This is a genomic window from Paenibacillus sp. p3-SID1389, assembly GCF_025151705.1.
GTDB classification, from domain to species: domain Bacteria; phylum Bacillota; class Bacilli; order Paenibacillales; family Paenibacillaceae; genus Fontibacillus; species Fontibacillus phoenicis.
Genome location: NZ_JALXVO010000009.1, coordinates 1 through 56,968 on the forward strand (window position 1 = coordinate 1; position 56,968 = coordinate 56,968).

56 protein-coding genes and 3 tRNA genes (1 of these 59 cut by a window edge) are annotated in these 56,968 nt (G+C 54.5%); 12 read left to right on the forward strand and 47 right to left on the reverse strand.

The genetic code is table 11. The annotated features are described in order from the left end of the window. Positions 1-65: 65 nt before the first annotated feature. Positions 66-139, forward strand: a tRNA-Arg gene (locus M3G15_RS05600). Between the two features lie 530 nt (positions 140-669). On the opposite strand, the gene M3G15_RS05605 is transcribed toward M3G15_RS05600, so the two are convergent. The 9 genes from M3G15_RS05605 to M3G15_RS05645 all read right to left on the reverse strand — a co-directional run bounded on the left by M3G15_RS05605 (position 670) and on the right by M3G15_RS05645 (position 9,511). Beyond that, positions 670-1,104: a DUF1801 domain-containing protein gene (locus M3G15_RS05605; RefSeq protein WP_009225144.1), complete on the reverse strand. Its 435-nt coding sequence runs from the start codon at positions 1,102-1,104 to the stop codon at positions 670-672. Between the two features lie 69 nt (positions 1,105-1,173). After that, a complete protein-coding gene (locus M3G15_RS05610; protein ID WP_311202257.1) occupies positions 1,174-1,845 on the reverse strand; it encodes an alpha/beta fold hydrolase in 672 nt (223 codons plus the stop codon). 163 nt (positions 1,846-2,008) lie between these two features. Then, positions 2,009-2,581 carry a GNAT family N-acetyltransferase gene (locus tag M3G15_RS05615; protein WP_260070330.1) on the reverse strand — a complete coding sequence of 191 codons (573 nt, stop codon included), beginning with the start codon at positions 2,579-2,581 and terminating at the stop codon, positions 2,009-2,011. A gap of 141 nt (positions 2,582-2,722) precedes the next feature. After that, positions 2,723-3,673 carry an L-lactate dehydrogenase gene (locus M3G15_RS05620; protein WP_260070331.1) on the reverse strand — a complete coding sequence of 317 codons (951 nt, stop codon included), beginning with the start codon at positions 3,671-3,673 and terminating at the stop codon, positions 2,723-2,725. Positions 3,674-3,798: 125 nt separating this feature from the next. Beyond that, a complete protein-coding gene (gene nikC / locus M3G15_RS05625) occupies positions 3,799-4,698 on the reverse strand; it encodes a nickel transporter permease (protein ID WP_260070332.1) in 900 nt (299 codons plus the stop codon). 12 nt (positions 4,699-4,710) lie between these two features. Then, positions 4,711-5,715: an ABC transporter permease gene (locus tag M3G15_RS05630; protein ID WP_009225139.1), complete on the reverse strand. Its 1,005-nt coding sequence runs from the start codon at positions 5,713-5,715 to the stop codon at positions 4,711-4,713. A 39-nt stretch (positions 5,716-5,754) separates the two neighbouring features. Beyond that, positions 5,755-7,419 (reverse strand): ABC transporter substrate-binding protein, encoded by a 1,665-nt coding sequence (locus M3G15_RS05635; RefSeq protein ID WP_009225138.1) that lies wholly within the window; start codon positions 7,417-7,419, stop codon positions 5,755-5,757. 104 nt (positions 7,420-7,523) lie between these two features. Beyond that, positions 7,524-8,525, reverse strand: coding sequence for an ABC transporter ATP-binding protein (locus tag M3G15_RS05640; protein WP_009225137.1), 1,002 nt, complete (start codon positions 8,523-8,525; stop codon positions 7,524-7,526). Further along, a complete protein-coding gene (locus tag M3G15_RS05645) occupies positions 8,522-9,511 on the reverse strand; it encodes an ABC transporter ATP-binding protein (protein WP_028539362.1) in 990 nt (329 codons plus the stop codon). The genes M3G15_RS05640 and M3G15_RS05645 overlap by 4 nt, the downstream gene beginning before the upstream one ends. A 527-nt stretch (positions 9,512-10,038) precedes the next feature. Between M3G15_RS05645 and M3G15_RS05650 the strand changes: the two genes are divergently transcribed. The 3 genes from M3G15_RS05650 (at position 10,039) to M3G15_RS05660 (ending at position 11,564) form a co-directional block, all read left to right on the forward strand. Further along, positions 10,039-10,620, forward strand: a complete 582-nt coding sequence (locus tag M3G15_RS05650) for a thioredoxin family protein (RefSeq protein ID WP_036645157.1) — start codon at positions 10,039-10,041, stop codon at positions 10,618-10,620. A gap of 4 nt (positions 10,621-10,624) precedes the next feature. Further along, positions 10,625-11,125 (forward strand): glutathione peroxidase, encoded by a 501-nt coding sequence (locus M3G15_RS05655; protein WP_009225134.1) that lies wholly within the window; start codon positions 10,625-10,627, stop codon positions 11,123-11,125. 365 nt (positions 11,126-11,490) lie between these two features. Beyond that, positions 11,491-11,564: transfer RNA gene (locus M3G15_RS05660), tRNA-Gly, on the forward strand. Positions 11,565-12,101: 537 nt separating this feature from the next. On the opposite strand, the gene M3G15_RS05665 is transcribed toward M3G15_RS05660, so the two are convergent. The 3 genes from M3G15_RS05665 to M3G15_RS05675 all read right to left on the reverse strand — a co-directional run bounded on the left by M3G15_RS05665 (position 12,102) and on the right by M3G15_RS05675 (position 12,967). After that, a tRNA-Arg gene (locus M3G15_RS05665) sits at positions 12,102-12,175 on the reverse strand. Between the two features lie 92 nt (positions 12,176-12,267). Further along, positions 12,268-12,618, reverse strand: a complete 351-nt coding sequence (locus M3G15_RS05670; protein ID WP_232282284.1) for a hypothetical protein — start codon at positions 12,616-12,618, stop codon at positions 12,268-12,270. A 34-nt stretch (positions 12,619-12,652) separates the two neighbouring features. Next, a complete protein-coding gene (locus tag M3G15_RS05675; protein ID WP_260070333.1) occupies positions 12,653-12,967 on the reverse strand; it encodes a hypothetical protein in 315 nt (104 codons plus the stop codon). Positions 12,968-13,137: 170 nt separating this feature from the next. Here M3G15_RS05675 and asnB point away from each other — a divergent pair, with 170 nt between their 5' ends. Next, positions 13,138-14,982, forward strand: a complete 1,845-nt coding sequence (gene asnB / locus M3G15_RS05680; protein ID WP_260070334.1) for an asparagine synthase (glutamine-hydrolyzing) — start codon at positions 13,138-13,140, stop codon at positions 14,980-14,982. A 370-nt stretch (positions 14,983-15,352) separates the two neighbouring features. On the opposite strand, the gene M3G15_RS05685 is transcribed toward asnB, so the two are convergent. The 3 genes from M3G15_RS05685 to M3G15_RS05695 form a co-directional block, all read right to left on the reverse strand. Then, positions 15,353-15,988: an XTP/dITP diphosphatase gene (locus tag M3G15_RS05685; RefSeq protein WP_009225130.1), complete on the reverse strand. Its 636-nt coding sequence runs from the start codon at positions 15,986-15,988 to the stop codon at positions 15,353-15,355. Positions 15,989-15,990: 2 nt separating this feature from the next. Beyond that, positions 15,991-16,749: a ribonuclease PH gene (rph, locus tag M3G15_RS05690; RefSeq protein WP_009225129.1), complete on the reverse strand. Its 759-nt coding sequence runs from the start codon at positions 16,747-16,749 to the stop codon at positions 15,991-15,993. A 153-nt stretch (positions 16,750-16,902) separates the two neighbouring features. Continuing rightward, positions 16,903-17,961 (reverse strand): GerMN domain-containing protein, encoded by a 1,059-nt coding sequence (locus tag M3G15_RS05695; RefSeq protein ID WP_016311079.1) that lies wholly within the window; start codon positions 17,959-17,961, stop codon positions 16,903-16,905. Between the two features lie 154 nt (positions 17,962-18,115). On the opposite strand from M3G15_RS05695, the gene M3G15_RS05700 reads away from it, so the two are divergent. After that, complete coding sequence (locus M3G15_RS05700) at positions 18,116-18,682, forward strand: phosphatidylglycerophosphatase A family protein (protein ID WP_009225127.1); 567 nt, start codon at positions 18,116-18,118, stop codon at positions 18,680-18,682. Between the two features lie 66 nt (positions 18,683-18,748). Here the strand turns inward: M3G15_RS05700 and M3G15_RS05705 are convergent, their stop codons facing one another. The 3 genes from M3G15_RS05705 to M3G15_RS05715 all read right to left on the reverse strand — a co-directional run bounded on the left by M3G15_RS05705 (position 18,749) and on the right by M3G15_RS05715 (position 21,857). Further along, on the reverse strand, positions 18,749-19,750 hold the full coding sequence (locus M3G15_RS05705; protein ID WP_260070335.1) for an MBL fold metallo-hydrolase: 1,002 nt from the start codon (positions 19,748-19,750) through the stop codon (positions 18,749-18,751). Then, complete coding sequence (locus M3G15_RS05710; RefSeq protein WP_036645155.1) at positions 19,747-20,481, reverse strand: class I SAM-dependent methyltransferase; 735 nt, start codon at positions 20,479-20,481, stop codon at positions 19,747-19,749. The genes M3G15_RS05705 and M3G15_RS05710 overlap by 4 nt, the downstream gene beginning before the upstream one ends. A gap of 179 nt (positions 20,482-20,660) precedes the next feature. After that, positions 20,661-21,857 carry a peptidylprolyl isomerase gene (locus tag M3G15_RS05715; protein ID WP_260070336.1) on the reverse strand — a complete coding sequence of 399 codons (1,197 nt, stop codon included), beginning with the start codon at positions 21,855-21,857 and terminating at the stop codon, positions 20,661-20,663. A 247-nt stretch (positions 21,858-22,104) separates the two neighbouring features. Here M3G15_RS05715 and M3G15_RS05720 point away from each other — a divergent pair, with 247 nt between their 5' ends. Further along, the gene (locus M3G15_RS05720) at positions 22,105-23,460 is read left to right on the forward strand and encodes a dipeptidase (protein WP_009225123.1); all 1,356 of its coding nucleotides are present in this window, start codon (positions 22,105-22,107) and stop codon (positions 23,458-23,460) included. Positions 23,461-23,611: 151 nt separating this feature from the next. On the opposite strand, the gene M3G15_RS05725 is transcribed toward M3G15_RS05720, so the two are convergent. The 3 genes from M3G15_RS05725 to M3G15_RS05735 all read right to left on the reverse strand — a co-directional run bounded on the left by M3G15_RS05725 (position 23,612) and on the right by M3G15_RS05735 (position 26,163). Further along, on the reverse strand, positions 23,612-23,836 hold the full coding sequence (locus M3G15_RS05725) for a helix-turn-helix domain-containing protein (RefSeq protein ID WP_009225122.1): 225 nt from the start codon (positions 23,834-23,836) through the stop codon (positions 23,612-23,614). Positions 23,837-23,954: 118 nt separating this feature from the next. Next, complete coding sequence (glpK, locus tag M3G15_RS05730; protein WP_009225121.1) at positions 23,955-25,445, reverse strand: glycerol kinase GlpK; 1,491 nt, start codon at positions 25,443-25,445, stop codon at positions 23,955-23,957. Between the two features lie 274 nt (positions 25,446-25,719). After that, on the reverse strand, positions 25,720-26,163 hold the full coding sequence (locus M3G15_RS05735; RefSeq protein WP_009225120.1) for a MarR family winged helix-turn-helix transcriptional regulator: 444 nt from the start codon (positions 26,161-26,163) through the stop codon (positions 25,720-25,722). Between the two features lie 236 nt (positions 26,164-26,399). On the opposite strand from M3G15_RS05735, the gene M3G15_RS05740 reads away from it, so the two are divergent. Genes M3G15_RS05740 through nagA form a run of 3 tightly spaced genes read left to right on the forward strand, consistent with a single transcriptional unit; the run spans position 26,400 to position 29,181 of the window. Continuing rightward, a complete protein-coding gene (locus tag M3G15_RS05740; RefSeq protein ID WP_009225119.1) occupies positions 26,400-27,269 on the forward strand; it encodes a MurR/RpiR family transcriptional regulator in 870 nt (289 codons plus the stop codon). Beyond that, positions 27,263-27,991, forward strand: coding sequence for a glucosamine-6-phosphate deaminase (gene nagB, locus M3G15_RS05745; RefSeq protein ID WP_009225118.1), 729 nt, complete (start codon positions 27,263-27,265; stop codon positions 27,989-27,991). Before M3G15_RS05740 ends, nagB begins: the two co-directional genes overlap by 7 nt. Beyond that, positions 27,991-29,181, forward strand: a complete 1,191-nt coding sequence (nagA, locus tag M3G15_RS05750) for an N-acetylglucosamine-6-phosphate deacetylase (RefSeq protein WP_009225117.1) — start codon at positions 27,991-27,993, stop codon at positions 29,179-29,181. The genes nagB and nagA overlap by 1 nt, the downstream gene beginning before the upstream one ends. Before the next feature lie 91 nt (positions 29,182-29,272). Here the strand turns inward: nagA and M3G15_RS05755 are convergent, their stop codons facing one another. Beyond that, positions 29,273-30,274, reverse strand: a complete 1,002-nt coding sequence (locus M3G15_RS05755) for a YhcN/YlaJ family sporulation lipoprotein (protein WP_036645153.1) — start codon at positions 30,272-30,274, stop codon at positions 29,273-29,275. A 213-nt stretch (positions 30,275-30,487) separates the two neighbouring features. On the opposite strand from M3G15_RS05755, the gene M3G15_RS05760 reads away from it, so the two are divergent. Continuing rightward, entirely contained in the window at positions 30,488-31,558 is a 1,071-nt protein-coding gene (locus M3G15_RS05760) for a glycosyltransferase family 4 protein (protein WP_009225115.1), read from the forward strand. 88 nt (positions 31,559-31,646) lie between these two features. Here the strand turns inward: M3G15_RS05760 and M3G15_RS05765 are convergent, their stop codons facing one another. From M3G15_RS05765 to M3G15_RS05825, 13 genes are all read right to left on the reverse strand, one after another. After that, a complete protein-coding gene (locus tag M3G15_RS05765) occupies positions 31,647-32,717 on the reverse strand; it encodes a glycosyltransferase family 2 protein (protein ID WP_260070337.1) in 1,071 nt (356 codons plus the stop codon). A 17-nt stretch (positions 32,718-32,734) separates the two neighbouring features. After that, a complete protein-coding gene (locus tag M3G15_RS05770) occupies positions 32,735-33,721 on the reverse strand; it encodes a polysaccharide biosynthesis protein (protein ID WP_260070338.1) in 987 nt (328 codons plus the stop codon). 27 nt (positions 33,722-33,748) lie between these two features. Beyond that, positions 33,749-35,059 carry a nucleotide sugar dehydrogenase gene (locus M3G15_RS05775; protein ID WP_260070339.1) on the reverse strand — a complete coding sequence of 437 codons (1,311 nt, stop codon included), beginning with the start codon at positions 35,057-35,059 and terminating at the stop codon, positions 33,749-33,751. A 64-nt stretch (positions 35,060-35,123) separates the two neighbouring features. Next, complete coding sequence (locus M3G15_RS05780; protein ID WP_260070340.1) at positions 35,124-36,053, reverse strand: glycosyltransferase family protein; 930 nt, start codon at positions 36,051-36,053, stop codon at positions 35,124-35,126. 90 nt (positions 36,054-36,143) lie between these two features. Beyond that, on the reverse strand, positions 36,144-36,551 hold the full coding sequence (locus M3G15_RS05785; protein WP_009225110.1) for a hypothetical protein: 408 nt from the start codon (positions 36,549-36,551) through the stop codon (positions 36,144-36,146). A gap of 139 nt (positions 36,552-36,690) precedes the next feature. Continuing rightward, positions 36,691-37,401: a glycosyltransferase gene (locus M3G15_RS05790; protein ID WP_009225109.1), complete on the reverse strand. Its 711-nt coding sequence runs from the start codon at positions 37,399-37,401 to the stop codon at positions 36,691-36,693. Beyond that, complete coding sequence (locus M3G15_RS05795) at positions 37,398-38,330, reverse strand: SDR family NAD(P)-dependent oxidoreductase (protein ID WP_009225108.1); 933 nt, start codon at positions 38,328-38,330, stop codon at positions 37,398-37,400. The genes M3G15_RS05790 and M3G15_RS05795 overlap by 4 nt, the downstream gene beginning before the upstream one ends. Next, positions 38,323-39,153, reverse strand: coding sequence for an SDR family oxidoreductase (locus tag M3G15_RS05800; RefSeq protein ID WP_260070341.1), 831 nt, complete (start codon positions 39,151-39,153; stop codon positions 38,323-38,325). The genes M3G15_RS05795 and M3G15_RS05800 overlap by 8 nt, the downstream gene beginning before the upstream one ends. Next, a complete protein-coding gene (locus tag M3G15_RS05805) occupies positions 39,150-40,136 on the reverse strand; it encodes a polysaccharide biosynthesis protein (RefSeq protein WP_260070342.1) in 987 nt (328 codons plus the stop codon). The genes M3G15_RS05800 and M3G15_RS05805 overlap by 4 nt, the downstream gene beginning before the upstream one ends. Next, positions 40,129-41,220, reverse strand: a complete 1,092-nt coding sequence (gene wecB, locus M3G15_RS05810) for a non-hydrolyzing UDP-N-acetylglucosamine 2-epimerase (protein WP_260070381.1) — start codon at positions 41,218-41,220, stop codon at positions 40,129-40,131. Before wecB ends, M3G15_RS05805 begins: the two co-directional genes overlap by 8 nt. A gap of 20 nt (positions 41,221-41,240) precedes the next feature. After that, positions 41,241-42,815 carry a glycosyltransferase family 4 protein gene (locus M3G15_RS05815; protein WP_232282283.1) on the reverse strand — a complete coding sequence of 525 codons (1,575 nt, stop codon included), beginning with the start codon at positions 42,813-42,815 and terminating at the stop codon, positions 41,241-41,243. A gap of 64 nt (positions 42,816-42,879) precedes the next feature. Further along, positions 42,880-44,004, reverse strand: coding sequence for a CgeB family protein (locus M3G15_RS05820; protein ID WP_260070343.1), 1,125 nt, complete (start codon positions 44,002-44,004; stop codon positions 42,880-42,882). A 74-nt stretch (positions 44,005-44,078) separates the two neighbouring features. Further along, complete coding sequence (locus M3G15_RS05825) at positions 44,079-45,164, reverse strand: CgeB family protein (RefSeq protein ID WP_260070344.1); 1,086 nt, start codon at positions 45,162-45,164, stop codon at positions 44,079-44,081. Positions 45,165-45,784: 620 nt separating this feature from the next. Between M3G15_RS05825 and M3G15_RS05830 the strand changes: the two genes are divergently transcribed. Next, the gene (locus M3G15_RS05830; protein WP_260070345.1) at positions 45,785-46,711 is read left to right on the forward strand and encodes a transposase; all 927 of its coding nucleotides are present in this window, start codon (positions 45,785-45,787) and stop codon (positions 46,709-46,711) included. Between the two features lie 261 nt (positions 46,712-46,972). On the opposite strand, the gene ltrA is transcribed toward M3G15_RS05830, so the two are convergent. From ltrA to M3G15_RS05890, 12 genes are all read right to left on the reverse strand, one after another. Continuing rightward, positions 46,973-48,229, reverse strand: a complete 1,257-nt coding sequence (gene ltrA, locus M3G15_RS05835; RefSeq protein ID WP_009227144.1) for a group II intron reverse transcriptase/maturase — start codon at positions 48,227-48,229, stop codon at positions 46,973-46,975. 656 nt (positions 48,230-48,885) lie between these two features. Next, a complete protein-coding gene (locus tag M3G15_RS05840; RefSeq protein ID WP_260070346.1) occupies positions 48,886-49,254 on the reverse strand; it encodes a hypothetical protein in 369 nt (122 codons plus the stop codon). Beyond that, entirely contained in the window at positions 49,218-49,565 is a 348-nt protein-coding gene (locus M3G15_RS05845; RefSeq protein WP_009225099.1) for a hypothetical protein, read from the reverse strand. Before M3G15_RS05845 ends, M3G15_RS05840 begins: the two co-directional genes overlap by 37 nt. After that, on the reverse strand, positions 49,562-49,918 hold the full coding sequence (locus M3G15_RS05850; RefSeq protein ID WP_009225098.1) for an alpha-helical endospore appendage domain-containing protein: 357 nt from the start codon (positions 49,916-49,918) through the stop codon (positions 49,562-49,564). Before M3G15_RS05850 ends, M3G15_RS05845 begins: the two co-directional genes overlap by 4 nt. 25 nt (positions 49,919-49,943) lie before the next feature. Further along, positions 49,944-50,231 (reverse strand): hypothetical protein, encoded by a 288-nt coding sequence (locus M3G15_RS05855; RefSeq protein ID WP_009225097.1) that lies wholly within the window; start codon positions 50,229-50,231, stop codon positions 49,944-49,946. Between the two features lie 137 nt (positions 50,232-50,368). After that, positions 50,369-51,688, reverse strand: a complete 1,320-nt coding sequence (locus M3G15_RS05860; protein ID WP_260070382.1) for a glycosyltransferase family 2 protein — start codon at positions 51,686-51,688, stop codon at positions 50,369-50,371. Next, on the reverse strand, positions 51,678-53,027 hold the full coding sequence (locus tag M3G15_RS05865; RefSeq protein ID WP_260070347.1) for a DUF3189 family protein: 1,350 nt from the start codon (positions 53,025-53,027) through the stop codon (positions 51,678-51,680). The genes M3G15_RS05860 and M3G15_RS05865 overlap by 11 nt, the downstream gene beginning before the upstream one ends. A gap of 30 nt (positions 53,028-53,057) precedes the next feature. Further along, positions 53,058-53,789: a sugar phosphate nucleotidyltransferase gene (locus M3G15_RS05870; RefSeq protein WP_009225094.1), complete on the reverse strand. Its 732-nt coding sequence runs from the start codon at positions 53,787-53,789 to the stop codon at positions 53,058-53,060. A 38-nt stretch (positions 53,790-53,827) separates the two neighbouring features. Continuing rightward, positions 53,828-54,571, reverse strand: coding sequence for a glycosyltransferase family 2 protein (locus M3G15_RS05875; protein ID WP_260070348.1), 744 nt, complete (start codon positions 54,569-54,571; stop codon positions 53,828-53,830). Then, a complete protein-coding gene (locus M3G15_RS05880; protein WP_009225092.1) occupies positions 54,568-55,704 on the reverse strand; it encodes a glycosyltransferase family 2 protein in 1,137 nt (378 codons plus the stop codon). The genes M3G15_RS05875 and M3G15_RS05880 overlap by 4 nt, the downstream gene beginning before the upstream one ends. 7 nt (positions 55,705-55,711) lie before the next feature. Further along, positions 55,712-56,542 carry a glycosyltransferase family 2 protein gene (locus tag M3G15_RS05885; RefSeq protein WP_260070349.1) on the reverse strand — a complete coding sequence of 277 codons (831 nt, stop codon included), beginning with the start codon at positions 56,540-56,542 and terminating at the stop codon, positions 55,712-55,714. A gap of 184 nt (positions 56,543-56,726) precedes the next feature. After that, positions 56,727-56,968: the final stretch of a glycosyltransferase family 4 protein gene (locus M3G15_RS05890; RefSeq protein WP_260070350.1), read on the reverse strand. Its footprint extends 937 nt past the window's final position; the window shows 242 of its 1,179 coding nt (coding positions 938-1,179); its start codon lies beyond the right edge, outside the window; its stop codon occupies positions 56,727-56,729.

Consider the following 56,968-nt stretch of genomic DNA (forward strand, 5'->3'; position numbering starts at 1 on the left):
AGTTATTGCCCAACAACCTTACATGTGATATAATATATTTTGCTTGTGTTTTTCATATTTGAGATGTCCCAGTAGCTCAGCTGGATAGAGCAACGGCCTTCTAAGCCGTCGGTCGGGGGTTCGAATCCCTCCTGGGACGTGACGAAACACTCTCCAAACGGAGAGTGTTTTTGCGTTCCCAGGAGGGTGAGAACCCCGGTGGGGGTCGTCGGAGCGAGGCCGCCCATGCGAGTAGGGCCGATGTGACTGGGATATAGCAGCAACCGAATTCTATTCGAAATTTCATATATAATTCAGACCGAAACAGCCAATATCGCCAAATCTATTCGATTTTTCATATAGATTTCGGCCTTTCGACCTCTGATGGTCCAAATAAGCATGAAATTTCATATATAATCGCCCAAAAGTACCGTTACCCGTTGAATTCTATTCGATTTTTCGCATATATTTCGGACGACGGCGGACAAGGCGGACCACACGGCGGGCAAGGCAGACGACGGCGGACAAGGTGAACCATGGCCGACCATTGCGGACGACGACGCCCCCCTAGTTGCTACCCTACGCGCCGCTATAACCGTCCCACAACAGTTCCTCATACCAGTTCCTATACCGATTTCCCGCACCGAATCCCCTTACCGTTTCCGACACAAAGAAAGAGCCGCTTACCAGCTAGCTCCTTCCCCCATCATTCGGATACAACTTCTGAAGGTGCTCGACCGAATGCCGGATCAACTTACGCAGCACGTCCACATCGATGTCGGCGACTTTATTAATGTAAACACACCCTTTCCCTTGGGTATGCTTCCCGAAGGATTCCAGCAAAGCGCCTCGTCCCGGATCATCCGCGGCAAGATATAGGCTGATCTTCGCCTTCCGAGGCGAGAAGCCAACCAGCGGCGCATCCCCTTCGTGGCCGGAGGCGTATTTGTAGTGGTAGGAGCCAAAGCCGATGATACTGGGGCCCCACATTTTGGCCGGATACCCCGTTGTCTCTGTAAAAATATCCAGTAACCGATAGGCATCCTCTCGCTTCTTGGCATCGGCCACCCCTTCAATGAACTCGATGACACTGTTGTCGTTTTCTTTGGTCTTCAACTCGTACATTCAGAAACCTCCCTCAAGAATCTCCGTATCCCGCCAATTCAAGTCCCACCGCAAGCCTGTCTCATTTTATTATTCCTTATCCTTAGCTTCCTCCACTCGATCCAGCCACTCGTTCACCAACGCGTTAAACGTGTCCTCCTGCTCAATCTGCAGGTTATGCCCGGCCCGGTCCATGACCGCAAACTTACCGCACGGATACAGCTCTAATAAGCGGAGCGCATCCGCATATCCCACCGACGTGTCCTGCCTGCCGAGCAGGAATAACGAAGGCGCGTCAAACTTCTCCCGATCGATCAGAAAAGAAAACCCATACCGTGCCCGAATCTTGTCCAAAAAAGCGGAATCTGCCATGCGACAGCCGGGAACGATCTCGTTTGCATACCTTCTCCAGGTGTGCCGATCCAAAACTGCGCTCATCGAGCAAAAATCATCATACTCCTCGGGAGACAGTTCATGAATCAACGCCGGATCCTCATAAATAACCGTATGGTCCGGCAGTTCCCGTTGATCTGGATCCGCCATGATCAAGGGGCAAATAAACACCACCCCCTCAACTCGTTCGGGACGACAGGCAATGATCCCTCTCGTCAAGTACCCGCCGTAGGACTCACCAACTACCGCAAACCGCGATTCCGGCACCAACCCATCGATCAACTCCAGCACCGCATCCAGCATCCCGTCCGTATTCTCAATACCCGCATAATTCTTCGACTTTCCCGTCCCCGGCAAATGGCAAATCAAGGTAAATCCTTCTCCACCCCGTGCGATTCTGAAATATCGGTTCCATGCAGCCGCTCATCAGGCGATGGTCAAGCGTAAACCCGTGAATCAGCACGATCGGCCGCATGATGCTCTCATCATAAAGAGAATATATGTTCTTGTCTAGACCTAAATTTACCACACCTTATTCTGGTCGCGCCTGGTCTTGCATCCATCTCATATACAACCTGGCATTAAACCCCGCCTGCTTCCAAAACCAGCGCTGCGGCTTCCGCCGAAACTCGGCATACCCCAATCGTTCATATAAACGAATCGCTGCGGTATTGGTATCAACAACCTCCAAAATATAATCGTCATAACCTAAACGAGATATCAGTTCGTTGTTCTGTTGGCTGGCAACCCCACGACCCCGTGCTTGCTTTGCCGTAGCAACCGCCTCGAAATAACATTGGCCCTCCGCCAAATGCAGCGGTTTTTCCAGCTCCCGACGGACAAGGAAATAAAACAAACTTCCCCGCAACCAGCCAAGTTCCCGCTGAAGCTCAGCCCGTTGAAACCGGAAAGCCCGCTTCTGCCCCGCGGAATACGCGAATATCCCCAGAACCTGCTCCCTTTCCAAGGCAACAAAAAACTGCTCTCTGACCAAAGCATGCACAATGGCTTTCGCCAGTTTGTCCCGGTCCGAAGTAAAGTATCGCAGCGAGTCGTAAAAGCCTTCCACAAAAATCTCCGCCGCCTGTATAAAAAGGTGAAACATGCACAGAACGGTCCTCAGGCGGATTCCCCCTTCCCGCGACTTAAGCACAGAATCACACCTCTCCAGGAAAAATAAAAAAACATCCGTTCCCCATCGAACGGATGCTCTGATAAACCGCCAACCGACAGCGGCTAAACATGATTAGAGTTGAAGACTTGCAATCGCCGCCTTCAAAATATCGCAGGATTGCGTAAATTTGCGCTGTTCCTCCCAGGTCAAGTTCAGTTCCAGCACTTCCTCGATCCCGCCGTCACCGATAATGGCAGGCACACCGGCACAAACTCCGGTCTGTCCATATTCCCCCTCCAGCACAACCGAAACGGCGATGATTTTGTGCTCGTCGTTTAAGATGGATCTCACGATATAAGCGAGCGCGTTCCCAATCCCAAACTGGGTGTTGCCCTTACGGGTAAAAATCTCCCATCCCGCATCTTTGGTTTTTTGCGCGATTTCGTCCAGCTTGACGTGGCGGAACCGCTCCTTATGCTGCTCCAAAATGTGCAGTAGCGGTTTCCCGCCGATCGTGACATGCGACCAGGCCACAAACTGCGAATCCCCGTGCTCTCCCATCGCATACCCGTTTACACTGCGCGGATCAACAGCAAATACCTCCGACAGCAGCGTTTTGAGCCGCGCCGAATCGATGGAGGTCCCAGTGCCGATCACCCGGTTCCGCAGGAATCCCGACACCTCGCGTACAATATAGGTCACGATGTCCACCGGATTGGCAGCGACGACAAACACGCCGTCAAATCCTCCATCCACGATGCGGCTGACGATATCCCGCGTAATCTTCTCCGCCTCGCCCAGCACATCCAGCCGCGTTTGCCCCGGCTTGGGATTCGCCCCTGCCGTCAGCACAACCACATCCATGTCGCGGCAGTCCTCCAGCCGGCCAGCATATACCTTCGTACGGGTTGGCGTAAAATCCATGCAATGCGACAAATCCAGCGCATGTGCCACCGCACGATCATACGTCCGGTCAATCATCATAATTTCTTCGCAGATCGATTGATTGATCATGGAATAAGCGCAAGCCGTACCGACCAGGCCGGAACCAACGATCGTTACCTTCCTCGCTTTTTTAGCCATTCTGCCGCCTCCTTCTCCTATCCATTCTCTATATCCGATGCCTAAATTATAACCGCAGACCGTATATTTGGTGCAACACACAAAAAAACTGCCGGGAATCCTCCCGACAGTTCATAACGATGGATTTAACTTTTCATCCGCGGGTCAAGCGCGTCACGCAAACCGTCGCCCATCAGGTTGAAGGCAAGTACGGTCAGCATGATCGAAATCCCCGGGAAAACTACAGTCCACGGAGCGGTGGCGATGAATTGACGCGAGTCAGACAGCATCTTGCCCCATTCCGGTGTAGGCGGCTGAGCACCTAAACCAAGGAAGCCCAGCGCAGCCGCTTCGATAATCGCCGTAGCGATTCCCAGCGTGCCTTGCACGATGATTGGCGTCAAGCTGTTTGGCAGGATGTGCCGCAGCAAAATCGCGCTGTTTTTCATCCCGATTGCCCGTGCTGCAGTGATATACTCTTCGTTCTTCAGGCTAAGCACCTTCGCCCGCACCAGCCGCCCATACGTTGGGATGTTGACGATGGCGATGGCAAGCAACGCGTTTTGCAGCGACGGACCAAGGATGGCCACGATCGCGATCGCCAACAAAATGCTCGGGAACGCCAGCAAAATATCGAACAGGCGCGAAATCACCATATCGATCCATTTGCCGTAGAACCCTGCCAGAATGCCGAAGAGCGTCCCCAAAATGATTGATCCCACAACGGAGAACGTCCCCACCCATAAGGAGATTCGCGCCCCGTATAATACGCGGGTGAACAGGTCGCGTCCCAGATCGTCCGTCCCAAACCAATGCGATGAGGACGGCGGTTTTAAGCGGTCGCGCAAAACCTGCTTGTCAAATTCATAAGGAGCAATCACCGGGGCCAGCAAGGCGATCAGAATGAAAAACACGATCATGATCAGGCCGGCCATGGCGATTTTATTTTTGCGGAACGCTTTCCACGCATCGCGCCAAGGTCCGGAAACCTTCCCGGCCGGGACGGCGGTGCTGCGGTTTGTGCTTGCTGTAGTTGCCTCTGCCATGGTTTCCCTCCTTTACCGGTAACGGATGCGTGGATCGACCGCTGCGTACAGCAAATCCACGATCAGATTGATAATGACGAAAATAAAGGCGATAACCAGAATGCCGGATTGAATTACCGGATAATCACGCGAGCTGATCGCTTCGTAAATATACCGTCCCACACCAGGCCATGCGAAGATCGTTTCGGTCAAAACCGCACCGCCAAGCAATGCGCCAGTTTGCAGTCCGATGACCGTCAGCACGGGAATAAATGCATTTTTCAAGGCGTGTTTATAGATGACAATAAATTGCGACAACCCTTTGGCCTTGGCCGTGCGAACGAAATCGGAATTCATGACTTCCAGCATACTCGACCGCGTCATCCGGGCGATAATCGCCATCGGAATCGTACCCAGCGCGACACTTGGTAAAATCAAATGCCTGCACACCGTCCATAACTGATCCCAGCGGCCTGCGATCATGCTGTCGATCAGATACAGATTGGTGACCGCTTCAACCGGATCACGTTGGTTCATCCGCCCGATGGAAGGCAGCCAATGCAATTTAAGCGAGAAGATCCACTGCTCCATCAGCCCGAGCCAGAAGATTGGCATCGATACCCCAATCAACGCGATCAGCATGCAAATGTAATCGAACCACGAGTTTTGCTTCCAGGCGCTGATGATGCCGGCATTCACGCCAAAGAAGATCGCAAACGCCATGGCTGCCACGGTTAGTTCCGCCGTAGCCGCCAGATAGGGGGCAATCTCCTGGGCAATCGGTACTCTCGTGCGGATCGATTGCCCCAGGTCACCTTTCAACAAATCTCCCATGTACGTGAAATACTGCTGATACCACGGATTGTTCAGGCCCAGTTGCTCGCGGAGCGCTTCCTTGGACTGCTCCGTTGCCTTCTGCCCCAGAATCGTTTCCGCAGGATCACCGGGAATCGCATGGATAATGGAAAACACGATAATCGTCATGCCGACTAGGACAGGAACCATGATGAGTATTCTTTTCAAAATATAAGCTTTCAAGATGAGGTTCACCTGCCAGAGGCGTTAAGCTCCCGCCTGTTATTCGAAATAGATGTTGCTGTAATATTCCGTACCTGTCGGCGCCGGAACGTATCCTTTCAGATTCGCTCTTGCAGCCAGGAGCGGTGTCGTATGCACGAGCGGAATCCACGGAGCGTCGGCTTTGATGATTTCTTGCGCTTGTTTGTACAGTTCCTCACGTTTCGATTGGTCGGTTTCTTTTTGCGCAGCGACTAACAACTCATGCAGTTCGTCACTCGAATAGTACGTGTAGTTGTTGGACGGAATCGCGTCTTTGTCCAGCAGCGTGTACAGGAAGTTGTCTGGGTCGCCGTTGTCGCCGGTCCAACCGAGCATGAACAGATCGTCTTTTTCACCGGCTTGCGCATCGTCGAGATAAACGGCCCATTCCGGAGATTCGATTTTCACTTTTACGCCAACTTCTTCAAAGTTTTGCTGAATAACTTCGGCTACCTTCTTGCCATCTGGCATGTAAGGACGGGATACCGGCATGGCATAGAAGACATATTCGCCTGGCAGACCGTTCGGATAACCTGCTTCGGCCAGCAACGCTTTCGCTTTCTCTGGATCATACTCATAATCGGTAATGCTATCGTTGTAGCCCCACAGGGACGGCGGCATTGGGTTCTTAGCCGGTTCAGCTTGGCCTGCGAAGAAGGCATCGATGATCGCTTGCTTATCAACGGCATAGTTCAGCGCTTGTCTTACTTTCACGTTGTTAAACGGTTCTTTCTTCAGGTTGAAGCCGACATAACCTACGTTGTTGGAAGGACGCTCGATCTTTTGCAGATCCGGGTTCGCTTCCAAGGTCGCCAGATCGTCCGGGCTCAGGTCCTCCATCAAATCGATTTCACCGCTTTGCAGCGCGTTGAAACGAGCAGAGTTATCCGGGATAGAGCGAACGATCACTTTGTTCAGCTTCGGAAGCCCTTCTTTCCAGTAGTTCGGGTTCTTCTCTAACGTAATCGAGTCATTGCGTTTCCATTCTTTGAATACGAATGGACCTGTACCTACCGGCTCGTTCTTGAAGTTTTCTTTCTTCTCCTTGATGGCCGTTGGGCTGGCGATCCCGAAGGAGGTCATGGCCAGGTTTTGCAAGAACGGTGCTTGCGGTTGGTTCAGTGTAAACTTAACCGTGTTCTCGTCGACCGCTTCTACTTCCTTGATAACGCGTTTGCCGTCTGGACCAAACATGGAATCATAGTAGTCAAAGGAGTCGCCTTCAAATTTGTATTCGCTGTTTGGATCAGACCAACGGGTGAAGTTGAATACAACCGCATCCGCATTAAAATCCGTACCATCATGGAACTTCACGCCTTGACGCAGCTTGAAGGTATAGGTCAAACCGTCGTCAGATACCGTCCAGCTCTCGGCCAACGAGCCTTGAACCTCGGTTGTTCCTTCTTTGTACTCCAGCAAGGAATCAAAGACTTGGTGGGCGATTTTCAAAGATTCACCGTCGGTTACGATGGCTGGGTCCAGAGAAGCGGAATCCCCGCCGCGGCCTACAACCAATGTATCTTGGGCCGAACCGGTCGGAGTGGTTGCCTCCGTATTCGCGCCCGTATTCGTTCCGCCGGAATTACTGCCACCGGCATTGTTGCTGCCTCCGCACCCCGCCAAGGCGATGGCGGCGCTCAGCATCGTAACAAGAACAACACTACTCCATCTCTTTGCTTTCATTTTGTGGCTCCCTTCTGAATCCCAATATATAATTTCTTGTTTATAAAAAAGCTGGGCATAGTACCCAGACTATAAACCTTTAGAGGTAGTTCAAAACGTCATCTTTATGCCAAGCTCGCGCTTCCTGTGTTCTTCACTTCGGTGTATAGATGGCAAGCCGTCAAATGGCCCGCATCCGTCTCAGCCAGCTCAGGGCGGTGCGTCCGACAAACGTCCATTGCCATCGGACACCGCGTATGAAACGCGCAGCCGACCGGCGCATTAGCCGGGCTGGGCACTTCGCCTTGCAGAATAATCCGCTCGGTCTTCTTGTCCGGATCCGGCTGCGGAACTGCGGAGAGCAACGCCTGGGTATACGGATGCTGAGGTGACGAGTACAGCTTGTGTTTGTCGGCAATCTCAACGATCCGACCGAGGTACATAACCGCTACCCGGTCGCAGATATGCTTCACGACACTTAAATCGTGGGCGATAAAGATGTACGTCAACCCGAACTCCTCTTGCAGATCCTGAAGCAGGTTCACCACCTGCGACTGGATCGACACATCCAGCGCGGAAACCGGCTCGTCGGCGACAATCAGCTTTGGCTGGAGCGCCAATGCACGGGCGATCCCGATCCGCTGCCGCTGACCGCCGGAGAATTGGTGCGGATAACGCTGCAGATGGCTTTGCGTCAGACCAACGACATCGATCAAGCGGTCGATCATCTGTTTACGTTCCTTGGCATTGCCCACGCCGTGAACGATCAATGGTTCCTCCAGAATCCGCTGCACCGTATGGCGAGGATCCAACGAGGAGAAGGGATCCTGGAACACAATCTGCATATCCTTGCGTTTCCGGCGCAGCGCCTCTGGCGACAAAGCCGTGATGTCCTCCCCTTCAAAAATCACCTTGCCGCCGGTCGGCTCAATCAGCCGAAGCAGGGAACGACCGGTCGTGGATTTCCCGCAGCCGCTTTCCCCCACCAGTCCAAACGTTTCGCCCCGTCGCACGGTAAACGAGATGTCATCGACCGCTTTAACGAATTGTTGTGACTTGCCAAACCATCCGCCCCCGGTAGGGTAGTATTTTTTCAGATGTTCAACTTGCAGTAAGGGTTCACTCATACAACTTCCTCCTGTGGCGTTTCATGGAGCCAGCACCGGCAGCTATGCGCCGTTTCGTATTCCTTCAGCTCAGGCAGCTGCTCCGAACAAATCGGCATCGCATGCGAACAGCGTTCGGCAAAGCGACAGCCTTTCATCCGGGTGTTCAGGATCGGCACGTTGCCTGGAATGGAGAACAGGCGCTTGCGGTCCTCGTCCATGCGCGGCACCGACTTGATCAGCCCTTGGGTGTAGGGATGCAGCGGATTTTTAAAAATATCCCGCACAGGGCCCTCCTCCACCACTTTGCCGGCATACATCACAGCTACCCGGTGGCACATCTCGGCAACGACCCCAAGGTCATGCGTGATCATCATTACGGCCGTACCGTTCTCCTCATTCAAGCGCCGGATCAAATCGAGGATCTGTGCCTGGATGGTCACGTCGAGTGCTGTAGTTGGTTCGTCAGCGATCAGCAACTCCGGATTACAGGAGATCGCCATCGCGATCATCACCCGTTGTCTCATCCCGCCGGAGAGTTGATGCGGATATTCATCGATGATGGCCTCCGGCCGAGGAATGCCAACCTTTTTCAGCATGTCGATGGTATGTTCCCGTGCTTGCTTCTTGCTGAGCCCCCGGTGCAGCCGAACCGTCTCCCCAATTTGTTGGCCGACGGTAAACAGCGGATTCAGCGACGTCATCGGCTCCTGAAAAATCATGGAAATCGAGTTCCCGCGAATCGCTCGCATTTCCCGCTCCTTCATCGGAACAATGTCCTTCCCCTTAAACTCGATCGACCCTCCCGTAATTTTGCCAGGCGGCTGAGGGATCAGCTTCAAGATCGACAAGGAGGTAACGCTTTTGCCGCAGCCGGATTCGCCAACGACGCCAAGCACCTCGCCGGGATTCACATACAGGTTCACGCCGTCCACCGCAGGGATTTCGCCTCGGTCGGTAAAAAAGTGGGTGTGCAAATCCTTAATCTGCAAAATGGGTTGAATCATGTTTACAGCCTCTTTTCCCGTAAAAATGGAATCTCGCAATTCGACAATGTCCGTCAGTAATAGACAAATGTACAATCGATCTGTCGTGCTGTAATTTCCTAAAGCGTAAAGATGCAGCAGTGCCCTCTATCTCTATGTTAGTTGCGGCACTCGACCTTCGAATTGTCTCTACAACGCGGACGAATGTACATTCTCGCTTCCGCACAGCAATCAGGTAAAGCAGAAGCCTAAGCAGAAGAGGTCAATGAAGCGATATACGGTAAATCACATTTTTCTCTGCCGTAATTTCGCTAAAAGTGGCGATTTATCGAACTATGGTCAATTGGAGTGTTAAGTTAACTGACATAAAATTAATGGCTTATTTGATAAGCTACTTTACAGCATTTTCACAGAATAGACAATAGAAAATTTCAGAATGTCATGTCTATGACAGCTGTTTGGTAGGCAATTTATAAAATTTGAGATTATCGGAACATTTAAGGTAGAATGGAAGTAAACGTTATCTATTCATGTGAGAGGTGATGGTGATGAGTTTCACGTTAACTTTGGGAAGTCCGGCACCAAACTTTAACCTGCCGGCTACGGATGGCCAGACCTACTCTTTGGAATCTTTTGCTTTGGCCAAGGTGCTCGTCGTGTTTTTTACTTGCAATCACTGTCCTTATGTGCTTGGCTCTGATGAAGTCACCCGGCAAACGGCGGAGAAGTTCAAGGATCGGGGAGTCGTATTTGTAGGGATTAACTCGAACAGCGAAAACACCCATCCGGAAGATTCTTTCGAGCACATGGTCAAACGGATGGAGCAGCATCGATTCCCTTGGGTGTATTTGCGGGATAAGGAACAAACGGCAGCGAAAGACTATGGTGCGCTGCGCACGCCGCATTTCTTCGTCTTTGATGCCGACCGCAAGCTCGTCTATACGGGACGCGGCGTCGATAACCCGCGCGACACGAGCAAAATGACGGTTAACGATCTGGATCGGGTGTTGGAGGAGCTCACCACCGGGCGCGAAATTTCGATTCCGCTAACGAATCCGATCGGCTGCAATGTGAAATGGGAAGGGCAGGACGCTCACTGGATGCCAGCGGACGCCTGCGATTTGGTGTAAGCCGATGAGCCGCCTTTACGATTTTGAAGTCCGTACGATTACGGGTGAAACCACGACGCTCGCGCCATATCGGGGACAAGTGCTGCTCATCGTCAATACCGCCAGTGCATGCGGGTTGACACCGCATTATGCGGGGCTGCAGCAACTGTACAGCAAGTACAAGGACCAAGGCTTCTCCGTTCTTGGGTTCCCCTGCAATCAATTCGCCGAGCAAGAGCCTGGGACGGAAGCAGAGATTAAGGCTTTCTGTGAAACGAATTATCAAGTCACTTTTCCGCTCTTCGCCAAAATCGACGTAAACGGGGAGCACGCCCACCCGTTATACCGTTATCTGCGGGAGCATACGCCAGAACCTTACGATACGGGGGATATCGAATGGAACTTCGTGAAGTTCCTGGTTGGGCGAGACGGCGAGATCGTCAAGCGGTATGCGGCTCGCACCGAACCCGCTGAGATTGAGCCGGACCTTCAAGCGCTGCTGTCTAGTTCGGCGGCAGGCCGTTAATCTCAAGCCCTAACGCCCATACCGCCAAAGCCGCCGGAAACTTAATACTCCGGCGTTTTTTTACGCAGTCTCTCCGCATAAAAAAACTTCGTTCTGATCGACAATTTTCGCTATAATCTTATTTATGCTAACCACTAGAAGAACTGAGCCTTTTCGTTATTCTCTGAATCCACCGATCGCCGCCATCGCTCGAAATCCTGTCGATCGACGGGCAGGCGCTGCCCTTGAAACCTGCGCAGATCGTGAGAGGGATGGCTGCATCCGAAGCATCATCGTAAAGTAAATCGAAACGCCCCGACCGGTAATTAATGGCGGGGCTTGATTCTTGTCTGCGTTGGCGTTATAATATTTCTTGCTTAGCTCTTGCGGGTGTAGTTCAATGGTAGAACGCCAGCTTCCCAAGCTTGAGGCGAGGGTTCGATTCCCTTCACCCGCTCCATAACCTTTTTTTAACCTCTAGCCCTTTGATTAACAAAGGGTTTTTTTGATTTTATCTGGAAGATGCGGATCTTACCACATTTGGGGGCGAGTTCTTTATTTGACTTCCCCTGAGCCAGGGTCGAGATGAATTAACTGGAAAACTTACCGTTAATATTTGATTTTTTCTCACGTGCAAGCTACTAACTGGAAATTCTACTGTTATTTTTGCTGATTTCCCGCTCAGGGGCATTTTTGAACAAAATTAACAGTAGGATTTACCTCTAATTCTTCGGTTTTGTCCAAAAACGGCCAAAATAGCGGTAGAAAATCCAGTTAGTTGATTGTGGGGGTTCTCGCCCAACCTGGGACTATAGCAAAAAGAGCACCCCAAAGGGTGCTCTTTCGTCACGTCCCAGGAGGGGTACTCTCGCTTCGCTCGAGACTCCGCTCCTCCGCCCGCTTGCGCGGGCGGTCTCGCTCCGACGAACCCACCGGGGGTTCTCGCCCAACCTGGGACTATAGCAAAAAGAGCGCCCCAAAGGGTGCTCTTTCGTCACGTCCCAGGAGGGATTCGAACCCCCGACCGACGGCTTAGAAGGCCGTTGCTCTATCCAGCTGAGCTACTGGGACACGTCGTTATAAAAAAAAGGATGCGTTAATTATTATAGCGCATCCTTTTTGTTTTTCAAAGCGTTTTTGGCATAAATTTGGTGATTCCTCCCTCAATGGGGCAACTGCTCCAATCGGGCGACGATCTGCTCATTCGCGAGCAGATTCTGCAGGAACTCCTTCCGCTGAGCTTCCGGCTCCGGCCAGCCCCGATCCCCAAACCGCTCCTCCGCCACCTCAGAGAACGCCTGATGCAGATTATTATCGTACCAGTCGATCTCCAAGTTCGCCTCGCTGCGGATCATCCGGATGATTTCATACCCTTTCCCGTCCGCAGCACGCGCCACATATACAAAAAGCTCGGGGTCTCCCACCGCGCCCGGATACACCTGGATCACGGCACAGGGTCGCCCTTGGTGCTCATCCATCCGCCGATATTCCGCGTCCTTGATATAATACGTCACAGGCGTCGCTCCTTTCCGATGGACATCCAAACAGCTACAGCTGTGCTGCAAAACCGGAGCGCTCCATTTGCGCCCGCGTTTCCGCCGTGCCCAGCCGGTAAATTTCACGATACAACGCGTTCAGATAACTTTCGTAGCTGCGGTTGACCTCGTCTTCCGGCGTATCCGGCCAAGGATAGGTAAAAGCCATAACCCCGTTCTCCTCCTTCTCCCCTAAATGCTCGAGCATATGACTCAGGTGATCCGCCTCCTCCCGGGTGGCTTGAATCTCCCACTCGTACGCTGCAGCGCCGGGATCCTCAAGGAGCGATCGCCCTTGAACCGAAACGTAATAAGTCCTTTTTTCCATGGTTAACCCTCCTTCTTATGCCTTGCTTCACCTCGCGCTATACTGCCTCCACGCCATAGTTTTCCATAATGGACAGACATTTTATGCCCTCGTTCGGCATAATTTGTTAATACTTTTCACCCGGTCGGCAAGCGGGGACTGTAAAGCAATGCGGAGAGGAGATAGCAAAAATGTGCGGAATAACCGGCTTTATCGAATGGAACCGGGACTTGACGAAAGAATCGGATCTGGTGTTATCCATGACGTCCTGTCTGGAAAAACGGGGACCGGATGCCCAGGGAACTTGGATTTCCGGCCCGTGTGCCTTCGGACATCGTCGCCTCAGCGTCATGGACCCCGAGAACGGGGCACAGCCGATGATTATTCATGAGGAAGATGCGGTATTCACGATTGTATATAATGGGGAAATTTATAACGCACTGGAGCTGAAAGCTGAACTGCAGCGGAGAGGCCGAACGTTCCGAACCAACTGTGATACGGAGGTGTTGCTGCAATCGTATATCGAATGGGGACCGGATTGCGTCTACCGGCTGAATGGGATTTTTGCGTTTGCCATTTGGGACAGCGTTCGGGAGCATGTCTTTTTTGCCCGGGATCGCCTTGGCGTCAAACCGTTGTTCTACAGTGAAATTGACGGTACGTTGATCTTCGGTTCCGAGCCTAAAGCAATCTTACGCCATCCGAAGGTTGAGCCCGTCGTCGGGCCCGAAGGTCTTGCCGAAATTTTTGTCATCGGTCCAGCGAGAACGCCGGGCCATGGCGTGTACAAGGATCTAAAAGAACTGCGTCCAGGCCACGTCATGATCTTCAACCGCAATGGACAGCGCAAATACGCTTACTGGAAGCTGGGAGCCGAGCCGCATACGGACAATGTGGAGGAAACGGCCGCAACGATTCGCCAGCTGCTGCAGGACACGATGGAGCGCCAGCTCATTTCCGACGTGCCGGTGTGCACCTTGCTGTCCGGCGGTCTGGACTCCAGCGCATTAACCGCACTGGCCGTCGATTATTACAAGCGGACCGGCCAAGGTCAAGTTAACACGTATTCGATCGATTATGTCGACAACGACAAGCATTTCCAAGCCCACAGCTATCAGCCTGGTGCGGACGGCCCGTGGATCCAGCGGATGGTCGAGGAACTGCAGACCGCCCATCACGCAATCAAGTTCGATACGCCTGAACTGGTTGCGGCGCTGCCCGACTCGACGATTGCCCGCGATTTGCCAGGCATGGCAGATGTGGACGCCTCATTGTTGCTTTTTTGCCGGGAGATCAAAAAAGGAGCCACCGTCGCCATCTCCGGCGAAGCCGCAGACGAAGTCTTTGGCGGTTATCCATGGTTCCACCGCGAGGAGCTCCTCAATTCAGGAACGTTTCCGTGGTCGGTGGCAACCGGGCTGCGCGCAGATCTGTTGTCACCGGAAATCCGCGAGTGGATCAAACCGGAACAATACATCGCCGATCGTTACAGCGAAGCGGTCGCAGAGACACCGAAGCTGGAAGGGGAAAAAGGTGAGCGGGCTCGGATGCGCGTCATGTCGTACCTGAACATCACCCGGTTCATGCCAACGCTGCTGGACCGCAAAGATCGCATGAGTATGGCGGCAGGATTGGAGGTCCGCGTGCCTTATTGCGATCACCGTCTGGTGCAGTACGTCTGGAACATCCCATGGGAGATCAAAACGACCGGGAACCGGGAGAAAGGGATTTTGCGCAAAGCGCTGGAAGGCATTCTGCCTGAAGACGTTCTCTACCGCAAAAAAAGCCCGTATCCCAAAACGCATAATCCGAACTACCTGACGGCTGTCCGCGATCAAATGCTGAAGATTCTCGACGACCCGACCTCGCCGATCTTGCCGCTGATTAATGCGGACAAAATTCGCGCCATCGCCGCGTCCAAGGAATCGTCCTCTAACCTGCCTTGGTTCGGCCAGCTGATGAGCGGGCCGCAGCTGTTTGCGTATCTGTCGCAGGTGAACTTCTGGCTGAGAACATATAACGTGAAAATTCGTTAATTGAAGCGCAAGAAGCAAGCCGGGAACCTTACCCAGGTCCCTGACTTGCTTTTTTTGATGTCGCTTATAGTGGGTTGCGAAAAAATAACTGGAAAACCTGCCGTTAATTTTACTGGTTCGGGTGCTTTAACAGGCATTAACGGTATTTCCTGACGTTAATTTCGGGCATTTGGGCCGTTTCCGGCCTTTAGGGCAAAATTAACTGTAGGTTTTACCGTTAATTGGTGCAACGAGCCAAAAAGTCGAAAATTAACAGGAGGATTTACCGTTAATTTCCCGCAAGCAAGCGGCTATGCGCCAAGCCGCACGGGCTGCACGGGCTGCACGGCCTCCTCGGGCCTCACGTGCTGCCCGGTCACACGGCCCTCGCCTACTTCCCCGCAGCCGCCCCGCTCAGCTTGTCCGCCAACGCCCGCAGCGCCGCGCCGCGATGGCTGACGGCCTGCTTCTCCTCCAGCGTCAGCTCGGCCATGGTCTTCTCGTACGCCGGCAGATAAAACAGCGGGTCATACCCAAACCCGCCGCCGCCCGCCGGCTCGGAGGTGATCCAGCCTTCGACTTCGCCGGAGGCTTCGATAAACTGCCCATTGGCCGGGTCGTACAAGGCCAGGTGGCAGACAAACCGCGCCGTGCTCAGCAGCGGCTGCTCCGTATCCTCGCCCAGCCGCCGCTTCTCGAGCTCGGCGAGCAGCTTCTCGTTGTTGTCCTCGTCGCTGGCACCTTCCCCGGCATATCGGGCCGAATAAACGCCCGGCGCACCGTCCAATTGGTCGACGCAAAGGCCCGAATCGTCGGCCAGCACAGGGCGGCCTAGCGCGTCGCCGACCGTTTTGGCCTTCTTACGGGCGTTCTCGGCGAACGTCGTCCCGTCTTCCACCACCTCCGGGGCATCCGGGTAATCGGCCAAGCTCCGAACCTCTTTGCCCAGCGGCGCCAAGGCATGCGCGAATTCCCGCACCTTCCCGGCATTACGGGTCGCCACGATAATCTCCGTTCCTTCGATCATGCTTACACCACCGATCGGGACTGCCCGCTTCCGATCAGCAGCGCAATCGGCCCGAGCGCCTCACGCTGCTGCTCGATCATCTCCCGAATCCCTTTCTCGGCGAGCTCCAGCATATGATCCAACTCCGCCCGGGAGAACGGGTTCTCTTCCCCGGTACCTTGAACCTCAACAAACTGGCCGTTGCCGGTCATCACCACGTTCATGTCGACCTTCGCTTTGGAATCCTCCTCATAGTTGAGATCCAACAACGTGTCCTCCCCAACGATCCCTACGCTGACGGATGCGAGAAAGTCCGTGATCGGAAACTTCGGCAGCGCGTGCTTCTGAGCGATCTTGTGCATCGCCAGTGCCAACGCCACGAACGCCCCGGTAATCGACGTGGTCCGCGTTCCGCCATCTGCCTGCAGTACGTCGCAATCGATCGTGATAGAGCGCTCACCCAGCGCCTGCAGATCCACGACCGAACGCAGCGCGCGGGCGATGAGCCGCTGGATTTCCATCGTACGGCCGCTCAACTTCCCGCGGGCTGATTCCCGCTGGTTCCGGGTTTGAGTTGCGCGAGGGAGCATCGAATACTCCGCCGTTACCCAGCCTTTGCCCTGCCCTTTCATAAACATCGGGACCTTCTCTTCGACCGTAGCGGTACACATCACCTTTGTATCGCCCACCTCGATGTAGACAGACCCCTCTGCGTATTTATTAACATTGACGGTTAAATTCATCGCTCGGCGCTCGTCCGCCTGGCGTCCGTTGCTTCTCATCTTTTACTGCCTCCTACGTGTTCTTGCTGTCAATATGCTTTCCCTATTCTACCAAAGTGTGGGCATAAAAGCACCTTTCCATTCGGCCAAAAAAAGAACCCTGCACCTAGCAGGGTCCGGTTTGCCTCTTAGGGCGCGCCGCGAACAACATAGTTACAGCGGGATTTCGTTAATCGTTTCCGGCCGTATCACCGGTTCGCTGTAGGTCTGGTTATCCAGGCCGACAACTTCCTTCTGTCCGTTGAGCCAAATGCGCACCTTGCTGTCGTCCCGGTTCTCCGTCACCGTCAGCACCAGTGATTGCAGCATTTGTGCTGGCAGTTTCTCCCCGGCTTCAAACATATCGTCCTTCAGCGCAACGGTCACAATGCCGTCCTTCGAGACCTCGACACTTTCCAGCTTCGTGTTATCGGTCACGACCCGCTCCAGGCCGTCTCCTTGTTGCGGCCCTTTGAGCAGCTCGCCGAGCGCGGATTTCACGCGATCGCCGTCGGCCGGGACAAATCGCGTCACCGGGACGAAGTATTGGACCCCCTCTGGCGTTGCTGCGGAGAAGTATACAATGACCGGGCTCAGTTGGGATAAGCCGGATTCTGCTTTAATTTCGAGATTAATCCCAAAATTACGGCTAAGCGGCCGATCCAGCGGCGTACCGTTCACCGGCATTTCGTTTAACTTCTGCCCGTCCACCCATAGCTGAACCTTCTCCACATCCGGCGTTCCGGTTAACGTCCAGGTCAACGCTTCAAGAATTTTGCGCTCATCGGCGGCTTCATAGCCCGTAAATGCTTGGTTAAACTCGACGACAGCCAGCTTCTCATCTTTTTTAACAGTTACAGCCTTCACTTCACTGCCCGCCGGAAGAATGCCGCTAAAACCAACCGGGAGGAGGCTCGCATACTTGCCGTCCTTCACCAGCATCTCCAGCATCCGGTTCAGCTTCAGCGAAGCCTCGCCATCAGGCAAGTGCAAGGCGACCGGGGCCAGCAAGCCATGCTCGTTCACCAAGTAAACTGTAGAGAGTGCTTCCTCCTGGGCAAAGCTTGTCTGCTCCGCGGCATCCAGACCTTCCAACATTTGCGTTTCAATATCGGTAGGCGGAGGATCGATTTGAGCGGAGCTTCCCCCAAACATACCGCAGCCCGACAGCAGCAGCGGAAGCGTAATTGCCCCGGCGGCAGCCGTATTTCGTAATCGGCGGTTCCATTTCATTTTTGCTCGTGCCTCCCTAAGTTTTTCATTTGGCTAAGGTTTGTATTACTATATATACGAGCCTTGTCCCGAAACATAACTATATTTTTCCGGGATCTGGACAAACTTCTTCATATCTTGTCAATCCAACTATTAATGACGAGGAGGAGAGTGTATGGGGATGGAACAACCAAAGGCCAAAGCGCCTTACAGTCTGAACAGCAAAAAGGTCGCTGATGCCACCAAGGAGTGGCTGCACAAGCGCGGCGTGACGACGGAGCAAATCGCAGAACTCGTAATGTTTTTGCAGCAAAAATACTACCCGAACCTGACGATGGAAGAGTGCATACATAACGTGGAGCAGGTGCTGACCAAACGCGAGGTGCAAAATGCGGTGCTGACCGGCATCCAGCTCGATATTTTGGCAGAGCAGGGGATGCTGATCCCTGAACTGCAGGACATGATTGCCAATGACGAAGGGTTGTACGGTGTGGATGAAATCCTGGCCTTCTCGATCGTAAACGTGTATGGAAGCATCGGCTTCACCAACTACGGTTATGTCGATAAGCTGAAACCGGGTATTTTGGAACGGCTGAATGACAAGACGCTGGGTCCGTGCAATACGTTCTTGGATGACATTGTCGGCGCCATTGCAGCCTCGGCCAGCAGCCGGATCGCCCATCGCAAACAAGCGGAACGGGAAAAAGAACGCGGTGAGGAATCCCTCGACTCCGAGCGGTAATCTCCATCAGTGCAACGCAAAGAAGGACGGCAAATCAAATGCCGCCCTTCTTTTTGCATTATTGGACTATTCCACCGGAGCATACCGGATAACCTCGTCTGTACCTTCTCCGTTCGTCTGCTCTTCAGCCCGCCCTTGCCGGACCAACTCAACTAGATGGGCCAGCGTTTCTGACATGGCAAAGCGCATTTGGTGGATGCTAAGCTCCGTGCCAAATAAGGCGGCGCAAACGTCGAAAGCCGTTTGCGGCCGCTCCTGCAGCAACCGTTCGATGCGCAGGAGCCGCTCGCCGTGATGCTCAAGCAACAGCCGCACACGCTCCGCAAAATAATCAAACGGATTGCGGTGTCCCGGATATGCGGTTGCCACCTCGTAAGCGCTCAGCTTCTCCAGCGAATCCAGGAACGATTGCAGCGGCTGCGGATCACTGCCGGGCAAGAAGCTGACGTTGGGGGAGATTTGCGGCAGCACCGCATCCCCGCAGAACATCAGTTGGTGTTCGGCACTATAAAAGGACAGGTGCCCCGGGGCATGTCCGGCCGTTTCAATCGGCAGCCAGGCTCGTCCACCCATCCGGATCGGCTCTCCCTCCCGGAGAAAGGTTACTTCGGGAGCCGGCGTGACCTGAGCGAAAAAGCCCTGCAGATGCCCGGGCAGCTGGCTGTACCACGATTCCGGCATCCCGTGCCGCCGGTACAAATCGGGCAGCGCTTTGTGCATCCGGCTGTCCGGCCCCCACATCAGCCGCGTCTCTTTATAAGCCCGCGGCGACATCAATACGGCCGCTCCGGTGACCTCCTGCATATATCCCGCCAGGCCATAATGATCGGGGTGGTGGTGGGTCAAGACGATTTGCCTAATGTCGCGCGGCGATATCCTGAGATCCTGCCAAGCTGCCCGCCACTCTTCGATCGTCTCCTCCGTTCGCGGCCCTGGATCGATGATGGTAATCCCCTCTTCTCCCTTCAGCACATAGCTGTTCACCCTGCGCAGGGGAGGGGCCATCGAGATCGGAACACGGGCCACGAGCTCCCGGTCCCAGAGCTGAATTTCCGGCAATAATGTCATGGCCGCACCCCCACCAAAATCATGCGCCGAGACGTCTTCGGATCGTAAAGCTCTTCATCATAATCCCCATGAACGTTCTGCAAGGTTAAACCGGCCTCCTTCAGCATCCGCCGAAAATCATCCAATTCGTACAGCTTAATCCGCTCCATATAATGCCTTGGTTCTCCGCCAGGGGCGGTAATTTCGATGTCCTTGATGACATACCCATCTTCAATCCGCCGCCGTTCTACGATCTGCTGCCCCGCGTCCTCCCGTACCGAATACGGAACAAGATGGGCGGCAACATAAGCGGGATTAAGAAAATCGAGAAGGAAACGGCCCCCTGACTTCAGTACGCGGGCCGCTTCCCGCAGCACCTTGATCTGCTCCTCGTCCTTTTTAAAATAACCAAATGAAGTAAATAAGTTCACCACCGCCTCAAACTCCCCGCTTTGAAGCGGCAACTCGCGCATATCAGCCCGGTGCCAGGTGATCCGACCCTCGGGGTCGAGGCGTCTCGCCTCGCGCAGCAACACCTCTGACAAATCCACGCCGGTCACCTTGTAACCCGCTTCGGCCAGCGCCAGCGAATGGCGGCCCATGCCGCAGCATAAATCCAACACCTTCGCACCTGGAGGAAGATGAAGCCAGCGGATCATCCGCTGAACTTCGTGTTTCGCACCTTGCGCATCGCGGTGCTTATATACCAGCAAATAATCTTCCCCGAAACTAAGCTCATACCACTCCGCCATCTTCCCCTGCCTCCATACGATCCGTCCCAATTGGATATGTACTCAAATGCATCCGTGTATCCTCATTGTACCGTCAGACTTCCGGAAACACAAAGCGATCTTGAAGTGTTCAAACCGAAATACCAAAAACCGCCGAAGCAGAGCTTCGGCGGTTCAGAATGGCTGCTGCTTCAGCCGAATTACTCGGCAGCGGCTGCATCCGTAAATGTATTGGTGATTTTCGCTTTGCTGCGAACGTCCTCCAGCCACGCTCCCGACATGCTGGAAACCTGTTGGGAGATAAGGCTCTTGCGGATCTCATCCTTCTTCTCCTCCAGCGTTGCCGTGTGGGCTTCCTTCTTGTCGGTGACTTTAATGACCTGATAACCTTCGCTCGTCTTAACAGGCTCGCTAATCTCGCCTTTCGCCAGCTTGAAGGCGGCTTCTTCCACCGCTTCTTCCATTTCGCCGCGGGCGAAGAAATCGGTGTCTCCTCCTTGATCCTTCGTAGCTGTATCCAGCGATTTGCTCTTGGCCAGCTCTGCAAAATCGGCGCCTTCCTTCAACTGCTTCACGATATCCTTCGCTTCCTCTTCAGTTGCGACCAAAATGACGGAAGTCCGAACTTGCTCCGGTGTATTAAAGGAATCCTTGTAGGTTTCAAACGTTTCCTTAACCTGCTCGTCGGTAACATTGATCTGCGGTTCCAGCAGCTTCGTCAGCTTCAGCTCCATTTCGACCTGCTTGAGCAAATCATCCATGGTCATCCCGTACTGCTCCAAAGCTTGATTCAGCGCTTCTTCCGAACCAAACTGGGTTTTGTAGGTTTCGATTTCGGCGTCGACATCGGCATCCGTGATCGTGATATTGTTCTTAGCAGCCTCTTGGTTCACAAGCTCCTGGTTGATGAGGTTTGTCAGCGCTTGTTCTCCGCCATTGGCAGCCAGTTCTTCATAGAGCCGGTCCTTCGTAATTTCCACACCGTTAACCGTAGCGACGGCCTCTGCCTTATTCGTGGCAAACGGCGGTTTGATCAGTACAACGACCAGCAAAACAGCCAGTACCAACGATACGATCTGCCATACTTTATTACTGGATGTAGGGGCTTGTACCGGTGCAGTCTCCGTCTCCCCGTTCAGGGGAACCATCACCGGCGTCAAGTCCTCATCGGTTGTGCTGCCCGTAGCCGCGACGGTTACTTCCGCTTCGTTCGCTGGAGAAGATTCCGTTTCCGTCGACGGGTCGCCCACAGCATCCGCCGGATCATTTGCCGCTTTCGCTAGCTGGTCCGTCCCGGCATCCACCGGACCGGCCTGTCCATCCTGGGCCCGCGTCTCCTCAGCGGCTCCGGTTTCGCCTCCGGTTGCCTCCAACTCTTTTTTTTCCTTTTCGTCCATATGACTTTGCGACTCCCTTCTTCATGAAGCATTCAATTTGGATTCAAAACGTGCTTTCTTGACTTTACCAGATATCCATCGAATTTACCTTAAATATTCCTAAAAAAAGCGCGTCCCTTTTAAGGTGAATTTAAGGAATCGGGAGGCTCTTGCTTTTAATTGCGTCACCCCATCATTCGTGTTCTCGGCAAAAAAGGTGTAGAATATAAAGGTAAAACTAGTTCTAGTTCGGGAGGAACATTCGACGATGGATTATCAAGCTTATTTTAATACGAACCGCGAACAACACTTAAATGAACTTGGCGAATTGCTTCGGATTCCCAGCATCTCCGCCTTGTCCGAACACAAAGGCGATGTGCAGAAGGCGGCCGAATGGATCGCCGAAGCTCTGCGCCGCGCCGGTATGGAATCGGTGGAGATTCATCCTACTGCAGGGCATCCCATCGTTTATGCCGAGCATCTGCACGCACCAGGGAAACCAACCGTTCTGGTTTACGGCCATTATGACGTACAACCGGTAGACCCGCTGAATCTGTGGGAGACGCCGCCATTTGAGCCGTCCATTCGGAACGGCAAGCTGTACGCCCGCGGAGCGACGGACGATAAAGGCCAAGTGTTTATGCATATTAAGGCCGTTGAGGCGATTTTGAAGCAGGAGAAGGAGCTTCCGGTCAACATCAAATTCTGCATCGAAGGGGAAGAGGAAGTCACCAGCCCGAACCTGCCCGCCTTCTTGGAAGCCAACCAGGACAAGCTGGCCGCTGACGTGATCCTGATCTCCGATACCGCGCTGATGGCACCGGGCAAACCGGCGATTTGCATCGGTCTGCGCGGCTTATGTGCGATGGAAGTCTCGGTGTATACCGCCAACACCGATTTGCACTCCGGTACATATGGCGGCGGTGTCCCTAACGCGCTGCACGCCCTGGTATCGTTGCTGGCTTCCCTGCATGATGAGCAAGGCCGAGTCACGGTCGAAGGCTTCTACGAAGGCGTTCACGAGCTGTCTGCGCTCGAACGCGAAGAGTTCGCCAAGCAACAATTTGACGAAGAGAAGCTCAAGCGGGATCTTGGCTTGAAGGAGCTGTTTGGCGAAGCAGGGTACTCCTTCGTCGAGCGGACCGGCGCCCGTCCAACGCTGGAACTCAACGGGGTTTACGGCGGATTCCAAGGGGAAGGGACCAAAACGGTACTGCCGAAGGAAGCCCATGCCAAAATCACCTGCCGCCTCGTTGGCGACCAGGACCCGCAAGCCACGATCGACCGCATCGAACGGCATCTGCACAAACACCTGCAGCCGGGGGCAACCTTGAAGGTCAAAGCGACCGAGAAAGCGCGGGCCTTCACCTGCAATCCGGAAGATCCGATGCTGCAAAAAGCGGCCGATGCCTACGAAGCCATTTACGGCACTCGGGCGCTGTTCACGAAGGACGGCGGTTCGATCCCGATCGTCGAGACCTTGTCCCGCGTCCTGTCGGCTCCAGCCGTCATGATGGGCTTCGGGCTGCCGGACGAAAACCTGCATGCGCCAAACGAGCATTTTAACCTGGAGAACTTTGACAAAGGGCTGCTCACGATCGTTCATTATTTGAAGTCGCTGTAACGTTAGTTTAGCCAATAACCTCCGGCATCTGATGTGAATAGGATGCTTGGAGGTTTTTTTATTTGCGGATACGCACACAAAAAAACCTTCTCTTACCCCTTCCGGGGTGAAAAAGAAGGCTTGCGGCTTTCTACGAACACGTAGTTCACCGTCAGATTTTCAGCTCCCCAAGCTTGATCAGCTCGACAACCGCCTGCGCGCGACCTTTGACATTCAACTTTTGCATGACGTTAGAAATGTGATTACGGACGGTTTTCTCACTAATAAACAGTTGCCCGGCAATGTCGCGCGTCGTTTTATCCTGCACGAGAAGCTCGAAGACCTCCCGTTCACGATGAGTCAACAGAAATTTGCTGTTACGATCGCTGCTCTTCAAAATGCGTCACCCCTCCTTGCTCGGGTTTTGTGGTTTAACAAGGTTCAGGGATACAGTCAACACATCTTATGAAGAAACAGGGTTAATGGTGCGGTGCCGTATAGAAATGGGCGGCCCGTTATTTGAAGGCCATCGCGGCCTGAACCGCTTTCAGCCAGCCTTGGTAGAGCGCTTCCCGCTTAGACTGCGGCATCGTTGGGATAAACCGGCGTTCCAGGCGTTTGCACTGCGCGACTTCGTCCAAATCGCTCCAGTAGCCGACCGCGAGACCCGCCAAAAAGGCCGCGCCCAACGCCGTCGTTTCGCCGATCGCCGGACGTTCTACGGGAACCCCAAGAATGTCGCTTTGGAACTGCATGAGAAAGCCGTTCGCAACAGCGCCGCCATCCACCTGCATGGACCGTACGGCGTATCCGGCATCCTGCTCCATCGCGCCGAGAACGTCTTTGGTCTGGTAAGCCAGCGCCTCCAGCGTCGCCCGGATAAAATGCTCCTTCGTCGTCCCCCGCGTCAGGCCAAATACCGCGCCGCGAACTTCGCTGTCCCAATACGGGCTGCCGAGACCAACGAAGGCTGGAACAACGTAGACGCCTTCCGTTGAGTCCACGCGCGAGGCGTACACCTCGCTGTCCTTGGCGTTCCGGAACATGCGCAACCCGTCGCGCAGCCACTGGATCGCCGAGCCGGACACGAAGATACTGCCCTCAAGAGCGTACTCCACCTTCCCGTTTAAGCCCCAGGCCAATGAGGTGATCAGCCCGTGCTCCGATACAACGGGGGTACTGCCGGTATTCATCAGCATAAAGCAGCCGGTTCCGTACGTCGTTTTGACCATCCCCGGCTGGAAGCAAGCTTGCCCGAACAGAGCTGCCTGCTGGTCTCCGGCCGCCCCCGCGATCGGCACCTCCTCCCCGAAGAAGTGGTACGGAACCGTCGTGCCGTATACCTCGGAGGAGGATTTCACTTCAGGCAGCATCGCCTTCGGGATGTCCAGAATCGCAAGTAGCTCGTCATCCCAGGTCAGCTCGTGGATGTTGTACATCAGCGTCCGCGAAGCGTTGGAATAGTCCGTTACATGCAAGCGGCCGCCGGACAGCTTCCAGATGAGCCAGGTATCGATGGTCCCGAACAGCAATTCGCCCTTCGCCGCCCGCTCCCGCGAGCCTTCGACATGGTCGAGGATCCACTTGACCTTGGTTCCAGAAAAATAAGGGTCGAGCAGCAGACCGGTTTTGGCCCGGAACAAAGCGTCATGACCGGCATTCCGCAGCTCCTCGCAGATCGCGGCCGTTTGCCGGGATTGCCAGACGATCGCCGGGTAAATCGGGTTGCCGCTGTCTTTTTCCCAAACGACCGTCGTTTCCCGCTGGTTCGTAATCCCGATCCCAACAATCTGCCGCGGCTTGATACCGGATTCCGATAAGCAGGAAGCAATCACCGACATGATCGAGCCCCAAATCTCATTGGGATTCTGCTCGACCCAGCCGGGTTCGGGGAAATACTGCGGGAATTCCCGCTGTGCCGAATGAACAATCTCCCCTTGCCGGTTAAACAAAATCGCCCGCGAGCTCGTTGTGCCTTGATCCAAAGCCAAGATATATTTTTCCATGGAACTCCTCCGTTTCGGTTTGATGAAATAACGCTTTCATTCTTATGTCTATCATAACCCGGCATCCTTCGTGCACGCTATCAGGTTCACGGAGAATCAGCGATAAGAAAAACGTCTATCGACGTACATTCAAAGTAGACAGACCGCGTTTAGCGGAAGTTTATCTTGCGATATCAGGATGCTAATGCCCCGAAGTTTATACTTTCTGATATCTTAAAAAAAGAACCATAGAAAATTCCATGGTTCCTTTCCGCCAATATGTTCACCGCTTCCCTCACGCTTTGGAATTCTTGGACAGCTTCTCCAAAATCGTGATCATCATCTCCAGCTCCTCTTCGCTGAGGACGGATAAATGCGTTTTCAACACTTCCCGTGACTTCTTCCGGGCTTCCGCCAGCACCTCGGCCCCCCGCTCGGTAACCGACAACAGCACCGCCCGCCGATCCTGCTCGTCATGCCGCCGCTCCACGAAACCGCTTTGGACCAGCCGATCGATCATGACCGTAATCGCGCTGGGCTTCACCTCCAGCTTCTCGGCTAAATAGCTGACATTGCAGTTGGACTTCCGGGCAATCAGCATCAGCGTATGAAATTGCGGGCCCGTCAGGCCCAGCTCCTGATGGTGCATTAATTCACTTTTCACTTTCCGAAACGAACGGGTCCATACCGATTCGATCCGATCTATGTAATGGTCGAGATCAACGGACAACCAAACCATTCCTCTCTCCGATAATAACCCTACTGTTTAGAGTGTATTATGCAGACTCCGAAAATTCAAGGAATCTGTCGCCATTTGACGGGTAACCCTACTTGAAAAGGCCGGGAAAATCGCTTATGATGAAACCGAGAAGTCAAAATAATTTTCACATTTCACAAGAATTTAATAAAAATTATTTTCGTAGCAAGTAAACAATCACATCCAACGGCTGAACTTCCTGAGGGAGGAATTTATCTATGACACCCATATTGCATGCGGTATCCAGCCACCTGGAGACGCTGTCGCCGCAGGAACGCAAGCTGGGCGAATACATTTTGGAGTCGCCGGCCACCGTCATTCATCAGGGGATCACAGAGCTGGCCAATGCGTGCGGGATTAGTCCCTCAACGGTGACAAGGTTCTGCAAGACTTTTCACTTTAAAGGCTTCCCTGATTTCAAAATGAAGCTGGCTTCCGAGCTGGCCCACAAGCCTGCGGAGAACCACTACCAGGACATCATCGCCGGCAACGACCTGCAAAAAATCGTCGAAGCGATGGAAGCCAACCATCTCGCCTCGATTACCGACACCACCCGGCTGCTGGACATGAACCAGCTGTCCCGGGCCGTTGAGGCGTTATGCCGCGCCAAGCGCATCGATCTGTACGGTGTGGCGACTTCCTCGATTGTCGCCCAAGACTTTTACCAGAAGCTGGTGCGTATTGGCAAGAACTGCACCGCCTTCGCTGACTCGCATATGCAGATCACTTCCGCTTCCTCGCTCGGCGAAGGCGACGTGGCGCTGGCGATCTCCTATTCAGGCGAAACGCCGGAAACGATCGACGCCCTGCGCTGCGCCAAAGACAGCGGCGCAACCACGTTGTCGCTCACGCAGTACAGCAGCAACTCCCTGGCTTCGCTCGCGGATATCGCTTTATTCTCATCCTCGTTAGAGGAAGGCATGCGCCGGGGCGATATGGCCTCGCGTATTGCGCAGCTGCACGTCATCGATATTTTGTTTACGGGGATGGTCAGCTTGGAATTCCAGGATTTCATTCCGAAGCTCGAAAGCTCGTATCAGAATGTTCAAATTTATCGTAAAACCCAAGGAGGGCAACACGAATGCTGAATATTATCAAAACCAACAGCGAGCAGCAATTTAATGAAACCGGAGCAGGCATCATCGCCAGCCTCCTGCAATCTAACCCGCGGGCGATTTTGGGCCTGGCTACCGGCAGCACACCGGTCGGGGTGTATGAGAAGCTGATCGAGCTGTACAAGAAAGGCAGCGTTAGCTTTAAGCAAGCGAGCAGCTACAATCTGGATGAATACATCGGATTGCCGGCGGACCATCCAGAGAGCTATCGCCGATTCATGGACGAGAAGCTGTTTAATCATATCGATATTTTGCCAGAAAATACGCATGTACCTGAGGGAAATGCTCCGGATCCTGAGCAAGCGGCCAAGGACTACGCAAAACTGCTGGATCAAGCGGGTCAAATCGACTTGCAGCTGCTGGGCCTTGGACATAACGGCCATATCGGGTTTAACGAGCCTGCCGATGAGCTGACGGGGCCGCCGCATGTCGTGAAGCTGCAAGAGCGGACACGGCTGGCCAATGCGCGCTTCTTCAATTCCATTGACGAGGTGCCAACTCACGCGCTCACGATGGGGATCGGTTCGATCCTGCAGGCTAAGCAAATCCTGCTGATGGCCAAAGGCGAAGACAAAGCCGAAATCATCGCCAAAGCGTTAAAGGGGCCAATCACGACCCAATGTCCGGCTTCGCTGCTGCAAACCCACCCGAATGTGGTTGTCGTCGTTGACCAGGCTGCGGGGAGATTCCTGTGATGAGCGGCGCCGGACGTACCTTCAACCTCATTCATGCCGAAGTTGTCACCCCGCGCGGAACGTTCCGCGACGGCGCGGTTGCGGTGAAAGACGGCGTCATCACTTACGTCGGCACGACCGCCGGATTACCTGAAGCTCACGCTGCAGGCGTCGAGACGATTGATGCGAAAGGCAGCTATGTGCTGCCCGGCTTTATCGACGTGCACGTGCACGGCGGCATGCTGAAGGATTTCTCGCAGCCAAGCAAGCAAGGTCTGGACGCCATTACGAAGCTTCATTGCAGTCAGGGAACGACTTCGATGCTGGCGACAACGATGACCCTTCCGAAGGCGATGATCGACAACGTGCTGGCCGAAGTCCATCAATATATGGCTGGCGAGATGCCTTATGCCCAATTGGTTGGCGTTCATCTGGAAGGGCCGTTTATCAGCCCGAAATGGCCGGGCGCCCAAAATCCTGAGCACATCGTCCCGCCGAACCGCGAATGGATCGAAGGTTGGGAACAACAGTATCCGGGGTTAATTAAGCAGGTTACGTTTGCGCCTGAACGGGACGGGGCGCATGAGCTGATCCGCTATTTACGGAAGCAGGGAATCGTAGCGGCTGCCGGTCATACCGATGCCACTTACGAAGAAATCATGGCCGCTTACGAGGTTGGCTTAAACCACTCCGTGCATATGTTTAACGCCATGACGCCGCTGCATCACCGCAAACCGGGCACCGCCGGGGCAATCCTGAGCACGCCGGGCATTAGCGCAGAAATCATCGCCGACGGCATTCACGTCCATCCTGCAGCAATCCGGCTGTTGGCCAGCGTGAAGACCGGCAGCAACCTGCTCCTGATCACCGATGCTATGTCGGCTGCAGGGCTCGGTGACGGGGACTACATGCTTGGCGACCTGCCGGTTGTCGTGAAGAATAACGTCTGCACGCTGCGCGACAGCGAAGGAACGTTAGCCGGAAGCACGTTGACGATGATCCGCGGTTTCCGCTATCTCGTACGCGAGGTGGGATTGTCGATCGAACGCGCGTCGGAAGCCGCCAGCGCCAATCCGGCGAAGCTGATCCGCATCGACCATTTAACCGGCTCGATCGAAACCGGCAAACAAGCAGATCTGCTGCTGGTCGACCGCGATTTGGAATTGCAGCGGGTGTGGGTCAAAGGACGTGCATTCCAAGATAACGAATAATCAAAACCATCCAATCACAAGATAAAGCGCGAGACGCAGGAAGGATTTCTTCCCGCTTCTCGCTCTTTTTGGTTCTCGCTATAAACCGCCGTTAGCGGGTTGTCCCTCCGGTGAAACCGGCATTCATGTCACGTGCACCTGTTCCTGTCCCATTGCCCATGCCGGCATTAGGTCTTGTCGGCGCATAACCATTTGGCCCGGTCATCGTCCCTGCACGACCGGGGAATACACGGTTAATCAGCGTTTCGAAATCGCTGATGAAGTTGTTCAGTGTTCCGCCGCCCCGAGACTCTGTAGCATATTGGCCAATGGTGGATACAAAATCGGAATCGTTAGATACGTAGACGTTGCGGATATGCGGTGCCGCTTGCTTAACCGCTGCTTCGATCCGGTTTTTGAGATCCTGGGATACGTTGCTCGTTCCAGCTCCCAAGGCTCCGTTCCCGGTAGTGAAGCCCGAAGGGGTGTTCGTCGTCCCACGAGTACCTCCAGGATACATCGACCCGAAACGGTTGCCGGTTGTGCCGGTGCCCAACATCGAGCCGTTGTTACTGCGATTGACGTTGTTCCCCGTTCCGAACAAACCGCGTCCGAGGTCAAAGAGCCCGCCCAGTCCGGCACGGTCGTTGCCGCGAGCCAAACCGTTGTCTGCGGCGCCGCGGGTTCCATAGTCCGCACCGTAAGGGCCGCCGACATTGGTCGTACCAAGGCCAACTCCATTGGGACGTTGCACCCCGTAAGCGCTAGTGCGGCCTGTCGTATTCGTGCCGTGGAGTGTGACACCTACATATGCATCACGGTCGGTAACAACGACATGTGCGGTTTGAACGTCGCCAAGCTGTGCCACCTTGTTGCTAAGCGCAGGGCTGTAACGCAGGGAACGGATACGCATATCCTGTCCGCTGCCGGCGCTGCGGGAGAACAGACGGTTGCTGGGGTTTAAAGAATTGACATCATAATTTCGGTTATTGCCCCGTAAGCTTTGCGTGCGCACATTATTGTCGCCCTTCCCGTCACCACAACCTGCCATTAAAGCCATCCCGGCAAGCAACGCTGCGGATAACGATAAGTTAACGACTTTCGCTCCTCGCATGTAGTCAACCTCCATCCGTAAGAAGTAATGTATGAAACAGGACTTATCATGCGCCAAATCCCGTTGTCGTCATACAGGTAAACATAACCGAGCGACCCACCAGCCTCCTATGCTTCAGCGGGCTTGTATCGTGGGAAATCCACCCACACGTCCAATTCAGATTACGCGTACACTAAATCTGAGACGCTGAATAACCTCAAGGGGTGCTGGCCCATGAAAGTGCTGTTTACGTTTTATGTTCCGAGCGGCGGGGTCGAAACCTTAAACCGCCTGCGCTGCGATGCGCTAAAAAGACGGAACATTGAAGGCCATATTATGTATTTGCGTCCCGGTTCCGGGCTCATCAACACGCAGCAGGCGAACATTCCCGTGATGGTGGATCCAAGCGATGCCGAACTCGCTCAACGTTTGCCGCAATATGATGCCGTTATCGCAACCTCGGATTACTGGATGCCCGGACGGCTGCGCCGGCTTGGGTTTCACAAACCGATTATTTTTGAAATTCAAGGCTTGGGAACGCGGGAACAAGCAGAGCAGACGCTTCGGGAAGGCAAGGAGGAAATCCTGCGAAACTGCCAGGCTTCGCTGATGCCTCCAACCCCCCATTTGATTGAGCTGGCCTCCACCTACTACCCCACATTGCCCAAGTTCGTATTGATGAATCCGTTGGATACCCGGCATTTCCGTCACATTGCGCAACCGAAGTATCCGGTGCCCATCATCGCTTGGGTCGGACGGCTGGAGCCCAACAAAAATTGGGAGTTGTTCCTGAAAATCGCTTCCGCCCTACACCGCCAACGTCCACAGATGGAAATTTGGATGTTCCTTGATTATCAGCTCCCGTCCGAGGAGACGAAAAACCGGTTTTGGCAGTATGTTAAACGCTTGGGGCTAGAGCCTAAACTCAAATTGTATCCAAATACCCCTAACCGGGAGATGCCCTATTATCTATCCCGCGTCGGCGATTCAGGCGGACTGATGATCTCCACATCTACCCTGGAGGGCTTCGGCTATGCCGTTGCCGAGGCCTTAGCTTGCCGTTGTCCCGTGCTTACCACCGATTCCGATGGCGTACGTCTTTTTATCAAGCATAATGAAACGGGAAAGTTCTTCGCGTACCCGCAAGTGGGCCAAGCGGTTGCCAGAGCGTTGGAGCTGATGGACCATCACGGGCAGCGGGAGAAGATCCGCAGCATGGGGGAACAGCATATCCACCAGTGGCTGTCGCCGCAGCAGTATGCTGATTCGTTCCGCCAAATGCTGCAAAGCTTAGGAGTAAAATAAAGAAGCGAATGAAAGAACCTCCAGTGATCTGGAGGTTCTTTTGTCGGCAATTTTTCTGCAAAATGCCCATATACTATTGGGGAACCGCCTATGAGGTAGACGCCGTTTCCAAAGCCAACTTCAGCTTCTTCTCATTTTCAAGGAGGCCCGGATCCTCGGGCAAATAGCGAAGCGCCTCCCGGTTATGCTCATAAGCCTGACGTAAATGGCCGAGCTGCGCATAACACAAACATAACCGGCTATGCGGCAACCATGTCCGGGACGCTGAATGAACGATCGCTGTCCAACTGCCAACATTGGCATTCTGTATCGCCTGACCGTACCAATAGATTGCCATCGCCCATTCTTGCCGATCCTCCATGCAGTTGCCGATAGCACAGCAAATTTCCGAACTTGGAATATGAAATTGGAGGGATCGCAGCAGCGTCTCCAGTTTTTGTCGCTCGCGTCCCAAAAAACCATAGCAATCCGCTAAACGGGCGCAAGCTAGAATCAGATCATCCCGGTTTGCCTTCGGATCGAGGAGGAACTCCGCAAAATGCGGTACGGCTTCCTCATATCGACCGGCATCTGCCAGCTCGCATGCAAAGTGGAAACGCAGGCGTCCTTGCAGTACGCCGCCGGAAGCCAAATGATGCTCGATGATCTTTAGATTCCGTCCGGAATGGCTCCCGGTTCCGCGATGGGTCACAGCAATATCCGTCAGCAGCTGTTTCCCGTCCGCGACATCCAGGTATTCGTGTACGATGCCAATCCAGCGGTAATTCCGGCTCCGTTTGACCAATCGGTTCCGCCGAGTGAAGGCCAGCGGTGCTCCGGTCTGCTCCTCCTCGTGGAGCACATAATTCATCAGGACCGCGTCGATGTCAGAACTCAATTCTTGCTTTAACCGAAGGAGCTTGGCGCGGTTGGGTTCGGTGAATACATCGTCAGCATCCATCCAGAGAATGTATTCACAGGTTGCCAAAGAAAAACTGAAATTCCGCGCGGCCGCAAAATCCTCCCGCCAGGCGAACTCGTACACCTTGGCCCCGAATTCCGCGGCCACCTCCTTCGTGCGGTCGGTTGATCCCGTATCCACGATCACGATTTCGTCCGCCAAATCCGCGACGGACTTTAGACATACAGGCAAACGGGCTTCTTCATTTTTGACAATCATACATAAACTTATCGTGATCAGTTCAGGAACCCTCCCTCCCGCAGCAGCTCAGCCACTTCGGCTTTATCAAGCAAAGACGCATTGGAATTGTATTCAGAGAACAGTTCGCGAGGCAAGCTGGAATAATGGGCAATGAGCTCCTTGGAGCTGGGAGGAAGAATGACGTAATATTGATCGCTATATTTGAGGGTATAGGGAGCTTCGTACCGAGAGACCAGCACCTCATGCAGCTTCTCTCCAGGCCGAATGCCGATTTCCTGCACCGGGACGTGATGTCCGACATAATGCTCCGCAAGCACCTCAGCAATATCGATGATGCGGCAGGCCTTCATTTTCATCACGAACGTTTCGCCCCCGATGGCTGTCGTGGCTGCTTTAAGCAGAAGATCGATCGCCTGGGATAAGGTCAGGAAGAAGCGCGTCATCTCCCGGGCGGTAATCGTTAAGTCTTTCCCGTCCCGCAGCTGGTTGATGAACAGTGGAACCACGCTGCCGTTCGTCCCAAGCACGTTCCCCCCGCGGATACAAGTGAACCGGGTATGCTCGCTTAAATCGTTCGCACGAATCATCAGCTTCTCCCCGATCGCTTTGGTCATCCCGTACGTATTTGTCGGATCCACCGCTTTGTCGGTGGACACGTCGATCACCTTGATGACCTTATTCGCGATGCTCGCCTGAATGATGTTTTCCGTTCCGAGCACATTGGTCTTGAGCGCTTCTTCCGGCTGGAATTCGCAAACCGGCACATGTTTTAAAGCTGCCAGATGGAAGACATAATCCACTCCCTTACTCGCCGCTTCCACCGCCGCGTAATCACGGACATCACCGATCAGATACCGCATTGAGGCGTGCCCGCTAAATTCCCGCTGCATTAAGACCTGAGCGTATTCGTTTCTCGAGAAAATGCGGATTTCCCGCGGTCCCTCTTGCAGCAGTCTCCTTGTCAGCCTTTTCCCCCAGGATCCGGTCCCCCCGGTAATTAACACGGTCTTGTCTCTGAACATCTATATACCTTCCTTTCGTAACTAGATTCATCGGGAAATTCCGTTTTGAGCGGATCCTGATTTTCCGCCCCCCAGCGTAACGATCCGCGCTTTGCCTTGTATACCGGCGGCCGCATTTCGCGTATCGAATACAAATGGCGCGTGCTTCACGACATCCTCCAGCGGCAATCCGCGGTGACGGACGGCGATCACCACGCCGTCCGAGGAGGCTAAGCGCTCCGCTGTCAACTCCACCGAATACAGCTTGATTCCGCTGATCTCCACTTCTGGAATCAACGGATCGTGATAATCGACTATTGCACCAGCGGCCATGAGCAGCCGAATCAGCTCAAGCACGCTCGATTCGCGGATATCGGCGACATCCTCTTTAAACGTAATTCCGAGCACCAAAATCCGCTTACCGGCAAGAGAGCTACCGTTCAATTCTTCCTGCAGCCTGGACACGATGTACCCTGGCATGTCGCGGTTAATCCGCGAGCTGATCTCGATAAATGAGCTTTCCATCCCTAACTGCTGTGCTTTCCATTGCAGATAGATCGGATCCACCGGGATGCAATGTCCGCCTACGCCGGGGCCGGGATAAAACGCCTTAAAGCCAAACGGCTTGGAAGAGGCCGCCTCCACCACTTCCCAAACGTTGATTCCCATTTGATCGCAGAGCAAAGCAAACTCATTGATGAAAGAAATGTTCACGAAACGAAAGGTGTTTTCCAGCAGTTTCGCCATCTCAGCCGTTTCCGTCGAGGATACCCGCACCACGGTGCGAAAGCCCGCACGATAAAGCTCCTCCATCCGATCCGCGCAAGCAGCGGTAATCCCGCTGACGATCTTAGGAATATCTCTCAGGGAGTAACGGCGGCTTCCGGGATTCACCCGTTCCGGTGAAAAGCCCACAAAAAACTCCGTCCCCAGGTGTAGACCGCTTTTTTGCAACAGCGGCAAAATCACTTCCCGGGTGGTTCCGGGGTAAGTAGAGCTTTCCAATGCGACCAACTGCCCGGGCTTAAGATGCTTCCCGATGTTTTCTGCGGCATCGACCAGATAGGTCAAGTCCGGCACATGCTGTTCCGTCAACGGAGTCGGCACGCAAATAATGATTGCTTCTGCGCTTGCGATCTCGGCGAAGTCCGGAGATACCGTCAATTGCTGCGCATAGGTATATCGTTTGATTTTCTCATCGGGAACGTCAGCGATGTAACTTCGTCCCTGTTGCAAAAGCTGTAATTTCTTTTCGTCCTTGTCGATGCCGATGACGCGAAAACCCTGGTCTAGATACGTTTCGGCCAAAGGAAGACCAACATATCCCATACCGACGATGGCAATGATTCGTGACAACATCCATCTCCCCTTTCGCTTGAAGTTTGACCGTAAGGACGTGCCTCGCGCTCACTTTCGTGTATTTTTAACCGACGATGGAACGGATCATTTGAAGGAGCTGCAGAGTACGAACGGAGGTCGTATGTTTCTCCCGGACGAACTCATACCCTTGACCGCTGATCTTCGCCCGCAGCGATTCGTTGCTTGGATGCAAATAGAAATGAATTTTGGCGAGAAAATCCCGCTCCGACACGGCCACATAATGTACGCCGGACCTGAACCCAAGCGCGCGTAGATCAGCGTTCTCGGGAGCGAGCAGCAGCGTGTTGCAAGCGAGTACCTCAAAATATTTGCGAAGCGGATAATGGAATTTGGAATCGCAAGTCAGGAAGATCTTGGATCGGTTCACTTCAAGCGCAAAGCCTCGCGCTACAAGCGCCTGGGCATCGGATTCGAAGTCCATATAGCCGGGATGGCTGTGACATACAAAGCCGGGATATCCGGTCAAAGCCGTTTTCATCTTATGGCGCAACGGGTATACCTTCGGGTTAGTTGCCCCCATAAGCAGAACGTTGATGTTTTTCCGGCGTCGATAATCCCTGAACACGGTAGGTTCTACAAAATGGGGCAGCCAATAAAGACGGCCCTTGAACTCGGGATACCGCTCCCGGAACGCTTGCCGATACATCACAAAGATGGTGGCAGAGGGGTAACGCCGCAGGAACTCTCGTCGCTGCTCGACTTTGGCATGCAGATCATGCATGATCATGCCCCAAGGTAACTTCAAATGTTCCAGCCCCTCAACTGGAGGGCAATAAGAGGCATGAAACCGATCGTTAAACAGAACAAAATCGGGCTGAAAGGGAGCTCGCCGGAGAATGGCCCGTACCTCTCCGCCCTGATGATCCAAGGCCAAATCGGCATATTTTCGCAGTTCCAACTGCATGTAGTGAAAATTCCGTTCCAAATATCGACTGAAATCCTTCGTTACGAACAAAATCTTTAGCCGCTTCATTCCTTCAAATCCTTTTCTATCGGAGCTTATATCCTTCGTTTAGCAGAAAACCTGCCCGGGTCACCCCGAGGCAGGCTTTCTGGGTACAACCTAACCCTGTTGGGCAATGCCTACAAATGATTCTGGACCGTTTCGGACTGCCGTTGTTGCTCCAGAGATAAAGGACGTATAAACGGTTTCCGGAGCAGCCGGAGCCTGAAGGTCGGCGGCTACGAAAGACGTGACTTCTGTGGAAGCGGCGCTGCTAACGCCGCCGTCGAGGGTAAAGATGACATTGGCTGGAACGTACGTTGCACCGCGAACGATCTCAATCGTAAACGTATCGCCGACGTCTCCCAGAATTCCGATAGTACCCGACAGCAAAACAATCGGATTCGGAACGTTCTGCGTTTGCAGGCCGATAATCCCGAACAATGCAGGAGTATCTGTGAGCGGAGTTCCGGGGAATCCGGGCTGGTTGGAGTTCACGGAGCTTCTGGCATCAAGAAAGACACCCATCTTTTAAATCACCACCTTCTTGTAATCTAGTACAGGTTATGAACCGATGAAGGTTTTGGTATAGACATCTTTATCAAGATAACCGCTTATTTTGTCTCTTTAGGATTCGTCGATATCTTGGCCCGGTCCGCTTGAATCGTTAAGAAGTCGCGATAAGATGGGTCAGCGCATCCCGGTAACGATTCTGGATGAACCGGATCTCCGCCGAGATCGCCGCTTGATGGCGCAGCGTCCCCATCCCCGAATGGCGCCGGTAGGAAATGAGCGGGACGTTCAAATAAGGAAAAGCCGTACGAGAGAGCATTACTCGATGCCACAGATCGTAGTCGTGAGTGTACGGCAGGCCTTCATCAAACAGTCCCACGCGCTCAATCAAGCTGCGTCTCATCATGACAGTACATCCGTTAATCGGGTTGCCGCTGTACAACGTGTTCGCCAGCTCTCGCATCCCCAGGGGTTGCATGCCGGCATTGTATTGAGTGATTCGGCCATGCTCATCGATGTAGTGGAAATTGGTATGGGAAATTTCAGCGCCTTGCCCCAGCATGAAACTTAATTGCATTTCGACTTTCTGAGGCGCAAACAGATCGTCCGAGCTAAGCCACGCGATATACTCCCCGGAAGCGTGTCGGATACCGTGGTTCAGCGCAGAGGCCGTTCCCCCATTCGCCTTGCCCAAATAATAGATATGACCGCGGTAAGGCGCGAGCCGCTCGGCGTGGACAGTCGAACCGTCATCCACAACGATAATCTCCGTATGCGGATACGTTTGACTCAGTGCACTTTGCACCGCCTGTTCAATATAGGGACAGTTATAGAAAGGAATAATGATACTAACGCGCGGATTCATGACGATTCGGCCCCCTCTTTGCGAAAATAGTCCAGAATGTCCAGCAGCGATTGTTCCCAGGCCACGCTAGCCCGCCACCCCAAGTCCCAGAGCGCCTGGGGAAGGGGCGGCTCGGCATGGGATACCGCTCCGTTTGCGGATGGAGGACCCGCTTGGATCCTCATATCCGTTACAGTTGTTAGCTGCGCGAAGTCCTCCACCAGCTCGGCCAAGCTTCGCTCCCGCCCGGAGCAGACCGGATACACCTCGCCGATCTCCCCTTGGCGCAGCAGCATTTCATAAGCGTCTACCGCGTCGCTCACGTCGAGGAAGTCGCGCCTAGCATCCGCCGCAGACAACTGGAAGGGGGGAGGGGACTCCCCGCGCTCCAGCCGGACGATATGCCGGGCGAGCAGAGAGCAAATCCCCGTTGACGGGCCGGCTCCAATCAAATTGCCCGGTTCTGCGATCAACACGCCAAGATGGAACAGCTTACCCCAGGCCAACGCGGACGCCTCTTGCAAAGTTTTGCTTAACCCATAAGGGTGAGTGGGTCGAAGCGGTCGATCCAGTCCGAATTTGAGCCGTGAGCCGGCAACGAGAATACGGGTATCCCCCAAACCGCAGGAATACAACGCGTCCAGCAGGTATAGGGTCGTCATGACATTACTTTCCATATAAAGGATGGGCTCAGCCCAGGAATCCGGGACGGAGTTTTTACCGCCCAGGTGCAGCACGTACTGCGGCCGGGTCCGCTCGATGGCCTGTTTGACCCCTGCCCTGTCAGTCAAATCACATGGGATGTACGCTACCTTCTCGTTTGCAGGCAATCCGGCTTCCTTCCTGACCAAAGCGAAAACCCGGTATCCCTTGGCGGCAAAACGTTGGCAAGCATGGCGTCCGGTAAAACCGCCGGCTCCTGTAATCAGAACCGTCCCCCGGTCACCCATGCTGTTTCATCCATTCCGCCATTTCCTCCAGCATCTGACGGAACGAGGGAAGGGGGACCGCCGCGTCCGGACGGGTGTTTACCAGCGTACGGTCGAGGTTAGGGCCGTCATCCGGTTCGATCTCAACGTCGGTTTTCCCCCAAATTTCTTGAAACATCTGTAGCATCTCATACTTGTTGACGACCTCTGGATGCGCTAAATGGATCAACCCGGACACGGGACGGTCCAGCAGCAATTCGATCGTCTTGGCAAGCTGGATCGTTGTCACGCCGTTCCATTTGACCTGGCGGTACCCGGACACCTTGCCTTTCTGACTCATAAACCAATGAAAGAGTCCGATCCCGTGACGGCGAATTTCCGGTCCGATAATGGAGGTGCGGATCGTCAGATGTCCTGCGTCCCGTATTTCCCCGAGCGCCTTCGTTAAGGCGTACGTCGTAACACCATCGGGCTGATCATCCTCCCGGTAGCTGCCGCGGTCGCCGCGGAAGACACAGTCAGTACTGATATGAATCAGACGCGCATTGATTTTGTCAGCCAAATGGCGCAGCCGGTGGGGCAGAAATCCGTTGATATGATAAGCCATAATTTTGTCCCGGTCGGCAAATTGATTAAGCACCCCAACCGCGTTAATAATGACATCTGGACGAACTAACTGCACCGCCTGATCGACGGCGACGATATCTCCGGCATCCAATATCAGCGAGTCCCGGTCACCAGGGTCACGTGAGGTATAGAACACCTGGTAGCCTCCCTTCTCGCGAAAATGCCGTACCAATACATGACCGGCCATCCCATGGCCCCCTAGGATTAGCAATTTCATGAGAGAAATCCTCCTTTATCCAGCATGATGCGGATCTCCTCCTTGCTCATCAGCTCATGCTCCGAACTCAACTCGCCGTAGGGAACAAGCGGCAAATGGCCGTAACGATCTCTCAGACCCACGATCTCGAGCGCAGGCATGATTACCAGATACTCCTTGTCGTATACCACGGTCGACCGGCTTTCATATTCACTGAGCAGCAGCTCGTGAATCCGTTCCCCAGGGCGTATACCCGTCACCTCGATCGACACATCGGGTATGCCCGAAGCTTCAATCAGCACTTCCGCCAGGTCGATAATTCGACAGGTTGGCATCAGCATGACGAAAATCTCCCCGCCGATGCTCTCCCGAGAAGCCTTAAACAGAAGCTGGATCGCTTCCGGCATCGTCAGGAAAAATCGGGTCATTTCCAAATCGGTGATCTTTACCCGCTTCTGCTCACGGATCTGCTGCTTGAACAAATGGATCACGCTGCCGTTGGTGCCCAGCACGTTGCCGCCCCGGATGCATACAAATCGGGTTTCATCCTGGATCAGGTTGGCGTAAACGACCAGCTTTTCACCGATGGCCTTGGTCATGCCGTAAAAGTTAGACGGGTTCGACGCTTTGTCCGTAGAGATATAAAGGACTTTTTTCACTTTGTTTTTAATGGTGGCTTCAATAACGTTTTGGGTGCCAACCACATTGGTTTTCAGCGCTTCAGCAGGTTGCTCCTCGCAGATGGGCACGTGCTTCAAAGCAGCCAGATGGAAGACGATGTCCACGTTCTGGCAGGCCGCGACCAAAGCTTCCTTGTCGCGGATATCGCCGATTCGGAACGTCAGGCGCTCGTCGTTAAAGGTGCGGCTCATCGCAACTTGCGCCGCTTCTCCACGGGAGTAAATGATGATCTCCTTCGGGTCTTGAGGGAGGAGCTGGCGGATCAGCTCGTAACCCCAGGAACCGGTCCCCCCGGTGACGAGAATGACTTGATCTTTAAACATTCAACTTCCCCCCAAGCACGAATTTGACCACTTTTTGCGATACCTTCTCCTCCAGATAACCTTCAGGACAAGGCCACAAACGCTCCATGCCGGCCATCAGCTTCGCCGCTTCGGCGATTCTGCCGGCGTCTACGCCGGATACGACGTTGCTGCCGCAATCCACGGTCTCCGGCCGCTCCGTCGTACGGCGAATCGTTACCGTAGGCACCTGCATGATGCAGCATTCCTCCTGTACGGTACCGCTGTCTGTCAACGCGCAAAGCGCATGCTTCTCCAGCTTCACGAAGTCGAAGAAACCAAACGGCTCGTGAAATTCCACTAAAGGATGCATTTCCAGCTTCAAATCACGTTCAATCCGCGATCTCGTCCGGGGGTGAATGCTGCAAATCAACCGTTTAGACGACGCTTCCGCGACCCGGTTCAGCCCCTCCATAATGACGTGCAGGGAGGCCGGGCGGTCGACGTTCTCCGCCCGATGGGCGGTCACGAGATAATAATCCCCTTCTTTCAGCCCCAGCCGTTGCAGGATGTCGCTCGCCTCAATCTGCGGCTCGTAGAACTTCATCACTTCGTAAATCGGATTGCCGGTCAGCACGATGCGGTTGCTTGGCACCCCCTCCGCCAGCAAATGGGCTTTGCTCTGCGGAGTATACGGCATATTGATGGTCGACACCGCATCGATGACTTTCCGATTCTTCTCCTCGGGCACCTCGAGGTCATAGCAGCGGTTGCCCGCCTCCATGTGGATCGCAGGATAGCCGAGTCGCTCGGCTAGTACGGCGCACAGCGCACTGTTGGTGTCCCCCAGCAGAAGCACGCGGTCCGGCCGCTCCACCTCCAAGATCCGCTCCATCTGGCCAAACATCGCCGCCAACTGGCTGCCCAGCGTCGTTTGATGATCTTGAAAGATATAGTCTGGCTGTCTCAAACCTAGCTCCTGGAAAAAAACATCGCTGAGACTAGCCGCAAAATTCTGCCCCGTATGCACCAGTACATGTTTTTCGGCCCACTGATCCAGCAACGGGATGATCCGGCTGAGCCGAATGATTTCCGGTCGGGTCCCCAATATGGTCATGATTTTCACGGTCTCATCTCCTTGCTGACTCATCTCCTTGTAGACTTCTGGCGTTTCCGCACGCGTTGCTTGCGGGTAGTTCCTGTTCTCCGGCCGGCTGGGCGGCGATTCCGGTTCATCTTCCGTGCGCGCCCCGTCCCGCGGCTTCGATGGTTCTTACGAGCACGCGCCACCCTGCGCCGGGTATTCTTGCTTGCGCGTCGCTTCCCGCCGCGTCGGGCGGTCAAGCTCCTTCCCGTACCGGATCTTCTCTTGCGAAGTTTGGCTCGCTTCAATTTGACCCGTCTGCGGCGGCCGGATGGGCTCGCTGCACCTGCCGGCGCCTTCCCAATTGGCACTGCCCCCACTCCAGAGCCTCGAAACTCCGCCGCATCTGGGGAAGGAGCAGTCGGGGCCGGCTCAGGCAGCGGCACGGCAACCCCCGACAGCCCCTGCATGCGCTGAACGAGTCCTTGAAGCCGCAGCTCGTAAGCGGCCGGGCCAAACACAACCTCCACTTGAGCTCGATTCCTTTCCCCTACGCTGCGGGACATTTCCATGGAAGACAGGAGCTCTGCACACTTCTCCGCAAGTCCGACGCTGTCTCCCGTCGGTACCAAATAAGCACCGCTGCCTGTCGACTCCAAAATTTCCCGCAATCCGCCTGAAGCATAGGCAACAACCGGTTTACCGAAGATCATCGCTTCGAGCGCCGTTAATCCAAACCCTTCGGGCAGAATGCCTGGAACAACGACGATATCCATCGCACTAAAGGCGGATTCCACATGGTTTTCCATACTGACAAAAATAAATCGCTGCGAATGCGGCGATCCCTGAACCGCCCGCTTTAAGCTCCGGTAATACTCAGGTTGAACCTCTGCACCGATGATGACGAATTTGGCCGCCGGGAACCGGTGCACCAGATTCAGCGCTGCCCCGATGAAATGATCGGCTCCTTTCTCCGGAATCAGGTAAGAGGAAATATAGCCGACCAAGACCTCGGACGGCTTGATCTTCCATTGCGCTCTTCGATGCCAGCGTTGTGTCGGCCAAAGCTCGGGATGGATATCCTCCGGGTTCCACGAAGGGTAGAGCAACACGGTTTTGTGCATGGCCTGCGTTCCAAAGAAAGGGAGCAGCGCGGATTCGGAAATGCCAACGATCAAATCGCTGTATCTGTCGATCAGATTCACCGCTTCCGCCGTAAACTCATTGGACGCAATGACCTCCGTAATCTGCCAAATCACAGGAATTCCCAACTGTTTGGCAGCAATCGCCGGCGACACGTTTACGCTGGTATTCACCAGTACAGCATCCGGCTGCTCCTCTTGGAGCAAGCCGATCGTGCGCTGCACCGAGTCGCTCCAGGCGATCGCATGGAATTCGCCAGACAGACCGGAGTGCGGGGAACACATCCCGTAGAGCAACGAGTTATCGCACAGCAGAGTGCGAATCCCATAACGATTGGCCAGAACCGACAAACTGCCCTGCCTTGGAACCACGATCGTACAGTCGTAATAAGCCGACAGCTTTCTCGCGCTGAATAACAACAGCTTTTCCGCGCCGGTTACGTTCCTGGAATTGCACACATGCGAGAACAGCAGCAACTTCTTTTTATCCGACACAATTGCCCCTCCTTTGCCTGTGCGTTTGTCCGGGACTCCGGAACCGGCTTCCACTTCACAGGATTCACCCGAAAATCACGGTTAGCAGCTGATCTAACCGATTGGAATAGGTATGATCCCGCAAGGTCCGATTCAGCGCACGCAGCGCAATTTCCCGTCTTTGTTCCTCATGGGTCAGATAAAAACGCACCTTCTCGACCAACTCCTCCGGCGAGGAGAAGGTTTCGATTTCTTCGCCGGGAACGTAGAACGATGCCAAATCGTCCCGCGAATCAACCAATTGAAGCGTTGCACAGGCCGAAATTTCGAACGTCCGCGGATTTGGCGACGCCGCCGTTATACCGGCTTTGTTGTTGTTGACATCCTCCTCAAACGGGGAGCGATGTAAATTCAGAACGATCTTCGAACCGCTGTACACTTCGGCGGTTTCCACCGGGCCCATCCATTTTCCCAGCTCGATCCGGTCCACATAAGCCGGGTACTCCGGCAGCCGATCCCACCAGATTCCGTTGATCATTAAGCCTTGTTCGATCAGCGCCGGTAAAATAGGCTGAAGAAAGTTCACCCGGTTCCAATACGCTGAACCGATAAAGCTTAAATTGCGGCGGTGCGGGGATGGCATCAAGGTCGGACGATAATGCTCCGGAAAGGTTGCAAACGGCAAATAATGGACTTGGCTGCAGCCGGCTGCGCGATAAAGATCAACGCAATTTCGTTCAAGGGTAAACACGTAGTCATATTGAGTGCTCAGCGGAACCGTCATATCCGTATAATAGGGATCATCTGTAAACCAAATGGCCGTCGGGATGCCCATAGCCCGCACGGCGTTGATATACTCCACAGGAAGCTCCAAACCGTCGAGGGCGAGCAGCAAGTTCGGCTTATGCAGCGATGCCAAATCCGGTATAGAATCGCCCGGCACCGCGGTGATGACTTCCGCGGTTAACGTACGGAGCGTGGAAGTTACGGCCTCGTCTATCGGAGAATAAGGAAATCCTTTCCCCGAACTGACATATAATATTTTTAAGTTGCGGACCTGAAATTTCGGCCGCGGTTGACTTACAATATAGCTGGCCCTTCCCCTCAGGTACCCCTCGGCGTAGCCGTCACGGAACCCGTTGGTTCTACCGCGCTCCTCCGGGCTCATCACGGGTTGAGTTGGATGGCCAGTCGCTTCTTCCATGAACATAAGGTCACTCCTTTATAGGTTGATACTTGTCGGTTGCTTCTTGTAGGGTGATGCTTGCCGGTTGATTCCTGCTCTTAGCTTTCGGTGACTGCTGCCAGCAGGCGGCTAACCCGGTCCATATACGTATGGACGGCCGTCGTCGTCCACAGCGAGCGCCAAGCGATCAAGCGCCGTTCCTCGTCGTGCTCGAGATAGTAACGGATTTTCGCCTCCAGCTCCGCCTCATCCCGAAACGTCTCGATGTCGTAGCCCGGCCGGTAGAAAGAGGTTAAATCGTCGCGGATGTCCGTAATTTGAAAAGCGCCGCAGCTGGCGATTTCATAGGTTCGCGGATTGATCGATCTCCCTGAGGTATCGTTCCCGTTCCGGTTATCCTGGCCGGCTTGCGTTGGTCGATGGATGTTGAGCACGATTTTGGAGGCGTTGTAATAACGAACCGTCTCCTCAACGGGAACCCATCCGGGTCGGATGAACCGTGCCAACTGCTCGTATCGGGGCAGGCGGTCCCAATGATACCCGGCGATCAGCACGCGTTTGTCCTGCAGGAACGAGCTTAAGCGATCAAACAAGGCGACTCGATTCCAAAAAGCATTGCCGATAAAACAAACATCATAGCGATATTCCGGCTTAGCCGGAATGGGTCGAAATTGACGCGGATTCGCAGCGAGCGGAAGGTGGTGTACGCTTTGCACCCCAAGGGAGCGATAGAGCGGCACACATTCGATTTCGTGCGTAAACACCACATCGTAGCTTAAAGCCAGCGCGAGCGTATCATCGGTAAAATAAGGGTCATCCACGAACCAAACAGCGGTCCGAATCCCCATCCTCCGGATCTGCTCCAACTGCGCAGTATGATCAGGCGGAAAGATGTGCAGCGAATTCATGACCAGCACCAGATCGGGATGATGGTGCTCGGTTTCCTGCAACATCATTTCCGGTGAGGCAACGATGCATTCCCGCGTCAACTCCGCAAGCGCTGTCTGAACCCCTTCGTCAATCGCATCGAACCCTTGAGGCACATACAGCACCCGCAGGTCCACTTTCGGCCGAGAAACCGGCGGAATACGTTCCAGTACAGCCTGACATCCGCCATACCGAATCCCTTCCTGGTATCCGGCCTGATAAGCCTCGCCGTATCGATTCTCGTTGACGTTCTCCAAGGTTCTTCATCCTATCTTCGTGGATTTCAATCTTTCGTTTCCTGGGTCTTAATAAATATATGCTGAGGGGACACGTGCATCATGGACGACTACCCGCCCGCCGTATAAATTGGCGAATGCCGCCTTTTGACACCGCCTGCCTCCGATCTTTGGGCTTACGGCACGCCTCTTTTACACGATTATCCCTTTCGCTCAGAATACGGAGATCGCGATAGAAAACCTCTCGTAAGCGCCTATTTGCGCCTTGCTGTTTCCTCGTTATGCCTTTGTGTGCCACTGTGTGCCTTTGTGTGCCTCGTTGTGATTCGTTGTGCTTCGTTGTGCCCTTTTGCACCATTATCCCTTTCGATCAGAAATGAGAGATTAGGAAGAGAGTAGAAGGGATTCTAGCCCCTCTAGCCCCTCTAGCCCCCTTTTTGCACGATTATCCCTTTGATTCAGATTTGGCGATCGATGAGGGGGATTAAACTAAGGCTGCACAGTGATCTGAACATCCACATTTTTCGTGAATATTTGGGATTTTTTAGTTGATACAAGAACGTATGTTTGCTATAATGAGAAAAAAGGGAACACACGTGCGTATTCAGTGACTAGAGGAACTTCAATTGGAGGGATCGGACATGGAATTAAGTACGAGCATGGAGCTTAAATCTATCAGCAGCCGTTTTCAAAGCGAGGCCGACTGTATCGAGGCGATTATCGCGATGAAATGGCCAAATGGCTTCGTCTGCCCGCGCTGTGCTTATACCGAGTGCACCCGTCTGTCCACTCGACATATTCCTTTATTTGAATGCGGAAAATGTGGCTATCAAGCCTCTCCTTTGGTCGGCACCATTTTTGAAAGAACCCATTTGCCTTTGGTGAAGTGGTTCCAAGCACTGGAGCTGTTTCTGCTCCCGGATGGCATCTCGGCGCTGCGGTTGAGTCAGGTAATCCAAGTGACCTACAAGACCGCTTGGCTCATGCTGCACAAAATCCGTCATACCCTCGGCGAATGTGAGGCGAAGGTTTTGCTCTCTGGAGAAGTAAAGGTGAGCCGCGATCAATATGGCACGGATACCAGACGCTTTCATCCAGCTTGTCAACCTTATGCCACCGCGGTTGTTGCCGGCTGCACGGTCACGGAGACTGGCGAACCCGAGCAAGTGAAGATTCAACTGATTCCGCATAAAAGAGGAGGGGGCGAGCAACAGGCTGACCGGAGCGATCTTGAGGCATTCATCAACAAGTATGTCGATGGACAACATACCTCAACCAAGCGGTGGTTCCCTTTCGTTTATCGAATGTATCTGCCCTTGCGGAGAGTCGTGAGACAAGCAAGAGACTCGATCCGACGCACGTATGTCGCCTTGGGGACAACGCATTTGCAGGCGTATTTGAATGAGTACACCGTCCGCCGTTACCTGCGCATGACTTGTTCCGAGGAAGAGATGCGCCAAAACCTGCTGAAAATGTGCTTGTCCATTCCTGCCATCCCTTACCGTGAGTTAATCGCCCATGGTCTGAACGCACGCCAGCTGAAGCCGTTCCTTGCAGCAGTCGCATAAGAATTGCAAGAAGTAAAGTGTATGGAGTATTACAAGAAGTACATGCAAGTAGTTAAGGAATTGACTCCTAGGCAACTTCAAATTTTTTTATACTGGACAGTTCCATCCCATTCTCTTCACTCCCTGATTCAAAGGGATAATGGTTAAAAAGGGGCTGAGAATGGCAATATGCCCCCCTCCCTATAATGAAGATAGGGGGAGGTGACTAACCTCCGTCCCTCTTACACCACCGTACGTACCGTTCGGTATACGGCGGTTCGTCTAAGTTGACCGCAAGTCGAAATAACGTTCCGAAAGACTGCGCAGACCTAAGGAGTCGAAATAATTCTTTCCTAAAGGTCTGTGCAAAATCGGACTGCATGCAATACGCCAGTACCCCTTTCGGGAATTTCCCCATTCATAGGCTTTATCTTTAGGCACTCCTAAAGATTGAAGCCTTTTTACTTTCGTTCTGGGATTCTTCCAGTGTTTCCAAATGCACATTCGCAGTCTTCGCCGTGTCCATTCGTCCAGCCTCTGGAATACGCTCGGTGTTTCGGCCAGTGCGAAGTGTCCGCACCATCCGATGAGATATTGGTTGAGTTCCTGAATCCGGCGTTCCATGGAAATGGATTTTCTTCTGGAAGTGATCTCCCGAATTTTCTTCTTCGCCTTCTGTAACGATTGGGGCGCGATACGGATTTTGGGGTCTTTGTTCACGGTGAAGCTGAACCCTAGGAACTTTCGTTTCCAGGGGCGATCGACTGCGCTTTTCTCATGGTTTACTTTAAGCTTTAGGGTCTGCTCAATGAACTTCGTGATTGAGGATTTCACCCTTTCACCTGCTTTGCGGGACTTCACGTAGATGTTGCTATCGTCTGCGTATCTCACAAAGCGCAGTCCTCGTTGCTCCAGCTCCTTATCCATCTCATCCAGTACGATGTTGGATAATAACGGGCTCAACGGGCCTCCTTGTGGGGTTCCCTCCTCTGTCTCCACTACGACTCCATTGATCATGACACCTGATTGCAAGTATTTCCGGATCAGTTTTAGCAGTGCTTTATCCGAGATTCGCTGTGCAATCTTTGCCATTAGTCGATCATGGTTCACGCGATCAAAGAATTTCTCCAAGTCTAAATCGACGACCCATCGATACCCTTCTCTCACATATTCTTTTGCTTGTCGAACAGCATCATGGGTGCTCCGCTTAGGGCGGAATCCATAACTATGCTCGGAGAACGTCGGCTCGAAGATCGGGCTTAGTACCTGCGCGATCGCTTGCTGGATGAAACGGTCTGTCACCGTAGGTATACCTAGCAACCTCACTCCGCCATTAGGTTTCGGGATTTCGACCCTTCGGACCGGTTGGGGTTCATAGGTGCCTTCCTCTAATGAACGCCGGATTTCTTGCCAATGAAGCTGCAGGTGCCTTCTCAGGTCTTTGACGGGCATTCCATCGACTCCATGGCTCCCTTTGTTCTTTTCCACACGCTTTAGTGCGATTCTAAGGTTGTCCGGTGACAGGACCCGTTCCATCATGGTCGATCTCTCCTTGCGTGAATGAAAGCTCCATCTTGTGCCGGGATTACACTCTGCCCTTCCGAAGTCCCCCGTGCATTCATCACTTCCTCCTTCGGATAAGTCCTTGCGGATTGTCTGCTTTCATTGCATAATCCCGAACGCCTTGGTTTCCATTCTCCTTGACGTTCTGTCCTTCCACAGCCCTCGCGACAAGCTGTGTACTATGACATCGGCTGACTTCTGCACGCTCAGCCTGCTCTCACGAACAGGGTTACGAAGTTTACTTCGCGTTTCGCGCAGACCTCCCCGGGTAAGAGCGTTATCTTCCTCTCCATCTACCCGCCTCATTTACTCTCATTCGCCTTCGGCAGTAAGGACTTTGACTTGTCATGCAGCCTCATCCAACGAATGCCAGCCTCATATGAGGTTCGTGTTCCTCGGGCCGGAGATTTGCCGCCGGCTTCCTTCAGATTCTACCTCGCGATAGAGACCCTTGCCTTAAGCTAATGGCTACTACTGCCTTCGCCATTCAGGACTTGAACCCTATAGATAACGCCCATGCCGGGCGCACATGAAATAACCGCTGCCGATGAACCGACAACGGTTAATAGATTTGATGCTAGATATCGATCTGATTTGCACCTATCAGATTGATTCTTTTCAGAGATGATACGTCAGACTTGATCCTTGTAGGCCATCTTATGCCCATCCTCGTAGCCTTGGGCGAAGCCGCTGTTAAACCCTTCTTGATAAGCCTCGTTATAGGCCTGATCGTAAATCGTCTTGTCTTCGGGCGTTGCCTGTTCCGCTACAGGCTCCGCAACCCCTGCTGCTGGGACCGTCAGAGCGGTGCGCCGGCGTCTTAATCTCCGTCTTCTTCTGCGATGTGTACGCGGCTTGTGCACCGCCTTGCGACGCTTGCGGCGGGCAAGGATCGTCTTACTTCTCCGCCTTAGGATCAGCTTCCGTTTTCTGCGGATCCGGACTTTTCTCGCCGTACGCGGCTTTACACGGCGGGTACGCCGGAGTTTGTTTTTTGCCATCCTTCTTCTTCCTCCTGTTCTCCTCGGGTAACGTCGTATGCTGCATAACAAGCGTCCATCATCCATGGCGGCGAAGGAGTTCCATATTTGACGCGATGAAAAGTTAACCCGCAAACCGTGCGAGCCATCGCTTCTTGATATTTGGTCAATTTATCGATATTTCCGGCAATATGCCTTGCGGCGTCCGGGGAGAGTTCGGTCACATCGGCGAGGCTGCCGAGAATCCGCGCCATCGCCTTCTGGCTTTGGCTTATGGCATCAACTAACCGGAGTTTCGCCTCCTCCCCGGCCTGAAGGGGGAACCTCGTCATTTGCCTGCCTCCAGATCAAAATCACCACCGTCGAACAATCCGCCGAATCCTCCGTCCAGGCCATCGCCGCTGCCTTCTGTCACATCGGGAGGAAGCACCGTTTTCAGGTTGCTGCACAGCCCATTTTGCAGCTTGGTCAGGCCCTCAATCACCTCCACGAGTTGATCGTGAACCTCCAGCGGGTCGGACAGCTGCTTTTCGTGATCCTCGAAACTGCTCTCCAGCACATGATTCAATATCCAGTTGCGCACCTTCTCGGACTCGACCGCCTTGGCCTCCAGTATCATCGCGACATTCCACTGGATTTTCGCGGCCGCATCCAGCATGTTCAGATAAGCCTGTTCCCTGCTCATGGCATCATACCCCGCTTCATTAACCTCACTCTTCTTCTTGGACCTTTAATTGCTTCATCACATGGCTCAAATTCTCGGCCATCGCTTCCTGTAAATCGGCAATGGCATTTAAGTAGGAGATCACGCTTTTGTTGATCCGACCCGAATTCTCCAATATGCCGGGCGTCCCATCGAACGCTGGCTCGGCGTCGGGAATCGCATGCACGATCTGCGCCATGCGTACAGCAACTTGTCGTTCCGCATCGATCACCCGCGCCATCTGCTGGTGAGAGTGGGCCATGTGCACGATGATCTCAGAAATTTTTTGCTCCACTCTGACTCCTCCTCAACTTAGGCCGGCCTTTACGCCGCGCTCTGATTAGCGGACTTCGGACACCAGCCCCAGGATGCCCTCCAATAACATATGCCGGTACGAATAAGCGCGTTCCTGTAGAGCCGGCTCGTTTCAGCCTATAAATCCTCACTCACGATGCGTTGCGGAGGCAGAATCGGCAGCCCCTCGGGATAGGCGGCCACTACGTTTTCCGGTACGGTTACCGAAGGCGTAAGCCCCCATGCGTTGAGCGTGTATTCCGAGATGATCTCCCGCCGTTGCCCCCGATCAATTTGATACCACCGTCCACTGCTGGCGACTACGATGCCGTCCGTTAAGCCCGCTTCGGTCGGCATTCCGCTACTTAAACCAGCCAGCTGCCCCGCTGAACGGGCCGGGCCGACGGGCAGTTGGACCAAATCCAGCACAGACAGCCGCAGCGGCACCGGCATCGTGTCAGCCGCCGCCGGATGCACAGGATGGCGAACACCATGCTCCAGCCAGTGTACGCCTCCCTTTACATCCCGAACCCGCACGTGAGTCGGGAAGAAATCGGCCGCCCTTAGCGTCCGTTCCTCGCGCCAATCGGTCATCCTCGCATAGAGGGCGTGCAAATCTCCCCATTTTTCACGAAAGAAATGGTGGTTGCGGGTATTCACTTCCTGAAACTGCTGATTGCCTAATCCTTTCATCGTCATGCTTCCGTAATGATGGACGAAGGTGTCCTCAGCGATCACCAGCTTCTTTCCTTGCAGGCGCAATCGGGCGACCCAATCCTCGTCCTCGAAATTGCCGATCTCATATCCTTCGTCGAAATAACCAACTTGCTCCAGCGTCGCTCGCGGAAAGGCTACGCAGAACCCTACCAGCCGATCGGTCATGTGCCACTTCATCGGATCCGAACGGTTGTACAAAGCAGCAAAAGCCGGCATATCCGCCACGTCCTCATAGGGAACGTCAATTTGCTGCTCGCCGCTGATGTAATTCGTTACCGGCCCAACTGCGGCTGCTTGAGGAAACTGACGAAGGCATGCCAGCAGTTGATCCAGCCAGCGCTCCGTCACCAGTACATCGTTGTTCAGAAGCACAATTGTATTCCCCTTGGCCATCATCAGTCCGGTATTTACGGCGCGGGCGAACCCCAGGTTCTGCGGATACACCGCCAGCCGCACCCGACCCGGCCGCCGCCGAACCGCTGTCGCCGTTCCATCGGTCGACCCGTTGTCAACGATAATGACCTCATACGGTGTAGACGTATATCGATCGATATGATCCAAGCACTGCAGCAGCAGGTCTCTGCGATCACAGGTCGGTATGATGATACTCGTGATTTCCTGGCGGTCAGCAAATGCTCGGTAGCCTTCTTGAACTCCGTAAGCATAGCCGGCAACGTATCCTTGATCGTAGGTTTTTGAACCGAGTCTAGCTTGCATCTTGGTTTTTCCGTCAAACTCCATTTGCACCGATGTGCACCTCCCCGAGCTGCGGCCATGCCGCCTCGCCTTTTATCAGTTTGTCGGCTAAATGTCCCATATCCAGCGCCACTTTGCCCAGCTCTCCGGAGAGCCGTGTGCAGATCATCACGGCAGCCACTCCGGCCGCAACCAAAGCCAAATCAAAGTCCGGAAATTCCCGGAGGCGCATCGCGACTCTCGGCACATCGGCTACACCCTGCACCGGAGCAAGCCAACCAACAACCTGCACGCTGCGCTGCCCAAGAAATCCCGCCAACACTTCCGCCTGATTCCCGATCAGCAAGACGCGCCGGCCATGCAGCAGTCTCGTTAAATAACCTCCGGCATTTAATTCATAATTCACGGTTGAAGTGGTCAAGCGTAAACCGCGGTAATCGATTCCATAGTGGCGCAGCACCGGGAACAACAGCCCTTGATAGGAAGGATGCCGGGATTCCGGAACCCCGATAATATCCGCAGCCCTTATCGCGGCTGCCAACGCTTCGCGCGCTGCTGGATCGGGCAAATGCACGCCTGCATAGGGCAAAAAAGCCCCCCGGCGGAGCGCTTCCTCGGTGGAAATTACCGTATCGTGCGCCAAGGTGAGCAGTTCTCCGTCGCCGAGACGGACAATCGACAGCGGCCGGCCTTCCCGCAGCGCCCCCTCCGCAGCGGCGAACACCTCTGCTGGCGTAAGCAGCGGATAAAGCTGCCCGGCGACGGTCGGGAAACCCGCGGCAATGACGTCGTCCACCCAGATTTCGGGCAGCAGCATATAGCGGGGAATTAAGCGGCCCAGCTTGGCTTCCCCGCCTTCAAACAAACCTTCGCGGTAGCCGGCCTCGAAGGCGGCGGCGCGAACCCGCTCCGCTTCCGCCGCAGACCAGGCGGCTCCGGAAGCGCCCAGCGAGGCCGGCCCGGGTGCGGGCAATAGCGGCGGCGGAATTGCGGCCGGGCCAGGCGAAAGGGCCTTAGCGGCCCGGTCTTGGCGACCCCCCGGGCCGCTAATGCGGCTTGCAGCGCCGGCACTGCCCGTGCCGTCGGTACCGGCCATGGCGCCGGTACCGATCATACCGCCGGCATAGCCCGCCGCCTGCCGGTACCGCCGCCAAGCCGCCGCGCGAGCTCCGCGACGCCCGAAGCGCCCGAGGCGCCCGCTGCGGCGCCGGCGGCTGCCGTGACGCCGGCGCAACGCGGCCTTGCCGGCGACGTTCCGGTTAGCGCGGCCGTTCTTCCACCGGCCGGCAGACCGGCGGACCGTTGCGGCCGCAGCTGCGCTACCGGTGCCCCGCCGGCCGAGAGTTTTGCGGCTGGTGCCCGCCGCATTGTCGCGTGTAGCCATCCCGTGCCTCCTTTCCGGCTTCCCTATCGCTTAGGGAAGTACGCCTTTCATATGAATTGCGGCTTCCTGCAGCGATTCAAACGTGCCGGCGTCTCCCCACCACAATTGGAGCACGTCGAACTCGAGCTTTCCGTCCCGCGCGTAGCGGTTGTTCACGTCCGTAATCTCCAGCTCGCCGCGGGCAGAACGTTCGATGCTGCGGATAATGCCAAATACGCTGTCATCGTACATGTAAATACCGGTAACCGAATATTTCGACTTCGGCTTCTTAGGCTTTTCTTCGATATAGGCAATATGTTCCGGGGCGTCTTCAGCAAACACCGGCACGCCGTAACGCCGAGGATCATCCACCGGCTTCAGCATCACCCGTGCGCTGCCCAGCGGCTGCTGCTTAAATCGCTCCACGTATGGCGTTAAATCGTCCAAGAACAGGTTGTCACCCAACAGCACAACGAATTTGCTGCCGCGCGGGATAAACCCTTCAGCCAGCTCCAGAGCTTCAGCAATTCCGCCGGCCGATTCCTGGATGCGATACGTCAGGTTGACTCCAAAGTTCTCCCCGCTGCCAAGGAAGTCAGCGTACATCCCTGCGGATTGTTTGCCGATCACAATGAGGATGTCGGTGATTCCAGCTTGACGCAGCCGTTCTATGCCGTAACAGACCATCGGATAATTCCCGACCGGAAGCAGATGCTTGTTGATCAATCGGGTCAGCGGGTATAGACGCGTGCCGGTGCCCCCCGCCAAAATCACACCTTTCATGAACGCTCCTCCCTTACCTTAAAAATTTGGGGCTCCCATTAAATAAATTGCCAAGGATCTACGCCCCATTTTTCGATAAACCGCATACGGTTCCGTTCTATAAGCTCGTTCCACCCTTCCGGATGGCGGGTTTTAAAGCTGGCGCTGCCTTCATGGTACACCAGCGTATCGCCGCAAATGAGCAGACGGTAACCTAGCTGCCGAGCGCGGTAGCAGTAGTCGTCATCTTCATAATGGCCGGGCGAAAACCGTTCATCGAATCCTCCTGCCCGCTCCAGTACCTCCCGCTTAAAGAGCAGGCACATGCCGATCAGCCGTTGGACTTCCTGCCATTTCACCGGATCCGAATGGTTATGGCGCTCGGCGATTTGGGCGAAATCCTCACCTTCCGCCCAGTTGATCGCCACCTGCTGCCGTCCGCTGGCATAATTGGTCACCGGGCCGACGAGGCCGACATCAGCGGCGCTGTGCAGCGCCAGCAGCAGATTCGAGAGCCATCGCGGGGAGACGAGGACATCATTATTAAGAACGAGGAGGTGATCGCCCGAAGCGACGGACAATCCTCGGTTCACGGCGACCGGAAAACCTTCATTGCGCGGCAGCGCCACCAGGATCAGGCGCTCGCTCAGACAGAACGATGCCGTGTCGTCCTCGGAGCCGTTGTCCACCACAATGATCTCATAGGGAGTCTCCGTATACTGGCGGATCGCCGCCACGCAAGGGGCAAGCAAGTGCAGCCCGTTATAGGTCGGAATGATGATACTCGTTACTCCAGCCGTCATCGGGCATTCCTCACTTTCGCCAATTCACTCCGGCCCAGTGTGGAAAATCGCAACCGGACACCTTCCGTTTTCATAACCTCGCCAAGCGCCTCGAGATGGTCGCCAACGATCATCTGCGCGACCGCATTGCCTGCCCCGCTGTTGCTGGTGCGGAGACGGTTCTTGCGGATAACGTCCACGGAAATCGGCGCTACTGCCTTCAGTCCACGAACCAACGCCAGCGCCTGGGCTTTCGGAGGAACGACCAGCGCAGTGATGCCCACCGTCCGCACAGCGCGGCGGGACAAAGCGTTTGGCACCGCAGTTAACGAGTTCGCCTTCAACTCCGGATGTCCCAGCGCCAGATTCAGGAATGCCTTGCAGCGCGTCACCTCATCCTGCTGGGAGAACGGCGGCAGATGCGGCGTCAAATCGTTGAGAGCCAAATCCTCCCCCCGGTCGATCGCGATCAAAAAAGCAGCCAGATCCTCTGCGGCAACACACATATCCCCGTCCGTGAACAGCAAAATATCTCCGGTGGCTACCGCTGCCCCAATCGCCCGTCCTACGTCATGCCCTAACCGTTCGGGGAAGCTCAGCCGCGTGATACGCGGATCCCGATCCACGACGGCAAAGCTTGCGTCATTACAACCATTCAGGACGACAATGATCTCATGCAGAGGCAACTTGCGGAGCTCCGCCAAAACCGCCGGCAACGTCTTCTCCTCATTACTCGCCGTCACGATGGCCGAGGCACGGCCCTTCAGCGGCAGCGGAATCCACGGCTTACTAAGCCCGGCCGCATGGGCATAACCGCGGCGATACGCCAAGGAGGCCGTCAGCAAAGCCGTGAAAGGCAGTTGGTCCACCCGCTCCGCCTGCGCCCACGCTTGAAAACAATCCTGCATATGAGGCGAACCCTTCTCCGCCCCATCCTGTGCTGCCACCGCACGGACTCCTGCGGCCCAAGCTTTGGCTTTGAGGCGTTGGAGCGGGGCGCTGGCATATCTTTTCCCCGTCGACGGACGGGCCAAACGGCGGCCTTTGCGGATGAAGCCGCTCGTTCTCCGGCTTGCTGCTCCGCGCAAGCGGGTCAGCGATCCGCTTCTTCGTTTCCGACGATGCTTCATCGTTTGCCTAGTTACCATGACCATCAATGGTTCACCTCACCTTACCGCGCTGCCGGCCCAGATCGCTGTATCCGCCGCGCGGTCCCAGCTGGCGGAGCAGCCAATGGATGGCCTCCAGATGATCCCCTGCCACCAATGCGGTCAGCGGATCGACGCGACTTCCCTTGTTCCATATTCGTCCCCGGGCAGGATTCAGCTTGCCGACGGGGACGGTATGCACCGGCTGGACGTTTAACCCCAGCCGGATCGCTCTAGCTAAGGCGAGCGGCGGAACCTCCAGCGTATCCAAGCCGACGGTGCCCACCGCTGTTCGGCTCATCGCATGCGGGACCGCCGTTAAGGAAGCTCCACGCAGGTCAGGGCGCTGCAGCACACCGTTCAGGACGTGTTTGGCCAGAATGACCGGATGAGCCACCTTCCCTCGCGCCGGGCCGGAGTAGCCGTTCAGCGCCACGTCGACACCCATCAGCACCGCGGTGACAAAAGGCCGCAGCTCCCGAGCCGGAATCACCATATCGGCGTCGATGAACAGCAGCGCTTGACCGCGGGCCGCCTCCGCCCCAACGCGCCGGCCCACATCATGTCCCAGCGGCTCCGGTACGTGGATGACGCGAGCGCCGCAGGCTTCAGCCAGCGCGGCGGTCCCGTCGGTTGAGCCGTTAACAACGACGATCGTCTCGCTGCGCGGATGCACCCGGCTGGCTTCGCGCAGAACGCTGGCGATCGTCGCCCTTTCATTCATCGCCGGAATGATGATGGATACGATGGGATCGGGATGATTGACCAAACGCGGCAGCACTTTTTTGCGCTGAATCGGTTTGCGGTTCAGTCGGATGCGCGGCGGCTTGCGTTTTTTGACCACATCAATTTCCTCCCAAAAACATAATAATACCGGAGCATATACCTCAGTGTATGTCTGGCCGGGGGGCTGGTAACGGCAAACGTACAGTTGTCCTGACGAATGCGGCACAGGCCCTGCTGTGAGCCAAAAGAAAAAAACGCCTTTCGGCGTTTTCCTAAGATTAGCTATGGATATCCAGACATCGTCAGTTTTTGGCGCTGCGGCGGCCTGCGTTCGTCTGAATCCCTCTAGCGCGAACGAGACTTACCCAACGGTCTGCGGCGTGCTCCCAGCGGTAATGACGACGAACGATTTCTCGGCTGGCCCGGCCGATGACTTGACGAAACTCCTCTTCCTCCAGCAGCAGTACGATCCGATCTGCCAAGCTGTCCCCCGCCCCTTCGGCGAGCAGACCATCTACCGCAAATTCGAGCACCGGGGCGTCGC

What these genes read in the sequence shown, in the direction of transcription:
- M3G15_RS05605 (WP_009225144.1), bottom strand. Translation starts at nt 1,104, where the DNA reads ATGTACGAGTTGAAGACCAAAGAAAACGACAACAGTGTCATCGAGTTC.
- M3G15_RS05615 (WP_260070330.1), bottom strand. Translation starts at nt 2,581, where the DNA reads ATGTTTCACCTTTTTATACAGGCGGCGGAGATTTTTGTGGAAGGCTTT.
- M3G15_RS05620 (WP_260070331.1), bottom strand. Translation starts at nt 3,673, where the DNA reads ATGGCTAAAAAAGCGAGGAAGGTAACGATCGTTGGTTCCGGCCTGGTC.
- nikC (WP_260070332.1), bottom strand. Translation starts at nt 4,698, where the DNA reads ATGGCAGAGGCAACTACAGCAAGCACAAACCGCAGCACCGCCGTCCCG.
- M3G15_RS05635 (WP_009225138.1), bottom strand. Translation starts at nt 7,419, where the DNA reads ATGAAAGCAAAGAGATGGAGTAGTGTTGTTCTTGTTACGATGCTGAGC.
- M3G15_RS05640 (WP_009225137.1), bottom strand. Translation starts at nt 8,525, where the DNA reads ATGAGTGAACCCTTACTGCAAGTTGAACATCTGAAAAAATACTACCCT.
- M3G15_RS05645 (WP_028539362.1), bottom strand. Translation starts at nt 9,511, where the DNA reads ATGATTCAACCCATTTTGCAGATTAAGGATTTGCACACCCACTTTTTT.
- M3G15_RS05650 (WP_036645157.1), top strand. Translation starts at nt 10,039, where the DNA reads ATGAGTTTCACGTTAACTTTGGGAAGTCCGGCACCAAACTTTAACCTG.
- M3G15_RS05655 (WP_009225134.1), top strand. Translation starts at nt 10,625, where the DNA reads ATGAGCCGCCTTTACGATTTTGAAGTCCGTACGATTACGGGTGAAACC.
- M3G15_RS05675 (WP_260070333.1), bottom strand. Translation starts at nt 12,967, where the DNA reads ATGGAAAAAAGGACTTATTACGTTTCGGTTCAAGGGCGATCGCTCCTT.
- asnB (WP_260070334.1), top strand. Translation starts at nt 13,138, where the DNA reads ATGTGCGGAATAACCGGCTTTATCGAATGGAACCGGGACTTGACGAAA.
- M3G15_RS05685 (WP_009225130.1), bottom strand. Translation starts at nt 15,988, where the DNA reads ATGATCGAAGGAACGGAGATTATCGTGGCGACCCGTAATGCCGGGAAG.
- rph (WP_009225129.1), bottom strand. Translation starts at nt 16,749, where the DNA reads ATGAGAAGCAACGGACGCCAGGCGGACGAGCGCCGAGCGATGAATTTA.
- M3G15_RS05695 (WP_016311079.1), bottom strand. Translation starts at nt 17,961, where the DNA reads ATGAAATGGAACCGCCGATTACGAAATACGGCTGCCGCCGGGGCAATT.
- M3G15_RS05700 (WP_009225127.1), top strand. Translation starts at nt 18,116, where the DNA reads ATGGGGATGGAACAACCAAAGGCCAAAGCGCCTTACAGTCTGAACAGC.
- M3G15_RS05705 (WP_260070335.1), bottom strand. Translation starts at nt 19,750, where the DNA reads ATGACATTATTGCCGGAAATTCAGCTCTGGGACCGGGAGCTCGTGGCC.
- M3G15_RS05710 (WP_036645155.1), bottom strand. Translation starts at nt 20,481, where the DNA reads ATGGCGGAGTGGTATGAGCTTAGTTTCGGGGAAGATTATTTGCTGGTA.
- M3G15_RS05715 (WP_260070336.1), bottom strand. Translation starts at nt 21,857, where the DNA reads ATGGACGAAAAGGAAAAAAAAGAGTTGGAGGCAACCGGAGGCGAAACC.
- M3G15_RS05720 (WP_009225123.1), top strand. Translation starts at nt 22,105, where the DNA reads ATGGATTATCAAGCTTATTTTAATACGAACCGCGAACAACACTTAAAT.
- glpK (WP_009225121.1), bottom strand. Translation starts at nt 25,445, where the DNA reads ATGGAAAAATATATCTTGGCTTTGGATCAAGGCACAACGAGCTCGCGG.
- M3G15_RS05735 (WP_009225120.1), bottom strand. Translation starts at nt 26,163, where the DNA reads ATGGTTTGGTTGTCCGTTGATCTCGACCATTACATAGATCGGATCGAA.
- M3G15_RS05740 (WP_009225119.1), top strand. Translation starts at nt 26,400, where the DNA reads ATGACACCCATATTGCATGCGGTATCCAGCCACCTGGAGACGCTGTCG.
- nagB (WP_009225118.1), top strand. Translation starts at nt 27,263, where the DNA reads ATGCTGAATATTATCAAAACCAACAGCGAGCAGCAATTTAATGAAACC.
- nagA (WP_009225117.1), top strand. Translation starts at nt 27,991, where the DNA reads ATGAGCGGCGCCGGACGTACCTTCAACCTCATTCATGCCGAAGTTGTC.
- M3G15_RS05755 (WP_036645153.1), bottom strand. Translation starts at nt 30,274, where the DNA reads ATGCGAGGAGCGAAAGTCGTTAACTTATCGTTATCCGCAGCGTTGCTT.
- M3G15_RS05760 (WP_009225115.1), top strand. Translation starts at nt 30,488, where the DNA reads ATGAAAGTGCTGTTTACGTTTTATGTTCCGAGCGGCGGGGTCGAAACC.
- M3G15_RS05765 (WP_260070337.1), bottom strand. Translation starts at nt 32,717, where the DNA reads ATGATTGTCAAAAATGAAGAAGCCCGTTTGCCTGTATGTCTAAAGTCC.
- M3G15_RS05770 (WP_260070338.1), bottom strand. Translation starts at nt 33,721, where the DNA reads ATGTTCAGAGACAAGACCGTGTTAATTACCGGGGGGACCGGATCCTGG.
- M3G15_RS05775 (WP_260070339.1), bottom strand. Translation starts at nt 35,059, where the DNA reads ATGTTGTCACGAATCATTGCCATCGTCGGTATGGGATATGTTGGTCTT.
- M3G15_RS05780 (WP_260070340.1), bottom strand. Translation starts at nt 36,053, where the DNA reads ATGAAGCGGCTAAAGATTTTGTTCGTAACGAAGGATTTCAGTCGATAT.
- M3G15_RS05785 (WP_009225110.1), bottom strand. Translation starts at nt 36,551, where the DNA reads ATGGGTGTCTTTCTTGATGCCAGAAGCTCCGTGAACTCCAACCAGCCC.
- M3G15_RS05790 (WP_009225109.1), bottom strand. Translation starts at nt 37,401, where the DNA reads ATGAATCCGCGCGTTAGTATCATTATTCCTTTCTATAACTGTCCCTAT.
- M3G15_RS05795 (WP_009225108.1), bottom strand. Translation starts at nt 38,330, where the DNA reads ATGGGTGACCGGGGGACGGTTCTGATTACAGGAGCCGGCGGTTTTACC.
- M3G15_RS05800 (WP_260070341.1), bottom strand. Translation starts at nt 39,153, where the DNA reads ATGAAATTGCTAATCCTAGGGGGCCATGGGATGGCCGGTCATGTATTG.
- M3G15_RS05805 (WP_260070342.1), bottom strand. Translation starts at nt 40,136, where the DNA reads ATGTTTAAAGATCAAGTCATTCTCGTCACCGGGGGGACCGGTTCCTGG.
- M3G15_RS05820 (WP_260070343.1), bottom strand. Translation starts at nt 44,004, where the DNA reads ATGTTCATGGAAGAAGCGACTGGCCATCCAACTCAACCCGTGATGAGC.
- M3G15_RS05830 (WP_260070345.1), top strand. Translation starts at nt 45,785, where the DNA reads ATGGAATTAAGTACGAGCATGGAGCTTAAATCTATCAGCAGCCGTTTT.
- ltrA (WP_009227144.1), bottom strand. Translation starts at nt 48,229, where the DNA reads ATGATGGAACGGGTCCTGTCACCGGACAACCTTAGAATCGCACTAAAG.
- M3G15_RS05840 (WP_260070346.1), bottom strand. Translation starts at nt 49,254, where the DNA reads ATGGCAAAAAACAAACTCCGGCGTACCCGCCGTGTAAAGCCGCGTACG.
- M3G15_RS05845 (WP_009225099.1), bottom strand. Translation starts at nt 49,565, where the DNA reads ATGACGAGGTTCCCCCTTCAGGCCGGGGAGGAGGCGAAACTCCGGTTA.
- M3G15_RS05850 (WP_009225098.1), bottom strand. Translation starts at nt 49,918, where the DNA reads ATGAGCAGGGAACAGGCTTATCTGAACATGCTGGATGCGGCCGCGAAA.
- M3G15_RS05860 (WP_260070382.1), bottom strand. Translation starts at nt 51,688, where the DNA reads ATGGAGTTTGACGGAAAAACCAAGATGCAAGCTAGACTCGGTTCAAAA.
- M3G15_RS05865 (WP_260070347.1), bottom strand. Translation starts at nt 53,027, where the DNA reads ATGGCTACACGCGACAATGCGGCGGGCACCAGCCGCAAAACTCTCGGC.
- M3G15_RS05870 (WP_009225094.1), bottom strand. Translation starts at nt 53,789, where the DNA reads ATGAAAGGTGTGATTTTGGCGGGGGGCACCGGCACGCGTCTATACCCG.
- M3G15_RS05875 (WP_260070348.1), bottom strand. Translation starts at nt 54,571, where the DNA reads ATGACGGCTGGAGTAACGAGTATCATCATTCCGACCTATAACGGGCTG.
- M3G15_RS05880 (WP_009225092.1), bottom strand. Translation starts at nt 55,704, where the DNA reads ATGGTCATGGTAACTAGGCAAACGATGAAGCATCGTCGGAAACGAAGA.